At 63.4% G+C, this 52,334-nt stretch carries 38 protein-coding genes and 4 pseudogenes; 29 read left to right on the top strand and 13 right to left on the bottom strand.

The annotated features are described in order from the left end of the window. From AWB74_RS35475 to AWB74_RS35430, 10 genes and pseudogenes are all read left to right on the top strand, one after another. Window positions 1-525, top strand: a 525-nt coding sequence (locus AWB74_RS35475) for a divalent metal cation transporter (protein ID WP_200822080.1), incomplete at its 5' end; no start/stop codon positions are given. A 386-nt stretch (window positions 526-911) separates the two neighbouring features. Continuing rightward, window positions 912-1,145 (top strand): annotated as a pseudogene (locus tag AWB74_RS35470) (IS91 family transposase); the annotation flags it as partial. Between the two features lie 495 nt (window positions 1,146-1,640). Continuing rightward, on the top strand, window positions 1,641-2,447 hold the full coding sequence (locus AWB74_RS35465) for an enoyl-CoA hydratase/isomerase family protein (RefSeq protein ID WP_061151288.1): 807 nt from the start codon (window positions 1,641-1,643) through the stop codon (window positions 2,445-2,447). A gap of 65 nt (window positions 2,448-2,512) precedes the next feature. Next, entirely contained in the window at window positions 2,513-3,382 is an 870-nt protein-coding gene (locus AWB74_RS35460; RefSeq protein ID WP_061151287.1) for a helix-turn-helix transcriptional regulator, read from the top strand. Window positions 3,383-3,627: 245 nt separating this feature from the next. Next, window positions 3,628-6,672 carry a xanthine dehydrogenase family protein molybdopterin-binding subunit gene (locus AWB74_RS35455; RefSeq protein ID WP_407642509.1) on the top strand — a complete coding sequence of 1,015 codons (3,045 nt, stop codon included), beginning with the start codon at window positions 3,628-3,630 and terminating at the stop codon, window positions 6,670-6,672. Further along, on the top strand, window positions 6,669-7,490 hold the full coding sequence (locus AWB74_RS35450) for an FAD binding domain-containing protein (protein ID WP_061151286.1): 822 nt from the start codon (window positions 6,669-6,671) through the stop codon (window positions 7,488-7,490). The genes AWB74_RS35455 and AWB74_RS35450 overlap by 4 nt, the downstream gene beginning before the upstream one ends. Further along, window positions 7,487-8,038 carry a (2Fe-2S)-binding protein gene (locus tag AWB74_RS35445; RefSeq protein ID WP_407642508.1) on the top strand — a complete coding sequence of 184 codons (552 nt, stop codon included), beginning with the start codon at window positions 7,487-7,489 and terminating at the stop codon, window positions 8,036-8,038. The genes AWB74_RS35450 and AWB74_RS35445 overlap by 4 nt, the downstream gene beginning before the upstream one ends. Further along, a complete protein-coding gene (locus AWB74_RS35440; protein ID WP_061151285.1) occupies window positions 8,031-9,605 on the top strand; it encodes an AMP-binding protein in 1,575 nt (524 codons plus the stop codon). Before AWB74_RS35445 ends, AWB74_RS35440 begins: the two co-directional genes overlap by 8 nt. Before the next feature lie 80 nt (window positions 9,606-9,685). Further along, on the top strand, window positions 9,686-11,044 hold the full coding sequence (locus tag AWB74_RS35435) for an MFS transporter (protein WP_061151292.1): 1,359 nt from the start codon (window positions 9,686-9,688) through the stop codon (window positions 11,042-11,044). A gap of 20 nt (window positions 11,045-11,064) precedes the next feature. Next, a pseudogene (locus AWB74_RS35430) lies at window positions 11,065-11,320 on the top strand (XdhC family protein); the annotation flags it as partial. Between the two features lie 143 nt (window positions 11,321-11,463). Here the strand turns inward: AWB74_RS35430 and AWB74_RS35425 are convergent. Beyond that, complete coding sequence (locus AWB74_RS35425; RefSeq protein WP_061151283.1) at window positions 11,464-12,345, bottom strand: LysR family transcriptional regulator; 882 nt, start codon at window positions 12,343-12,345, stop codon at window positions 11,464-11,466. Between the two features lie 294 nt (window positions 12,346-12,639). Between AWB74_RS35425 and AWB74_RS35420 the strand changes: the two genes are divergently transcribed. Genes AWB74_RS35420 through AWB74_RS35400 form a run of 5 tightly spaced genes read left to right on the top strand, consistent with a single transcriptional unit; the run spans window position 12,640 to window position 18,158 of the window. After that, window positions 12,640-13,770, top strand: coding sequence for a porin (locus AWB74_RS35420; RefSeq protein ID WP_061151282.1), 1,131 nt, complete (start codon window positions 12,640-12,642; stop codon window positions 13,768-13,770). A gap of 20 nt (window positions 13,771-13,790) precedes the next feature. Next, window positions 13,791-14,009 (top strand): DUF3311 domain-containing protein, encoded by a 219-nt coding sequence (locus AWB74_RS35415; protein WP_061151281.1) that lies wholly within the window; start codon window positions 13,791-13,793, stop codon window positions 14,007-14,009. Beyond that, on the top strand, window positions 14,006-15,484 hold the full coding sequence (locus tag AWB74_RS35410) for a sodium:solute symporter family protein (RefSeq protein ID WP_061151280.1): 1,479 nt from the start codon (window positions 14,006-14,008) through the stop codon (window positions 15,482-15,484). The genes AWB74_RS35415 and AWB74_RS35410 overlap by 4 nt, the downstream gene beginning before the upstream one ends. Window positions 15,485-15,501: 17 nt before the next feature. Continuing rightward, on the top strand, window positions 15,502-16,692 hold the full coding sequence (locus tag AWB74_RS35405) for an amidohydrolase family protein (RefSeq protein WP_061151291.1): 1,191 nt from the start codon (window positions 15,502-15,504) through the stop codon (window positions 16,690-16,692). Continuing rightward, window positions 16,689-18,158, top strand: coding sequence for an amidohydrolase family protein (locus AWB74_RS35400; RefSeq protein ID WP_061151279.1), 1,470 nt, complete (start codon window positions 16,689-16,691; stop codon window positions 18,156-18,158). Before AWB74_RS35405 ends, AWB74_RS35400 begins: the two co-directional genes overlap by 4 nt. A 51-nt stretch (window positions 18,159-18,209) precedes the next feature. On the opposite strand, the gene AWB74_RS35395 is transcribed toward AWB74_RS35400, so the two are convergent. Both AWB74_RS35395 and AWB74_RS35390 read right to left on the bottom strand, forming a co-directional pair. Beyond that, the gene (locus AWB74_RS35395; RefSeq protein WP_061151278.1) at window positions 18,210-19,043 is read right to left on the bottom strand and encodes a bifunctional allantoicase/(S)-ureidoglycine aminohydrolase; all 834 of its coding nucleotides are present in this window, start codon (window positions 19,041-19,043) and stop codon (window positions 18,210-18,212) included. Between the two features lie 19 nt (window positions 19,044-19,062). After that, on the bottom strand, window positions 19,063-20,298 hold the full coding sequence (locus AWB74_RS35390; RefSeq protein WP_061151277.1) for an amidohydrolase family protein: 1,236 nt from the start codon (window positions 20,296-20,298) through the stop codon (window positions 19,063-19,065). A 287-nt stretch (window positions 20,299-20,585) separates the two neighbouring features. Between AWB74_RS35390 and AWB74_RS35385 the strand changes: the two genes are divergently transcribed. The 4 genes from AWB74_RS35385 (at window position 20,586) to AWB74_RS35370 (ending at window position 23,621) form a co-directional block, all read left to right on the top strand. Next, entirely contained in the window at window positions 20,586-20,795 is a 210-nt protein-coding gene (locus AWB74_RS35385) for a DUF3311 domain-containing protein (protein WP_061151276.1), read from the top strand. A gap of 10 nt (window positions 20,796-20,805) precedes the next feature. Further along, entirely contained in the window at window positions 20,806-22,215 is a 1,410-nt protein-coding gene (locus AWB74_RS35380; protein WP_061151275.1) for a sodium:solute symporter family protein, read from the top strand. 874 nt (window positions 22,216-23,089) lie between these two features. Beyond that, window positions 23,090-23,314 carry a hypothetical protein gene (locus tag AWB74_RS35375; RefSeq protein ID WP_061151274.1) on the top strand — a complete coding sequence of 75 codons (225 nt, stop codon included), beginning with the start codon at window positions 23,090-23,092 and terminating at the stop codon, window positions 23,312-23,314. 55 nt (window positions 23,315-23,369) lie between these two features. Continuing rightward, window positions 23,370-23,621: a hypothetical protein gene (locus tag AWB74_RS35370; protein WP_061151273.1), complete on the top strand. Its 252-nt coding sequence runs from the start codon at window positions 23,370-23,372 to the stop codon at window positions 23,619-23,621. Between the two features lie 309 nt (window positions 23,622-23,930). Here the strand turns inward: AWB74_RS35370 and AWB74_RS35365 are convergent, their stop codons facing one another. After that, on the bottom strand, window positions 23,931-24,638 hold the full coding sequence (locus tag AWB74_RS35365) for an MgtC/SapB family protein (protein WP_061151272.1): 708 nt from the start codon (window positions 24,636-24,638) through the stop codon (window positions 23,931-23,933). Between the two features lie 345 nt (window positions 24,639-24,983). Between AWB74_RS35365 and AWB74_RS35360 the strand changes: the two genes are divergently transcribed. Beyond that, the gene (locus tag AWB74_RS35360; protein ID WP_061151271.1) at window positions 24,984-25,916 is read left to right on the top strand and encodes a helix-turn-helix domain-containing protein; all 933 of its coding nucleotides are present in this window, start codon (window positions 24,984-24,986) and stop codon (window positions 25,914-25,916) included. A 25-nt stretch (window positions 25,917-25,941) separates the two neighbouring features. Here AWB74_RS35360 and benC read toward each other — a convergent pair whose 3' ends face one another. The 5 genes from benC to AWB74_RS35335 form a co-directional block, all read right to left on the bottom strand. After that, window positions 25,942-28,740, bottom strand: coding sequence for a benzoate 1,2-dioxygenase electron transfer component BenC (benC, locus tag AWB74_RS35355; protein WP_061151270.1), 2,799 nt, complete (start codon window positions 28,738-28,740; stop codon window positions 25,942-25,944). A gap of 655 nt (window positions 28,741-29,395) precedes the next feature. Next, window positions 29,396-30,484 carry a porin gene (locus AWB74_RS35350; RefSeq protein ID WP_061151269.1) on the bottom strand — a complete coding sequence of 363 codons (1,089 nt, stop codon included), beginning with the start codon at window positions 30,482-30,484 and terminating at the stop codon, window positions 29,396-29,398. A 69-nt stretch (window positions 30,485-30,553) separates the two neighbouring features. Further along, window positions 30,554-31,273: a sulfite exporter TauE/SafE family protein gene (locus AWB74_RS35345; RefSeq protein WP_061151268.1), complete on the bottom strand. Its 720-nt coding sequence runs from the start codon at window positions 31,271-31,273 to the stop codon at window positions 30,554-30,556. A 7-nt stretch (window positions 31,274-31,280) separates the two neighbouring features. Beyond that, complete coding sequence (locus AWB74_RS35340; RefSeq protein ID WP_061151267.1) at window positions 31,281-32,699, bottom strand: amidohydrolase family protein; 1,419 nt, start codon at window positions 32,697-32,699, stop codon at window positions 31,281-31,283. A gap of 11 nt (window positions 32,700-32,710) precedes the next feature. Then, complete coding sequence (locus AWB74_RS35335) at window positions 32,711-34,087, bottom strand: uracil-xanthine permease family protein (RefSeq protein WP_061151266.1); 1,377 nt, start codon at window positions 34,085-34,087, stop codon at window positions 32,711-32,713. A gap of 233 nt (window positions 34,088-34,320) precedes the next feature. On the opposite strand from AWB74_RS35335, the gene AWB74_RS35330 reads away from it, so the two are divergent. Beyond that, entirely contained in the window at window positions 34,321-35,346 is a 1,026-nt protein-coding gene (locus tag AWB74_RS35330; protein WP_061151290.1) for a LacI family DNA-binding transcriptional regulator, read from the top strand. 51 nt (window positions 35,347-35,397) lie between these two features. Here the strand turns inward: AWB74_RS35330 and AWB74_RS35325 are convergent. The 4 genes and pseudogenes from AWB74_RS35325 to AWB74_RS35310 all read right to left on the bottom strand — a co-directional run bounded on the left by AWB74_RS35325 (window position 35,398) and on the right by AWB74_RS35310 (window position 40,663). Next, window positions 35,398-36,955, bottom strand: a pseudogene (locus AWB74_RS35325) (gamma-glutamyltransferase family protein). Window positions 36,956-37,025: 70 nt separating this feature from the next. Continuing rightward, window positions 37,026-37,928 carry a LysR family transcriptional regulator gene (locus AWB74_RS35320; RefSeq protein ID WP_087039380.1) on the bottom strand — a complete coding sequence of 301 codons (903 nt, stop codon included), beginning with the start codon at window positions 37,926-37,928 and terminating at the stop codon, window positions 37,026-37,028. Between the two features lie 67 nt (window positions 37,929-37,995). Then, window positions 37,996-39,309, bottom strand: coding sequence for an MFS transporter (locus AWB74_RS35315; RefSeq protein WP_061151264.1), 1,314 nt, complete (start codon window positions 39,307-39,309; stop codon window positions 37,996-37,998). A gap of 64 nt (window positions 39,310-39,373) precedes the next feature. Continuing rightward, complete coding sequence (locus tag AWB74_RS35310; protein WP_061151263.1) at window positions 39,374-40,663, bottom strand: M20/M25/M40 family metallo-hydrolase; 1,290 nt, start codon at window positions 40,661-40,663, stop codon at window positions 39,374-39,376. 516 nt (window positions 40,664-41,179) lie between these two features. On the opposite strand from AWB74_RS35310, the gene AWB74_RS48280 reads away from it, so the two are divergent. The 8 genes and pseudogenes from AWB74_RS48280 (at window position 41,180) to AWB74_RS35270 (ending at window position 52,239) form a co-directional block, all read left to right on the top strand. Beyond that, window positions 41,180-47,476, top strand: coding sequence for an autotransporter outer membrane beta-barrel domain-containing protein (locus tag AWB74_RS48280; protein ID WP_268811230.1), 6,297 nt, complete (start codon window positions 41,180-41,182; stop codon window positions 47,474-47,476). 80 nt (window positions 47,477-47,556) lie between these two features. After that, the gene (locus AWB74_RS35300) at window positions 47,557-47,838 is read left to right on the top strand and encodes an alanine racemase C-terminal domain-containing protein (RefSeq protein ID WP_268811229.1); all 282 of its coding nucleotides are present in this window, start codon (window positions 47,557-47,559) and stop codon (window positions 47,836-47,838) included. 175 nt (window positions 47,839-48,013) lie between these two features. Then, window positions 48,014-49,153: pseudogene (locus AWB74_RS35295) on the top strand (2-isopropylmalate synthase); the annotation flags it as partial. Between the two features lie 248 nt (window positions 49,154-49,401). Further along, the gene (locus AWB74_RS35290) at window positions 49,402-50,496 is read left to right on the top strand and encodes a branched-chain amino acid aminotransferase (RefSeq protein ID WP_061151260.1); all 1,095 of its coding nucleotides are present in this window, start codon (window positions 49,402-49,404) and stop codon (window positions 50,494-50,496) included. 6 nt (window positions 50,497-50,502) lie between these two features. Then, window positions 50,503-50,700, top strand: coding sequence for a hypothetical protein (locus AWB74_RS47530; protein ID WP_061151259.1), 198 nt, complete (start codon window positions 50,503-50,505; stop codon window positions 50,698-50,700). A gap of 69 nt (window positions 50,701-50,769) precedes the next feature. Beyond that, window positions 50,770-51,141, top strand: coding sequence for a hypothetical protein (locus tag AWB74_RS35280; RefSeq protein ID WP_061151258.1), 372 nt, complete (start codon window positions 50,770-50,772; stop codon window positions 51,139-51,141). Window positions 51,142-51,213: 72 nt separating this feature from the next. Further along, a complete protein-coding gene (gene hfq, locus AWB74_RS35275; RefSeq protein ID WP_061151257.1) occupies window positions 51,214-51,489 on the top strand; it encodes an RNA chaperone Hfq in 276 nt (91 codons plus the stop codon). Window positions 51,490-51,591: 102 nt separating this feature from the next. Further along, window positions 51,592-52,239 (top strand): hypothetical protein, encoded by a 648-nt coding sequence (locus tag AWB74_RS35270; RefSeq protein ID WP_061151256.1) that lies wholly within the window; start codon window positions 51,592-51,594, stop codon window positions 52,237-52,239. Window positions 52,240-52,334 lie beyond the last annotated feature (95 nt).

Raw genomic sequence — 52,334 nt, 5'->3', positions numbered from 1 at the left:
AATGCGGTCTCGGTCTGCGTGATGATTGCTGCCGCGGCGACACTGCATCTCCTTCCCGGCACGTTTGCGGGCGAGACTTCGCCGATGGCCGGCGTGCTGGAGCCGCTTGCCCATGGCTATGCACGCCAGGTTTTGGCTCTGGCGCTGTTCGGCTCGGCCTCGCTTGCGCTGCCGCCGCTGGCGGGTTCGGCAGCGGGGGCCGTGGCAAGTTCAATTCACTGGGAACGCGGCGAGCGGCGCGACCGGCGGATCGCCGGGTTGCTCGCGGCGATCATGGCGGCCGGCATGGCGATCGCGACGGCGCTGGCTGCAAGTCACGTCGAGCCGGCCAAAGCGCTCTATTGGAGCGCGGTCGTCAACGGGATGACCGTCACGCCGGTACTCGTCCTGCTCGTTCTGTTGAGCTCGAAACGCGGCGCGGTCGGGGATCTTTCGGCGCACTGGTCGCTTCGGGCGTTAAGCTGGCTCGCGGTCATCGCGACGGCGTGCGTGGTGATTAGCCATGCGGTGCTCCGGCTCGCGTGAGATGCCTTTCCGGGTCTGCGGCCGTGTCAGGTCTTGGCGCTTACGCGGTGGCAGGAGCGGATGATCGCGCCCACGCGGGATCATCGACAGCCATACAGTCCCGGCATCATAAGCGCTGGCCGGCTGCCAAAACGCAGCTCCGCGCGCGGTTGACGTAACCCTCATTCCAGCGCGACTTCGGCTCGTGAAATCCACGGTTTCTACGTGCGCGAGTTCGCTCGCGAGAATCCGCGCATGGCATGGTGTCTTTTATCTCACACCGGTATTGATTCGATGAAAACTACCCGCCTGGACCGAGCGGGCGCCATCGCATGTGCCGCGGCCTGCTTTGCGCTCGTGCTCGCTGGATGCGCTTCGGACGGGTCGCGCTCGCGAAGTCTCGCAGCTTCCATCGCATCCGCCATTACGGGTTGCTTGCCAACCCAGTGCGCCGCGCCAACCTAGCCAAGATTCGCACGCTGCTCGGTGTTGGATCCAAACTCAGCCCGTCACAGCACGACGCAGCCATCGTCGATCGACCGACGTTCATCTGCTGCCATTGTGGCGCGCCGATGCTCGTCATCGACATTCTGACGCGCACCGTACCGATTCGCGCACGGCCAAAGGCAGCACAGCGATGAGCGCCTCGCGTCGACCCGCAGTTCAACCGTCGGCTTTGCGTCAGCGAGGCCGAAGAGTGGACGATTGTGCCTTCGGTGTCGTGCACGGTTGCACAGACGTACTCCGAACTTGAAATCGCACGCGGCGTCGCCTCCATTGCCGCATCCACGACTCTCCGGGCGCTCGCATCACCCGCCATCGACCCGCAACAAACCGCTGAAGATGGCAATCGCGTTCCGGCTCTCTCGCTCCCGCCTCTGGTTCAGAGAATAAAAAAATCGAATTTCCCGCCTGTGTCTCTCGGAAAATCGGACTGCAGGGTAAGTGGCTGGAATCGCGGGTAAGCGGGCGCGCGGCCGTTAGTCGATACTTGAATCAAATTAAAACGCTGACCGCGAGAGTCTCGGCGTAAGTCGCCCTCGAACGAAGACAGTTCGCATCAACGACACGGTCTGAACCTTCGGTATCGAGTCCGTGGTAACCCTGATCAATCCAGCCGTAAAAGAGGAACATTCATGAATCAGCTCGTCCACAAAGCGCAGAAACTGCTCGCGGAACCCGATGGTTTTCGCGTTGAAATCAGAGAGGCCGACTCGCGTGCCGACATTATTCTCGACCGGCCTCCCTTCAATATCGTGTCGATGCTGCAGCGCGAACAACTCCGCGTTGTGTTCGAGGCACTGGATGACGATCCCAGGGTGCGTGTGATCGTCGTGCGCGCAGTGGGCGAGCATTTTTCGAGCGGCGGCGACATCAAGGGTTTCATCGAGGCGTCGCCCGAGCATGTGTCGAAGCTCGCCTGGAATATCGCTTCTCCGGCACGCTGCAGCAAGCCCGTGATCGCCGCGAACAGAGGCTATTGCTTCGGCGTCGGCTTCGAGTTGTCGCTTGCCTGCGATTTCCGCATCGCCACGGAGACGACCCTCTATGCGCTCCCTGAACAGAAGCTCGGGCAAATTCCCGGCTCGGGCGGATCCGCGCGTCTGCAGAAGATGGTCGGCATCGGGCGGACCAAGGACATCGTCATGCGCTCGCGCCGCATTCCTGGCGAGCAGGCGTACGATTGGGGTATCGCGACGGAGTGTGTCGCCGATAGCGACCTCGAGACTGCAACTGACGCGCTCGTTCGCGAACTGCTCGCGTTTTCTCCGCTCGCTCAGCGCACCGCGAAAAAGCTGCTGAACGATACCGAGGACGCGCCGCTTTCGATTGCAATCGAGCTGGAAGGACACAGCTACAGCCGGCTTCGCAGCTCGGAAGACTTCCGCGAGGGAGTCGAGGCCTTTCATGAAAAGCGCAGGGCCACTTTCACGGGCCATTGACGAATGGCGGACGGGACGGGTTCCCCACCCATCGAGTGAGATGTCTTTTGTGAGAGGCCGCACGAGTGTCGAACGCGATAAAAATCTATCAGGGCAGGTTTGGGCGGGTCGCACTGCTGGATATGGACGCGCCGCTCGTTCACCATGCGCATCACCACTGCCATCTGCTCATCAAGGCGGCGGGACCTGACACGTTCTTCGCCGTGCATGACGAAATGCAGCCGTTGTCGGCCGAAACGGCAGTGCTCGTCAATCCCTGGGAACCACACGCGTACACGCACAACGGAAACTCGGAGCAGCATACGGTCATTCTGGCGATGTACATCGAACCGGACTGGCTCGCGCATATCCAGCATCCGTTGGGCGGCAGCGGCCACCCGCAATTCTTCCCGCAGCCCTGTGTGCAGTTGTCGGCGCAGGCGCGCAAGCTGGCGGAGGAACTGGCGCTGGAAATGTGGTGGTCCGACAGCATCGCATCCGAGAGACTCGAAGGGCTCCTCTGCGAGCTGATGATCTCCGTGATCGATCCGGACCGAAGCTGGCGCGACTTGTCGCGGCAAATGGAGTTCGCCAGCCGTCGTCCGAGCGATCCGCGCATTCGCAAGGCGATTGCCTGGCTTCGTGAAAACACGGGGGGCGAGCCGGACATGAACCGGCTCGCGGAACACTGTGGCCTGTCACGCGCCCATTTCTTCGCGTTGTTCCATCGCTGCACCGGGGTCACGCCAAACGTGTATCTCAATGTACTGCGCATGGAGAGTGCGATCAGGGATCTGGCGTCCGGGAAGACTTCGATGACGGAGATTTCATACGATCTCGGATTCTCGGCCCCCGCGCATTTCACGCGATTCTTTCGCCAGCATCTCGGCATCACGCCGAGCGAATACCGCCGCGTAGTCGAACTCTACGACGATCGTGGCGAGGTCCAGATATAGGCGTCCCCGTCCCGCAGTACATCCGATGCGCGCGATGCGCGAGTCCGATTCGATGTCCGCTGCTGCCGCCTGAGTCGAAAGATGGCCATCGAAAAGCATCAGACTCCAGGGTAATTCGCACGGTCGCCGGGTAAAGCGATTCCACCTGACCGGCCTTACATTGCAATCAACGAAGGATGCTGACTTGCCTCGATGCGGACGGCAAGCAAGGCATCGGCATCCATATTTCCATGCGGGAGACACGCGTGAGCGAAACCGGAACCGAGCTCCTGGTCGAACAGGAAGCTCGACCAAAGTCAACAGTCGATCCATCGAACGCCGAGCGGCGATCACCTCGCCATGTCGGTCGGCCGATGGAGCGCCTCGAGGATGCCGCCATCCTGACCGGACGCGGTCGCTACGGCGACGATATCGCCGTCAAGCCCGGCACCCTGCATGCGGCCGTTCTCAGGTCCCCTCATCCGCACGCCGACATCATCAGCATCGATGTCGCGGGCGCGCTCTCCCAGAAAGGCGTGCATGCCGTACTGACGGGCGAAGACGTCCGCGAGTGGTCCCGGCCCTTCGTCGTCGGCGTCAAGTCACCGATGGAGCATTGGGCGCTCGCGATCGACCGCGTGCGTTACAGCGGCGAACCCGTGGCCGTGGTCGTTGCGCAATCGCGTGCACTGGCCGAGGACGGGCTCGAACACATCAAGGTCGAATACGCACCGTTGCCGCCCGTCACGTCGATCGAGGCAGCCATCGCCGACGATGCGCCCATCCTGCATCCGAAGGTCGGCACGAACGTGGTGAGCGACCGGCGCTTTCGCTATGGCGACCCCGAAGCGGCCTTCGCGAAGGCGCCTCATCGCGTGACGCTCGAAGCACATTACCCGCGCAACACCTGCACGCCGATCGAATGCGCCGTGGTGGTCGCGGAATTTCTGGCCGGCAATGAAGGTTATGAGGTCACGTCGAACTTCATGGGCCCATTCTCGCTGCATGCGGTCATGGCGATGGCGCTCAAGCTTCCCGCCAACCGGTTGCGCCACAAGGCGCCGCGCGACTCGGGCGGCAGCTTCGGCGTCAAGCAGGCCGTCTTTCCCTACGTGGTCCTGATGTGTCTTGCGTCCCGCAAGGCGGGTGCGCCGGTCAAGTGGGTCGAAGACCGTCTCGAACATCTGAGCGCGGCCACGTCGGCGACGGCGCGCCTGACGAAGCTCGAGGCCGCTGTCGAGAGCGACGGCCGCATCACGGCGCTGTCCTACGACCAGATCGAAGACTGCGGCGGTTACCTTCGCGCGCCTGAGCCCGCTACTTTCTATCGGATGCACGGCTGCCTCACGGGCGCCTATGCGATTCCCAATTTGCTGGTGCGCAACCGCGTGGCGCTGACCACGAAGACGCCGACCGGTCTCGTGCGCGGTTTCGGCGGCCCGCAGGTCTATTTCGCGCTCGAGAGGCTCGTGCAGCGCATTTCGATCGAACTGAAGCTCGATATTCTTGAGGTCTACCGACGGAACTTCATCCGCGCAGATGCGTTTCCGTATCGCACGCCATCGGGCGCGCTCTACGATTCGGGCAACTATCAGGAAGCCCTGAGACGCGCGCTGTCGGATGGCGGGTTCGAAGAACTGGCCGCACGACGCGAAGCCGCGCGCAAGGAGGGCCGTCTCTACGGCATCGGCTTCGCGGCGATCATCGAGCCTTCGGTTTCGAACATGGGCTATATCTCGACCGTGCTGCCGGCGGAGGCGCGGCGCAAGGCCGGCCCGAAGAACGGCGCGATCGCCAGCGCGACCGTGAGCGTCGACCTGTTGGGCGGCGTGGTCGTCACCATCGCATCCACGCCCGCCGGACAGGGGCACATGACCGTGTGCGCGCAGGTCGTGGCCGACGTGCTCGGGCTCGACCCGGCCGATATCGTCGTCAACGTCGAATTCGATACGCACAAGGATGCGTGGTCGGTGGCGTCGGGAAACTACTCCAGCCGTTTCGCGGGGGCCGTCGCGGGAACCGTTCATCTCGCGGCCATGCGTGTGAGAGACAAGCTCGCGCGCATCGTCGCGGCGCAGTTCGGCTGCGCGCCGGATCAAGTCACGTTCGAAGGTGGCCGTATCGTGCCCTTGGGTGACGATGCGAAGGCATTGCCGTTCAATCGCGCCGCGAGCAACGCACCGCACTGGGCGCCCGCGCTCCTGCCCGAAGGCGAGGAGCCGGGCCTGCGCGAAACGGTCTTCTGGACGCCTCCGAACATGGAGCCGCCCGACGAGCAGGACCGGATCAACACATCGGCATGCTACGGCTTTGCCTTCGACATGTGCGGCGTGGAAGTCGACCGTATCACCGGCCGTATCCGGATCGATCGCTATGTGACCGCTCACGATGCCGGCACGTTGCTGAATCCGGCACTCGCGGACGGACAGATTCGCGGCGCGTTTGCACAGGGGCTCGGCGCATCGCTGCTGGAGGAGTTCAGGTACGGCGCGGACGGCAGCTTCCAGTCGGGCACGCTCGCGGATTACCTGATGCCCACGACCTGCGAAGTTCCGGACCCGCTGATCCTGCATCTCGAAACGCCGTCGCCATTTACGCCGCTCGGGGCGAAGGGACTCGGCGAGGGCAACAACATGAGCACGCCGCCGTGCATCGGCAATGCAGTCGCCGATGCATTGGACATCGACGATGTGCGGCTGCCGCTCACGCCCGCGAAGGTGCTTGCGTTCATCGGCATCGACGATCCCGAGCCGTCGCGTCCCGAGTATCGCGAGGCTGCTCCCAAGAAAAAGCCGGCTGGCGGAGGCAAGGCGCTCACGGCGCAAGGCACGGTCGAGTTCGACGCATCGCCGGAGGCAGTCTTCGCGGTTCTGATGGACCCGGCTGCACTCGCCAAGGTCGTGCCCGGTTGCAACGCGCTCGAAGCGACAGGCACGAACCAGTATCGCGCGGATGTCACGGTCGGCGTCGGCATGATCAAGGCGCGATTCGAAGCCAGGATCGGCCTCTCCGATATCGACGCACCCCGCAGGCTCCGGCTCTCGGGCGCGGGTATCTCGCCGCTCGGCACAGCGAAGGGGGAGGGACTCGTCGAACTCACGCCTACAGCGAAAGGCACGTCGCTGTCGTACGACTACGAAGCACAGGTCTCGGGCAAGGTCGCGGCCGTCGGTGGCCGGATGCTGGAAGGCGCTGCGAAGGTGGTGCTGAATCAGCTCTTCGAATCGCTCGGCCGGCAGGCAGCGGGCAAGCCCGTCGGCGGCGGTTCGTGGTTGCACAAACTGCTGGCCCGGTTCCGGAGGAAGGCATGAAGCCATCGCAATTCAGCTATCTGCGCGCGGAAAGCACGCAGCACGCGCTCGAGGCGCTGCATCACGGTGGCGCGGATGCCCGGATCATGGCCGGCGGCCAGTCGTTGATGGCCGTGCTGAACATGCGGCTGTCACAGCCGCGCTGGATCGTCGATGTATCGCGCACCGATGATCTGAATGTCGTGGAAGTCGATACGGCGGGCGGTTACCTCGTCGTCAAGGCGGCAGCGACGCAAGGCAGCGTGGAGTGGCGCAAGACGCTCGAACAGGAAGTGCCGTTGCTGCGCCACACGTTTCCCTACATCTCGCACTTCCAGATCAGAAACCGGGGCACGGTATGCGGGTCGGTCGCGCATGCGGACCCGAGCGCCGAACTGCCGCTCGTTCTCGCGACGCTCGGCGGAGACGTGATGCTGCGCTCGAAAAAGAAGAAGCGGGTCCTGCCCGCGGACGCGTTCTTCCAGGGAATGCTGATGACGGCCCGCGAACCGGACGAGCTCGTCGAGGCCGTGCGCTTCCCGCTCAGGAAACCGAACGAGCGCTTCGCGTTCACGGAATTCTCCGCGAGGCACGGCGATTTCGCGCTGGTGGCGTGCGCGGCGATCGTCACCGACGACTCGATCCGCATCGGCGTGGGCGGTGTGGCCGACCGGCCCGTCGTCGAATATCTTCCCAGACTGACCGGCGAAGATTTGCGCGCGGCACTCAACGACTTTGCATGGAAGCTGGGCGCTCAGGACGACGCGCATGTGAGCGCGAGTCATCGCAGGCATCTCGTTCGGCATCTCGGATGGAAAGTGATACAGGAGGCAATGTGAGAAAAGGAAAGGACAGTAATCCGCTGCACGACGCTCACCAATCAGGAGCGTTGCGCAGCATCACGGTAAATCTGAACGGCGTGTCGCGCAGCGGCGCATGTGAACCGCGCGAGCTGCTTTCCGATTTCATCCGGCACGAGCTGGGAGCGACCGGCACGCACGTCGGCTGCGAGCACGGCGTATGTGGTGCGTGCACGGTTCATGTCGACGGCGTGGCATGTCGTTCCTGCCTGCTGCTCGCCGTGCAGGCGGACGGGCGGCGTATCGATACGGTCGAGGGACTGTCCATCGGCAATACGTTGAGCGATCTGCAAGCGGCCTTCCAGCGGCATCACGCGCTTCAATGCGGGTTCTGTACCGCGGGCATCCTGATGTCGTGCGCCGACTACCTGCAACGCGTAACGAATCCCAGCGAGGAACAAGTGCGGGAAATGTTGTCGGGGCATATCTGCCGCTGCACCGGCTATACGCCCATCGTGAAGGCCGTACTCGATGTGGCCGCACGGCGACGCGATAACGAGAATGCAATGGAGGCGAGTCATGCTTGATCTGGGCCGGACGTTCATGCAGTCGGTCGAACGCAATCCGAATGCGCTTGCGATCGTCGACGGCGATGTGGAACTGACGTATTCACAATGGTATGTGCGGATCGGCCGCGTCGCCGCCGGACTGCGGAGCCTCGGACTCGAACGCGGCGACAGGCTGATCGTCGTGCTTCAGAACCGCTGGGAAATGGCGACCCTGCATTGGGCTTGCCAGTTCGCCGGCATCGTGATCGTGCCTGTGAACTGGCGCGCCAAGCCGGATGAGCTCGACCACACCATCGCCGATGCGGGCGCGAGGGTCTTGATCTACGAACCCGCATCGGCCGATGCCGTCATCGCGAGCGAAGCAGCCCGGACGACGGCGCGCATCGGTCTCGATCAGGCCGAAGGCGCGACCCGCGGCTTCGACGAACTGATCGCGAAGCCGGAGGAGGACGTCGCCGCACTCGCGCCGCAGCCTGCCGCATCGGCCGACGACTACTCCGTGATGCTCTATACATCCGGCACGACCGGATTGGCCAAGGGTGTTCCACGCCGACATCGCCACGAGCGCGCCGCGGCGCTCGCGCATGTCGCACAGAACCTGTACCGGCGCGGCGAACGCACGCTCGGCGTGATGCCGCTCTATCACACGATGGGCGTCCGCTCGTTGCTCGCGATGGCCATGGTCGACGGTGTTTTCGTGTGCGTGCGCCGCTGGAGTGCTTCATTCGCGCTGCATTCCATCGCGAAGTACGGGATCACCTGTCTGTATCTGGTTCCGACGCTGTATCACGATCTGCTCGCGGCTCCCGAGTTTGCACGGACGGAAATCGGCTCGATCACGAAGCTCGGCTTTGCAGGCGCACCCATGAACGATGGCCTGCTCAAGCGTTGCGCGGCTGCACTCAGGCCCGAGTTGTTTGTGAATCACTATGGCTCGTCCGAGGTGTACACGTTCAGTGTCGATCAGGACGCCACGAACAAGCCGGGGAGTGCGGGACGCGCGGGCATCAATACGCGCATGCGGGTCGTTAGTCTCGATGCATCGAGTCCGGATGCGTTCGCGCGCACGGGCGAAGAAGGACAGATCATCGCCGAACTGGCGGGCGATGAAGCCTTCGAAGGCTACTGGAAGCGTCCCGATGCCAATGCGAAGGCGATCAGGGAGGGCTGGTACTTCACGGGCGACACGGGCTATGTGGACGCGGACGGCGATCTCTATGTGACGGGGCGCGTCGACGACATGATCATCAGCGGTGGCGAGAACATCTCTCCCGTCGATATCGAATCGATTCTCTCGCTGCATCCCGCCGTGGATGAAGTGGCGGTCGTCGGCCTGAAGGACGAGCGCTGGGGCCAGAAGGTGGTGGCTTTCATCAAGCGCTCATGCGTGGTGGACGCGACGGCGCTCGACGCGTTTTGCCGCACATCGGATCTGGTCAATTTCAAACGGCCGCGCGAATACATCTTCGTGGATGCGATACCGAAGTCTCCGGTGGGCAAGATCCTGAGACGCAAGCTCTCCAGCGGCGAATACGCGCACGAGAAGAGCACGGCGGAGGTGGAGGGCGCGGGCAAGCAGATCTGAAGCGCATTAAGAACCTGAGATAAAAAACCATGCAAAACACATGGTAATCCTAAATAGTTTGAACATGGATGGAGATCCTCATGGAAGAAGCGTTGCGAAATGACCGCGTGGTCAGAAGTGTGGGCAGCAGGCAGGTTCTCGTGGCCGTCGGCGCCTCGTGTCTGGGCTGGGCATTGGACCTGTTCGACCTGTTCGTCGTGCTGTTCGTTGCGCCCGTGGTCGGGAAACTCTTCTTCCCTTCGACGGACTCGATGCTCTCGCTCGCGGCAGTATATGCGTCGTTCGCTGTCACGCTGTTGATGCGGCCGCTCGGCTCCGCGATCTTCGGATCGTTGGCCGACCAGCATGGGCGCAAGCGATCGATGATCATCTCTGTCGTGGGCGTGGGCTTCTCGACCGCAGCGTTCGGATTGCTGCCGACCGTTCATCAGGCGGGCGTCATCGCGCCAGTCTTGTTTCTGGTGCTGCGTCTGGTTCAGGGCGTGTTTGTCGGCGGCGTGGTCGCATCGACGCATACCATCGGAACGGAGACGGTGAGCCCGAAGTATCGGGGAGCCGTCTCGGGATTCGTCGGCGGAGGCGGCGCGGGACTTGGCGCGTTGCTGGCCTCGCTGGTCTATCTGGCCATGTCCGCGGCATTTCCCGGCTCGCAATTCGAAGTATGGGGATGGCGATGCATGTTCTTTGCCGGCATCGTCAGCTCGTTCCTGGGTGTGTTCGTGTTCAACAGTCTCGAGGAGTCTCCCGTGTGGGCCGCGCTTGCCGCCGAAAAGCGCAAGGCCGCTTCGGTCGCCGCGCGCGACAGGCAAACGCCGGTCAGCTCGCCGGTTCGAACGCTGTTTTCAAAGCAGTATCGCGCCATCCTGCTCGTGAACCTGTTGCTCACGATCGGCGGCGGGAGCGGCTATTACCTGACCTCGGGCTTCCTGCCCACCTTCCTCAAGGTCGTGAATCACGCGCCCAACGCCGTTGCGGGCCTCATCCTCATGATATCGAGCGTGGCCGTGATCGTCGCATCGACGGCAGCCGGTCATCTGAGCACGCTCATCGGGCGCAAGCGTTGTTTCATCTGGCTCGGCGTGGCGCGGCTCGTCTGCTTCCCGCTGCTCTTCATCGCGTTGGCGCGGGCTGACAGCGTCGTCATGATCGGTGCTTGCGCGGTGCTGCTGAGCGCCCTGGGAAGCGCCAGCTACGCGCCGATCCTCGTCTTCCTCAACGAACGTTTTCCAACGGCAATCCGCGCATCGGGCACCGGCCTTTCATGGAACATTGGCTTCGCGATCGGCGGCATGATGCCGACGCTGGTATCGGTCGTCGCCCGCACGCCCGCCGATCTGCCCGTCGTGCTGGCCGTATGTCTGGCCGCCGTGAGCGTGCTCTATCTGATCGGCGCGTTCGTCATACCCGAGACCCGGGGCAGCCTCGCGGACGGTAACTGACCGGGATCGGCGAGGCGATCATGGACAGCGTGAATCTCGAAGTGCTCAGGGCCAGCCAGCGCTGGCTCGAAGCGGGGCATCGTGTGCTCCTCGTGACCGTGGTGAAAACCTGGGGGTCGTCGCCGCGTCCGGAAGGCTCGATGCTTGCCGTGCGTGACGACGGCGCGGTGGCGGGCTCGGTGTCGGGCGGCTGCATCGAGGACGATCTGATCGAGCGCGTGCGTCAGGGCGGATGAGGCGCATCGCTTCGGCCTGCCGTGCGGCGGCACGATCGAACCTTGCCGGCGATCCTGCAGGTGGAAGGGGCGAAGGCCGCGCGCGAAATCGTGGCGTCGGCCGGTTCGCTGTGCTTCGCGTGACTCAGCGTGTCACGCCCGCTGCGCGACTCGCAATCCACCGCGCCCCGCGCCGCAGCGTGCCTACCGGCGCTGCGGCCCGAACATGCGCGACAAGGTCCGCGCGAGTTCCTTCACCACGGCATCGGCGGTCGGTCGATGCAACAGGGCGATATCCATCGTCTCGATGGCGGGCAAGCCGCTTTTCGTCGTCAATACGACGTGATCCGGCGAGACCGCCCGCGCCGGCAGAAGGCTGACGCCCAGGCCATCGGCGACGGCGGCCTGGATGCCGCTCAGACTCGAACTGATGAAGCTGATCCGCCAGCGCCGTCCGATGCTTTCGATCGCGTTGGTCATGTCGTCGCGGTACAGGCCCCGCGGCGGGAACGCGACGAGAGGAATCGGGTCGAGCTGGATGCAAGGATTCTTCGCGCTGTCGATCCACCTCAGTTGCTCCGGCCAGCTTGCCACGGTCTCGCGGCTGTTGCGCCGTTGCTTGACGAGGATCAGGTCGAGCTCGCCGCGATCGTAGCTGTTGCTCAGATCGCGGCTCAGTCCGCTCGTCACTTCCAGCTTGACCTGCGGATGTTTGCGATTGAACGCCGCCAGCATATGAGTCGTCGGTCCGCCGACGAAGTCCTCGGGCACGCCAAGGCGCACCGTCAGGCCCACGTTCGCACCGGATAACGCCTCGATCATTTCATCGTTGAGCGCGAGCATGCGGCGCGCATAGGCGAGCAGGGTTTCGCCCGCATCGGTCGGACGAACGTCGCGGCTGTTGCGTTCGAGCAGCCTGTGCCCCGCCATCTCTTCCAGACGACGCACCTTCTGACTCACAGTGGACTGGGTCGAATGAAGCCGCGCGGATGCTGCGGTGAACGTGCCGCAATCGGCCACCATGACGATGGCCTTCAGCAGATCCAGATCGAACAGCGGCGCGCGCGCCTTGGGAGGGCTTTTCATCGATCCAGTCGATTCCTGAATGGGACATCGACTTCTATCACGCGCGACGGAGGCTGGCAATCTCGCGGCGCGCTTGTCCGCATATCTTGCAGAGCCTTTCGACGTCTCGCTTCGGGCATTTGAATTTCCACTGCACTCCATTCGAACATTTAATTTTTGAATGCGTGAGGAGATGACTACCATCGGTCCACGTCGATACGAATGGCGAGATTGCACGAATCGACGTCAGACAAAAAAGCCCGGACGGAGGCCTTGAAGAAATGCCCCGTTACGAGACAAATGACCGGAGACAGGATGAAGACAACGCAGTCGAAGCGCCATTGGAGTTGGCCGCTCGTGGCGGCAGGCACAGGCCTGATGCTGGCAGGCACGGCGAGCGCGCAGTCGAGCGTCACGCTGTTCGGCATCGTCGATGCCGGCATCACGTATACGAATAACCAGCAAGGCCATTCGGCATGGCAGGCGACGGGCGGCAACGAGTCCGGACCACGCTGGGGCCTGCTCGGAACGGAAGACCTGGGAGGCGGCCTCAAGGCGAACTTCAGGCTGGAAAACGGCTTCAACGTGATGAACGGCGCGGCCATGCAGGGCGGCCGGATGTTCGGCCGGCAGGCGTGGGTCGGAATGAGCGGCGACACACTCGGCGCACTCACGCTGGGCCGGCAGTACAACACCGTGCAGGACATTCTCGGCGCGATACAGATCAGCAATACGCTCGTTCAGTATTCGACTCACCCGTTCGACAACGACGACATCAACAACACGTTTCGCACGAACAACGCCGTCAAATACGTTTCGCCGATCTTCGCGGGCCTGCAGGCGAACGTGATGTACGGTTTTTCGAACTCCACCGGGTTCGCGGCGAACAATAGCTGGAGCGCGGGTCTTTCATACACGCACGGGCCGCTCAATCTCGGCGCGGCCTATGCGCGCATGAATCAGCCCGCGAGCAGCGCCGTGGGCGCGGTCGCATCCGACAACTACTACGCACCCGCCGCCGCGGTCTTCGGAACACGTCTCGTCGACGCGACCCGCCAGCAGATCTGGGGCGGCGGCGGAACCTACACTTTCGGGCCCGCGACGCTCGGCCTGCTCTATACGGGCTCGAATTTCAACATGGCGTCGGGCGGTGCGCTGCGCTTCGGAAACTACGAGGGCAGCATGCGCTACGCGCTGTCGCCCGCGCTGATCGCGGCTGTCGGCTATACCTACACCGAGACCTCGCAGGGCGACACGAACGGACACTATCACCAGGTCTCGGGCGGCCTTCAGTATCTGCTGTCCAAGCGCACCGACGTCTACGTGAACGGCCTTTATCAAAAGGCTTCCTCCGGCATCGGTCATGCATGGATCGACGGCATCGCGGGGCCATCATCGACGACGTCGCAAGTGGCTGTGGTCGCCGGTCTGCGTCAGAAGTTCTGACGGATCACGCAAGGAACCGTATGAAACTCCGCATTCTTCTCGCCGCGCTGCCGTTCATCGGCCTGTATTCGGGCGGCTCGCTCGCCGCGCATACGCCGCTCTTGTTCGGCATGCCGTTCCTGCTCGTATGGAATCTGTTCTGGATGGCCGCGACCGCCGCCATCCTGGCCATCATCTATTGCCTCGACAGCCGCGACGAAGCGGCACGCTCGAACCAACGCGCGGAGGCCGGCCAATGAACGCATCGCTGATCATCATCGTTCTTTTCGCGATCTTCGCGCTGGCAGTGGGGCTCTGGGCGCGCCGCGGCAAGACCCTGAGCCTCGAGCAATGGGCTGTCGGCGGACGCGGCTTCGGCTCGCTGCTCACGTTCCTGCTGATGGCGGGCGAAGCCTTCTCGACCTTCTCGTTCCTCGGCGCGAGCGGCTGGACCTACAGCAAGGGCGTGCCGGCGTTCTACATCCTGTCGTACGGGTGCCTCGCATATGTGCTCGGCTACTGGATGCTGCCCGCCATCTGGCGCTATGCGAAGGATCGCAACCTCGTGTCGTTCGCGGACTACTTCGCCGCGAAGTACGACAGCCGCGCCGTGGGTGTGCTGGTGTCGATGGTCGCCGTATTCGCGATGGTGTCGCTCCTGATCATCCAGTTGCGCGGGCTCGGGATCATCGTCTCCGAGATGTCGTATGGCCTGATCTCGCAGAACACCGCGATCTGGATCAGCGCGATGCTGATGGTGGCGTACATGACAGTCTCGGGCATTCACGGCTCGGCGAGCATCGCGATCTTCAAGGACGTGCTGATCCTCGGCCTGGCGATCTTTCTCGGCACGTATTTGCCGCTGCATTATTTCGGCGGCTTCGGCGAGATGTTCGCGCGCATCGACGCCGTGCATCCCGAACTGCTGCGCATGCCCGAGCATGGCTTCAATCTGAGCTGGTACAACTCGACACTGCTCCTGACGTCGCTCGGCTACTACCTGTATCCGCACGGCTTTACCGCCGTGTACGTGGCGCGCGACGCATCGGCGCTGCGCAAGAACGTGGTGCTGATGCCGATCTATCAGGTGCTCATCGCCTTTCTGTTCCTCGTCGGTTTTGCCGCCGTGCTCACCGTGCACGGGCTCGAAGGCGCGCAAACCGATCTCGCGCTGCTGCGTCTCGTCAAACAGACTTTCCCGTCATGGTTCGTGGGGATCGTCGGCGGCGCGGGGCTGCTCACCGCGCTGGTGCCGGGCTCGCTGATCATGCTCAATGCGTCCACGACGATCGCGCGCAACATCTATCGCGATGGCTTCGCGCCTCAGGCGAGCGAGAGGGAAGTCGCACGCGTCGCACGGATCGCATTGCCGCTGTTCACGCTGGTGGTCGTCTATTTCGTGCTGCGTGGCGGTGCGACTTTCGTCGCGCTGGCGATCTTCTCGTCGAGCCTGCTTACGCAACTCGTGCCGATGCTGGCGTCGAGTTTCCTGAAGCGCCCGTTCGGCACACGCGAAGCGGCGTTCGGCGGCATCGCTGCCGGCGGCATCGTGCTCGGCTTGTCGAGCTGGGGCGGCATGACGCTCGCGTCCGCGTTCCCCAACGCGCCGCTCGCGTTCACGTCGATCAACATGGGGCTCGTCGCGCTGTTCGCGAACGCCGTCGTCTTTGTGGCAATCAGCGCCGCGCAGCGTATGTTGCGCGCGCGTATCGATACCGCCGTGGAATCGGCATGACAATCGGCATGACAATCATGACTCGCTCTCTTCACCTCTCCAATGTCCGGCTGGCCGATGGTCAGCGGGTTTCCGTGTCGGTCGTGGATCGCCGCATCGAGGCGCTCGGCGCGCATGTCTGCGCCCCACGTGATGCGCACGTCGAGGATGGCGGCGGCGCGCTGCTGCTGCCGGGCTTCGTCGAAGGGCACACGCACATCGACAAGAGCAACTGGGGCCGGCCGTGGTACCGCAACGAGGTCGGCCCGCTGCTGACCGACCGCATCAGCAACGAACGTGAGTGGCGCAGGACGTCGGGGCACGAAGCGGCCTCGCAGTCGCTCGCGCTGTCGCGCGCATTCGTGCAGGCGGGCACCACGCGCTTGCGCACGCATGTCGATATCGACACGGATGCGCGACTGCGCTACCTCGAAGGCGTCCTTGCTACGCGGGAAACGATGCGCGACATGCTCGACATGCAGATCGTCGCCTTTCCGCAGTCGGGCATGCTGATCCGTCCCGGCACGACCGAACTGCTCGGCGGCGCGCTCGCGGAAGGCGCCGACGTGCTCGGCGCGCTCGATCCCGCGCTGATCGACGGCGATCCCGTCGCATCGCTGAACGCGACCTTCGGGCTTGCCGAACGCTATCGCAAGCCGATCGATATCCATCTGCACGAGCCCGGCGAAATCGGCGCATTCACGCTGAAACTGCTGCTGGACCGCGTCGAGGCGACGGGCATGCAGGGACAGGTGGTCGTCAGTCACGCGTTCTGTCTGGGCGCATTGCCCGAGCGCGAGCGCGATGCGCTGCTCGACCGGATCGCGCGTCTGCGCGTGGCGCTCTTGACTAGCGCGCCGCCTTCGCGCACGGTTCCGCCGCTCAAGCTTTGCCGCGAGAAGGGCATCACGATGTTCGGCGGCAACGACGGGATTCGCGATACCTGGGCTCCGTATGGCGTTCCGGACATGCTCGAACGCGCGATGCTGATCGGCATGCGCTACGACCTGCGGCGCGATGACGATCTTCTGATCGCGTTCGATTGCATCAGCGACGCCGCCGCGCGCGGCTGCGGTTTCGCCGAATACGGCCTGCGTGCGGGCGCACGCGCGGATCTCGTGCTGGTCGATGCGGAGTCCGTCGCGCATGCGGTGGTGGCACGGCCGAAGCGCAAGCTCGTCGTGTCGAACGGCCGCATCGTCGTGCGTGACGGAGAACTCGCGGCATGAACGAATACTTAGACGGACACGAACACGAACACGTCGACATGCTGATCGAGCACGGCTGCATCATCACGATGGATCCGTCGCGCCGCGTCATCGACGATGGCGCGGTGGCGGTCAAGGGCGATCGTATCGTCGCCGTTGGCGAAACCAGCGCACTCGCACGGCGATACCGCGCGGCGCGCGTGATCGATGCGCGCCGCAAGGCCGTGCTGCCGGGTCTGATCGATGCCCACGCGCATGCCGGACACGCGATGCTCAGAACGATCGGCGGCGCGGACGGCGAGGCGTGGACGGCGGCGTGCGAAGCGATCTACACGAGCGCATCGGACGAAGCCTTCTGGGAGACGGAGTCCCATCTTGCCGCGCTCGAGCGCCTGAAGGCGGGCGTGACGACGGGCGTGTCGCTGCTCGGAGGCGGAGATTCGATCATGCGCGTCGACGATCCCGTCTACGCGCGGCGCCACTGCGACGCGGTGGTCAGAACGGGCACGCGCTCGATCGTCGCGGTCGGGCCTTCTCGTCCACCCGCGCCTCGCGCTTATACCAAACACGACGCAAGCGGCAGCGTGACGCGCGATATCGATTTCGACCGCATGTTCGACGTATGTAAGGACATCGTCGATGCATGTCATGGCGACGCCGGCGGCCGCATCCGGATCGCGCTGACGCTGCCGGTCTTCGCGCCGGAACACTATCCGGACGTCGCGCGGTACGAGCACGACTACAGGCGCGAAGCGGGGCGCTATGCGCTGCTGGCGCGCGACAGGGGATTGAGCATCACGCAGGACGGTCATCGCGCGGGCACGCTCGATTTCGCGCATCGCGAACTGGGCCTGCTGAATTCGAAGTCGTTCATGTCGCATGCCATCGATCTGACCGAGGCGGATATCGCGGCTTGCGTCGAGACGGGTGCTTCGATCGTGCATAACCCGAGCGCGATCATGTCGATCATCGGACGCTGCCCGGTGCCCGAGCTGATCGATGCGGGCGTGACCGTTGCGATCGCGTCCGACGGCGCGGCGCCCGATCGCGGTTACGACATGTTCCGGCACATGTGGCAATGCATGCACTATCACCGCCGCCACTTCCGCGACCCGGGCGTGCTTCCGCACGGCAAGGTGCTCGAGATGGTCACGATCGACGCCGCGCGAGCTTTGTCGCTCGATCATGAGCTGGGATCGCTCGAAGCGGGAAAGCAGGCCGACATCGTTCTGGTCGACCTGTTCAAGCCGCATCTGATGCCGATGAACATGCCGGTCTATCGCGTCACCTGCTTCGCGAATGCGGGCGATGTGTGCATGACGATGGTCGGCGGGAAGGTCCTGATGGAGGACTACCGGGTGCTGACGGTGGATGAGGGAGAGATACTCGAACGCGTCTCGCAGGTGGCAGACCGTACGTTCGGGCGGGCGGGTCTGCGGCATCTGCTGGACGCGCCGCCGACGTTGTGGGGACGCAGTCAGTACTGAAGCGCAGCCTGGCGGCACGCCCGGGGAGAGGGCGTGCCGCGTCGCGCCGGATTATCGCGGCGCGTTGAGCGTCAGCTTCATATGACGGTTGACGTCCTTGTACAGCAGATAGCGGAAGCGGCTCGGTCCGCCCGCGTAGCAGGCCTGCGGGCAGAATGCACGTAGCCACATGAAGTCGCCGGCTTCCACTTCGACCCAGTCCTGATTCAGACGATAGACCGCCTTGCCTTCGAGCACGTAAAGGCCGTGTTCCATCACGTGGGTTTCCGCGAACGGAATCACGCCGCCGGGCTGGAACGTGACGATATTCACGTGCATGTCGTGACGCATGTCGCTGCTATCGACGAAGCGCGTCGTCACCCAGCGTCCTTCCGTGCCGGGCATCGGAATCGGCTCGATGTCCTGTTCGTTCGTCACGAAGGCTTCGGGTAGCGGCACGCCGTCCACGGCTTCATAGTGCTTGCGGACCCAGTGGAAGCGGGCCGTATCCTTATGACGATTACGCAGTTGCCAGTTCGCGCCGGGCGGAATGAACGCATAGCCGCCGGTCTTCAGAACGTGCAGCGTGCCTTGCAGCGTCAGCTCGATTTCGCCTTCGACGACGAACAGCACGCCTTCGGCCTTCTCGTCCTGTTCGGGACGCTCGCTGCCGCCGCCGGACGCCACTTCCATGATGTACTGCGAGAACGTCTCGGCAAAGCCCGACAGCGGACGCGCCAGCACCCAGAGGCGAGTCTTGTCCCAGAACGGCAGATGACTGGTGACGATATCGCGCATCACCCCTTTGGGAATGACGGCGTACGCTTCGGTGAACATTGCGCGGTCGGTCAGCAGCTCGGTCTGTGCCGGATGGCCGCCGTGGGGCGCATAGTAGGTGTTTGACATAGGAGTCTCCGTAGGGATTTCACGCCGTTGCACTGGTCGCAACGCCGTGAGGGTGTCCGGCTTCGCCGGACTTGAACTGCAAGCGGGACGAACCGCCCTGGATCTGGCCGCTGCGCACGATGGCGCGTTGCGCGGGCACCGCGGCAACGGCCGCAGCGGCGCTCTGTGCCTTCACGATGACGAAGCTGGCGTCGTTGCCGGCCTTCAGTCCGTAAGCGTCCTGTCCGAGCACGGCGGCTCCGGCGTCCGTCGCCATATGTAATGCGACGAGCAACGCCTCATCAGTATAGAAACCGGAGCGATAACCGATGAGCATCGCTCTTTGCAACATGTCGCCGTTGCCGTAAGGCCACCACGCGTCCTGGATGTTGTCGTTGCCGGTAAAGACGCGCACGCCTGCTTCGCGCAGCCGCAGGATCGGCGGGAACGCACGGTCGCCGGGCGCGTTGGTCATGATCGATACGCCGGCATCCGCAAGCGCCACGGCGACCCGGTCGACCACGTCGGGTGCGACATCGCCCAGTCCGTAGGCATGGCTGACGGTTACGCGGCCCTGCAGGCCCGACGCCTTTGCGTATGCGGCGATCCGGTGCAACTGGTCGATCCCTTGTTGTCCCGGTTCGTGCAGGTGAATGTCGATCTTCACGCCGCGCTTGTCCGCGATGCCGAAGATGATCCGGAGCTGAGCCTCGGCGTCGCCGTCGAGTGTCGTCGGGTCGATTCCGCCGACGACCTCTGCGCCTTCACGCACCGCCGCATCGAGAATATCCGCCGTGCCGGGACAGGAAATGACGCCGGCCTGAGGAAATGCGACGAGTTCGATATCGACGAGGCCGCGCCATTTTTCGCGCGCTTGCATGACGGCGTGCAGGTTGGTCAGTCCCGTGGTCGCATCGACGTCCACATGACTGCGCATTGCAATGGTGCCGAACGATGCGGCCTGACGAATCAGCGCATCCGCGCGCTCCGCGATGGGACGCGCGCCTGCGAGTTCCTGCTTCTCGATGGCAAGACGCTCGCGCAGGCTGGCGACGGCACGATGAGGACGCCAGCGATCGCCCACGAAGCTCTTGTCCAGATGAATATGTCCGTCGACGAAACCGGGCAGCACGAGATGGCCTTCGAGATCGATGATCTCCGCGTCGCCCGTATCGGGCCGCCGCGAACCGATGCTCGCGAAGCGGCCGTCCTTCACCGCGAGGTTCAGTGGGTTGCCATCAGCGTCGATGGCATTGACGAAGACGCGGTCGAACATGCTTGTGCCTCAGGGAATCGGGACCTTTTCAACGCGTCCCGAACCCGTTGCGGCGTTGCGTTGCGCGGTCCTCGGATAGGGGGGATCCATACAAAATATAGGAGGCGCGCGATATCCACAAATTAAATATCGAAATCCGACCTATCCATTTTATGAATGCTTGAGCATGGCTTTGACATCGGCAAACTGGACTCATCGATCGCGCATGTCTGGCACTAGGCGGCGAAAAATGAATGATGCACGCTCCGATCCGTCGTTGTACAAAACATCACGAAGGCGGAGACAATATGCTGAAACTCTTGATTGGGATCGGAATTCCGTATGGCGGCGTGATCGGATTGTTGCCGTGGGTCGCATCAGCCGAGCGGTTCGTGTTCGGTGTGCCGCTCGTCTATGCATGGATCTTTTCGTGGTTCGTGCTGACTTCCGTCTGCCTGCTGGTTTGCTGGCGCATGTTCGACCGCGACGCCGGCACGCGCACCGCGCAATCTCATTGAGGACACGATCATGGCAACGGCGGTTTTTCTCGGCTTCATCGTCCTGTCCTTGTGTCTCGCGGTGAGTTCGAGACGAGGCGCGAGCAAGCAGGACGTGCATGACTTCTTCGTGGCTTCCGGACAGTTCGGCGCATGTCTCGTGTTCTTTCTGACCGCGGGTGAGATCTACAGCATCGGCACGATGGTGGGATTCCCCGGAGGAATCTATGCCAAAGGGCCGACCTATGGCGTCTGGTTTCTCGGTTACATTCTGCTCGCCTATCCATTGGGCTATTTCATCGGGCCGAAGATCTGGGAAGCCGGCAAGCGCTACAACGCAATCACCCTGCCCGATCTTTTCAAAGGTCACTACAACAGCCGCGCACTGGAACTGGTGGTCGCGGCCACGGCGATACTCTTCCTCCTGCCTTGGGGAGAGTTGCAGTTCACCGGCCTGATCGCCGCGTTCAAAGGTCTGGGGTGGCATCTCGATCCCATCTATCTGACGCTCATCGCGGCGGTGCTCGCGTTCGTGTATATCGCGATTTCGGGCGTGCGATCGTCGGCGTATATCGCCGTGCTCAAGGACATCCTGATGGTCGTGGCGATCATCGTCACGGGTATCGCCGTCGCTTCGCACGCGGGTATCGCACATGTGTTTCATGCGGCGAGCCAGCATGTCGGCAACACGATGAACACGCGCCAGTTGACGTTCTCGATGAGCACCATGTTGTTTCAGGCGCTCGGGTTCTACATGCTGCCCGTGGGCGTCCAGTTCTTCTTCACGGCGAAGAACGCCGACACGATCCGGCGTACCCAGATGGCGATGCCCATGTACATGCTGATGTATCCGTTTCTGGTCCTCGCCTCGTACTATGCGCTGAGCCAAAACCTGCATCTGAACTCGCCGAACGAGGCGTTCTTCGCTGCCGCGACGCGGCTTCTGCCGGATTGGGTGCTGGGGCTCGTGGCGGCTGCCGCATCGCTCTCGGGTCTGCTGGTGCTTGCGGCCCTGTGCCTCGCCATCGGTCCGATCGTCACGCGTAATCTGCTGCCGAACATGCCGGAGAACAGACAGAAACGCGGCGCGAAAGTCGTGATTGCACTTTACCTACTGGTGTCCATCGTGATGACTTTGTCATTGCCGAACCTGATGCTCACGCTGGTCAATACAACCCTCTACGGTGTCACCCAGTTCTTTCCGGGCATGCTGATCATCCTGCTGCGGCTGAGGGTGCGTGCTTCGGCGGTAGCGCTGGGCATTCTGACAGGACAACTGCTGGCGATCGATCTTTACGTCCGCGATGTCGACCTCGGAGGCTTCAATCTCGGTCTGCTGTGTCTCGCAGTGAACGTGCTGGTCATGTTGTCGAGCAACGTGATCGCGAAGTTCATCATGTTGAATGCGCCACGACATCCGGCTTCGCGCGGAAAACTGTGACGAGCAACACGCCCAACGCTCATGCACACACGGATCTTCGACCTCGACGGGACCCTGAGCGATCCGATGCCCGGCTTCAGCCGCTCGATCAACCATGCGGTCGTTTCGTCGGGGTTTCAGGCATGCCGCGAGCCGGAACTGGCGCGCCGTGTCGCGCCCGGACATCGTAAATCAAAATAAGTCCGTCAACCCGGAAACACGTGTGGGGTGCCGTATTTAACTTAGGACTTTTAAGACACTATAGGTATGCCACTCTTTGCGTATTGACCAGTGACCGCGTTTGTGAGTTGCTTATCGATGTTCGCAAAAGCGGGAGTCGTTGATAAAGAGGGGAGACCTGAACAGAGGGGCTCGACAATCATGAGGCCCGGCAGCGTCGATCGTTCGTGCCAGCCGAAGCAAGTGCGCACGCGGAATGTCTCAAGATAATTCATACATCTCGCAGTACTACGTCCTATCATGTAAACGCGGCCACTCGTTAATTTTGAAAATTCGTTAGCATCGCAGATAAGTTGAAAGCCGCCGGTTCGTGTCTCTTATTGGAGATCTTCACTCCGTTTTTCGTCGCGAGAAACGTAAGTTCGGGCGCGGGCTTGCTGACGCTGCCTGCGTCCGCATCGTGTTTCTCGATGGGTATGGCACGGGCGGTTTTTCTGCATGTTCGATGCAATGATCGTGCAGTTGTTCAACTTCGATCGTCGGGATCAGAAGAAGGCAGGTCCGAGGTGAAGTAGTTGATCGATCGCGGGAGTTTCGGTTGAAATGGGTACAACTTCTACTATTCTAAGAGGTGCATTATGCTTAGTAATCCAATGTAATGGCGGTCGCATCTGGTGGAGCATCGAGATCAACCTAAACAAGCAGGAGGCGATAAATGAACGTGTTCTTCGGAAACGTGAGGCCCGGAATCGCTCTGGGGGCGAGTGAGGCGGACCGGCTGAAAGGCGAAATCGACGCGGTCCTCACCGGGATGAACGCCCTCAATGTCGGCAGTCATTGCACGATCCCCAACTTCAAGCTGGACGACGGCAGACGGATACCAATTACCGCGCAGATAAGCAATATCAATGACAGGGATATGACCGTCGATTTGAGCTAGTGGAGCGTCAGGATCCTCGTGTCAATCCAGTCATGTCGAAGGAGGGAAACATCTCATGCCAACAGTCATAATCAAGGCGTTCAGCGCCAAGAAGCTACCGAGCCCGATACTGGTAGCAACGTGGGTTCAGAACTGGACCGCCGCCGCGGGCGGGGTGTGGAACGCACCCACTTACAACGACGATGAATGTACCGTGACGGTTAACGGGATAGCAGTCGCAGCTGCAACAACTCCGGTTCAGGGAACTGTCGATAACTATAACGAAACGCATCCGGGCAACGATATGATCACTGTATCGGTTCACTAAAGCCGGGCGATGCTTATGAGTTGGCGGCCTGCCAACGAAGCGCAATTGCGCGGTGCGGTGGATTCCGCGCCGCGTAAGCGCAAGAATGACGATGACTGCGCCACTTACCTAAGTATCCTTGTAACGCGCAGCGCCGACACGCACGATCGACGTCCGAAGACTGCCACGCATTCTTCTTTGATCTCGACGCCGGGCGGGTGACCGACGGCGCCCCGCAGGTAACTTTGCTGTCTGAGCGGTTCGAGCTTGGGAACCCTCTTTTGCCAAAGCGGGAATCGGGCGATGACCAGCCCCTGGCTACGAATGGCTTCACTCCGGGGTGGTCTCCACATCCGTCGCGGACCAACTGATGCTCGAGACGCCGCGCTCCATGCTCATTCGGCTCGCCATACGTTCGAGCTTGGCCTGATCCTTCGGATGCATTCGCACTGTCGCCGTCACCTTGACCTTGGACGCGTCGCCCGCCGCATCTTCGCTCGTCAGGCTATGGAAGGATAGGGGCTGTGATTCCATGGCATTCGATAGCAGTGTACGAATGTGAATTTCATCCTCCTGACGTCCGACTACGGTTAACATGTACTGTCGCACCAGGTCGGCGCTAGACACTGGCGTAGCGTTGATTATTTGGCTCAGCTCTCGCAGGAGCGTGTTGGTCATCAGCACGACGCCTGTGCCAGCAATGGCGGGTCCGTAATGACCAGTCCCGCACAGCACGCCGACGGCTGCTGAACACCAAAGGGTTGCCGCTGTATTGATGCCCTGTATCGAGCCTTTATCGCGCATGATGACGCCACCGCCGAGGAAGCCAACTCCCGAGACGACATAGGCTGCTATCTGCGTGACACCCGCAACGCCGTTACCTGTGAGCATGCCGAGGGTGACAAACAGGCAGGCTCCGCTTGTAACCAGTGTAATTGTGCGCAGACCAGCGGTGCGCTGACGCAATTGCCGCTCTAGTCCGATGGCTACGCCGCAAGCGAACGCGGCAACGAGGCGCATCGCGAAATCGAAACTCATATGACCTCTTGAGATGAACCCTAAAAGGTCGCACGAGCACATGTCGTTGTCGTGACTTTGTTGCGATATGTGGGTATGTCCCGGCAAGTGAAGGACTCTGTCACCCTCGCAAGTAGGGAGCACGTGTATTCAGTCGCGTGGTTAAGGCGAACGATCCTGTCCGATCATCGAGGTCGGCAGGCACATTTTCGGGATACGCGCAATTGATGTCGTAGTGCATCGTCGAACCATCCACTCGCATTTACGATGCGATTTTGGTTACAGAAATCTGTATCGCCATTGAACGCCCCGAGCACCTATGGAACAATGGACAGAGATCACATAGAGCAGGACATAACGTGCATCATGGCCAATGACCGGCAACACCGCCGGACCGTTCTGCATTTCGCGCTCTATGGCGCGGAAGCCGACCAATCCTGGGTCGACATGGTCCATTACGAACGCATTCCCCTGCGTGCCGGCCGTTTCGACTTCGACATCAAGCCGCATGTCCATGACGCGCTGATCCAGGTGCTCTACGTCACCGCGGGAGGCGGCGAGACCTTCATCGACGGCCAGACTTGGGCAGTCGAAGCACCATGCCTGATCGTTGTGCCAGCGCGCTCGGTCCACGGCTTTCACTTCCGCAGCGATATCGACGGTCATGTCATCACCGCCGCGCAGTCTGCGCTGGAATCGCTGGCGATGACGGCTGCGCCAGAGCTGCTGGAATTCATCCGCACGCCGACGGTGCTGTCGATCGATCCGGACGTCGAGCGCGGCACGCCCCTCGACACCCTGTTTCAGTCCATCGGCCACGAGGCGGAGAGCCACGAGCGCTGGCAGTTCACCGCGGGCGCAGCACTGACGATTGCTCTGTTCGTCAAGATCGGGCGCCTCAGCGAGAGCGCCCGGCTTTCAGCCAGTTCCGAGCAGCGGACCATGTCCGGGCGGATCGAGCGGTTCCGTGCGTTGCTCGACCGCCATTGCCGCGAGCGGCGTCCGGTCGCCAGCTATGCCGACGAAATGGGCGTGAGCACCGGCCAGCTCTCGCGCATCTGCCGGGCCACCTTCGGTGTGTCAGCAATCGAGGCGATCGATGCACGCTCGATCCATGAGGCGAAGCGGCTGCTCGGTTATTCGACGCTCAGCGTGAAGCAGATCGCCAGTGAACTGGGCTTTCAGGACGAGGCCTATTTCGGTCGTTTCTTCCGAAAGCAGACCGGACTGCGGCCAACCGAATACCGCTCCGCGGCCCATGATCGATCGCTGCCGCCGGAAAAGGGGAGCGCGGACTGACTCGGCCGCGCGCCCGGGCATCGCTTCAAGCCGTTACCCCGCGGAACGTCACGAACAGGTGTTCCGGGCCCGAGTTGGTCAGGTTGTTGCCCCTCACATACTGGATCGGCCTTGTCGGATCGAGCGCGATATCGCCGACCTTGCGGGCCAGAGCTTTCGTCGCGATCAGCGTCTCCAGCTTGGCGAGCGGCGCGCCGAGGCATTTGTGCATGCCGTTGCCGAAACCCAAATGGCCGTTGGAATCGCGGTCGATGTCGAACATCTCACCGTCGGCGAACTTTCGGCTGTCGCGGTTCGCGGCCGACAGCAGCAAGCGCACCACCGCGCCCTTGGGCAGATCAACACCCGCGACCGTGGTGGCCTCGGTGGTGATGCGGCTCACGCGCTGGACGGTCCCACGATAGCGCGCCACCTCCTCGACGAAACGGTCAGCGTCGGCGGGGTTTTCGCGGATCCGCCCCAGCAGGTCCGGTTGTTCGGTGAACATGCGAAAAGCGTTGGCGACAAGGATAGTCGTCGTGTCATGCCCGGCGATGAAGACGAAGGCGCATAGCTCCTTCGCTTCCTTTTCCGAAAGCAACCCGTCCTTCCACATGCGCGCGATATGCCCGCCGATCGACTGGCTGTCGGTGCGAGCGAGGCGCTCCATCGCTTCTTTCAGGTAAGCGAAGAAAGCCTGCGCGCTCTGCTCGTCGGTGCCGGTCCCCGGCGCATTGCGGGCGAGGCGCCCGAAGTAGCTAAAGGTCTCGTCCGACCAGAACTTCATTTTCTCTTCATCCTCGTTCGGCACATCGATCATCGTGGAGATGGTCGAGATGCTGAGCGGGATGGCGAAATCGTTGACGACATCACCGCCACCTTTGGCAATCATCGCGTCAAGCAAATCCTCCGCCCTCTGACCGATCTGATCGATAAAGGGATCGAGAGACAGCGGCAGGAAAGACGGTTGGACGACCTTGCGTAACCGCGAATGATCGGGCGCGTCGAACAGTGTCAGGAACGTGAGCGGAGGCGGACTGACGACCTCGGAAGAAAACAGCTTCGGATTGCGTATCGCCTGATAGACGTCGTCATAGCGCGACAGGAACCACACGTCCGAAGTCGCCGACGGGCAACGCAGAACCGGCGCGTGCTCCCGCATCCAGCGGTAGTGCTCGTAAGGGTCGCCTTGCGAGCCGTCATCGACCACCTTGAATGGTTCAAGCCCGTCCGGCCACTTCAGTTCATGTGAATAAGGCGGAAGGGTCTTGGCCGTAAATGGGCAAATCTGCGGCGCGCTTTGCGGCACGGCAGGCCGTGCAGAACGGGCAGTGGGTGGCACTGCGGCAACCGGTGCGGTCTTGCCGAGCGTCATACGCTCCAGCGCCCGGCTCATCGTGGCCTTGGAGTGCAGTGCGTGCAGCGCGATGATGTCCCGTGCCGCGTTCAGGTTGCCCAGTTCGAAGGCGGCGACGATGTCCCGGTGCTGCTGGACGATATCGCCGACTATCTCGATCTGGTCGGTCAGCGCGCGAGCGATGTAGTCCTGCACGGCAAGTTGCCGGTAGAGCGCGATAAGCTGGGTGTTCCCGGAAGCTTCAACCGTGAACATGTGGAAGGCGTGGTTTGCCTCGATATAGCGCGGAACGTCGGTAAAGCGCCGCCCGGACACGAACGGCGCCGTTGCCTCGGCGAGTTGGCGGAAGACGGTCAATTGCTCGCTCGACAGCCGTCCCATGGTCAATTGAGCCGCTCCCAGTTCGAGCGCCATGCGCAGGTCGAAGGCTTCATCGACATCGACAGGAGCGATGCGCTCCTCGCCGGTCTGAACCACGAGGCCGGTGCCAGCGAACTTTTCGTAATAGAAGTTGCGCGGCGTCAGCCCTTCGGATGACAGAAAATCGCGCACCGCATCGACCATCGGCGGCGGCCCGCAGAGGTAGACATCCGCGTCTCCGTCGTTGAGCTGGGAAGCGCTGATGTGGCCGGTCACGTAGCCCTTGTTGGGATGGACGCTGTCGGGGCTGGAGACGGTGCAGGCATAGGTGAAGTTCGGCAGGCGCTGCGCATAGGTTTCGAGCCGGTCAATGCCCACCAGATCCGCATCGCTGTTCACACCCAGGATCATGTGGATCGGATACGGACTGCCGCCGTCAGCGACGATCTTGTCCAGCATCGAGAGAAATGGCGCGAGGCCCGTACCACCCGCCAGAAACAGCACCGGCCGTTCGATCGGGCGCAGGTAGAAGCTTCCGAGCGGGCCGCGAAAATCGATTGAATCTCCGACTTTTGCGGTTTCGCGGAGCCATCCCGACATCACCCCTTGGGGTACATTGCGCACGAGAAAGGACAAGTGCGGCTCGGACGGCCCCGAGCTGAAGGAATAGGATCGTGTCTGATCGGTGCCGGGCACACGGATGTTGACATACTGCCCCGGCAGGAAGCTGAGATCTGCGCGATTCTCGAGCTCGACAGAGAAAGCGATCGTGGTGTCTGACGCCCGTTGGCAGGCGACGATTCGTCCGCTGTGGGAGGACGGTCCGGTACCCGAGACGTCGGAGTTCGTGGCGATCTGGATCACACAGTCGGAATGTGGGCTCATCTGGCAGGTAAGAACCTTGCGGGCGCTCGCCTCCTCGGAGCTAAGTGCATCCTCGACGCAGTCGCCCAGAACGTACTCGCCGGACTCGCAGACCGCTTTGCAGGTGCCACACACACCATCACGGCAATCGAGTGGAATATTGATCTTGGCGCGAATGGCGGCGTCGGTGACTCGCTCGCCTTCCTTGCACTCGATGAAGCGGGTCACTCCGTCCTCAAAACGGAGGGTTATCTGATGGGCCATGACGGTGTCTCCTCTAGATGCGCCCGAACAACCGCTCCGCTGGCGGTATCGTCGGCCGCGTTGGCGCGCGAGGTAACCTTGTTTCTCGCAAGCGCCCGCTGGGTTCAGTGACACCAATTTAGAGCCTTAGCCGCACTCCTCTCAATGGACAGAGACGTCGTTCGCCCGGACAAAACGTGCACCGACGTTTCGTTAAGTCTTCGCCTCGTCTTAGTTACTGTTGAAAATCGCTGACAGGATTGACTGCGGCCTCATAGGCAAGGAGAACGCACGGCCTTGTCCGGACAGCTTTCTAGCTGCATCCCTACTACATTTGATGCGTCTGCATGAGCGTCACTATCCGCCGGGAGGTAGAAACACCTTGTGAGCAGGATCTTGCCCGCAGGGTTGGCCGGGCAGCTTGCTTCGCAGGTCCGATTTCTCTGTCCTTCACCATTTGATTGCATGTCCACGGGAAGCTGAGCTTCAGACCTGCTGCCCGTCATCGGAAAGGCGTCAGTTCATGTCCGTAGGCGGACTCAAAGCGAAATCGCCCATTTGCACGCAGAGCGCCGGCATCCAGTTTGCGTTCCGCGACTGCGTGAACAGGGAGTGATCCTATCGAGCGCGCGCATGAGAACCCGTGACCCGGGGCAACGTCCGCACGCGCGACCCTTCAAAACAGGTGATGGATGCCGGCCAGCACCACCGTCTGCCGGTTCGACGACGACGGACCGATGCCTAGCGTGCTCGCGATCGCGCCCGACGAAGCCTGCTCGACCATTACGTCGGCGTATAGCTGTGTGAGCTTCGAAAGCGAATAGACGTTGGCGATCGTCACCTGCGTCCAGCGCTGTCCATCGAGCGTCGTGGTCCACGCGCCCGCGCCGATCATGTATGCGGGCGTGAACTGAAAGTTTGCGCCGCCATCGATGGTGCGATAGTTCTCCGAACGTCCGCGCGCCTCGATGCGCACTTGCGTCAGCAGCGCATGCAACTGCACGCGTCCTATCTGATAACTTCCGCCGATGCCCGCGTTCCTCACGCTTTGTGCGACGAAGGATCCGCTGGTCGGAAGCGCGACGCCCTCGAAGCTGGTGAGACCCAGCCCGTTCGCGAGATTGAACGCGCGGTCGCGATACTCCGAATACGCCGCCGCAAGGTTGAGCGGCCCATAGCCATACGTCGCGCCGAAGCTGAAGCTGCGCCCCGTGGTGCTGCTCGACTGGTTCGTGAAACCGTACAGCGCGCCGACGGTCACGCCCGCGAAATTCTGGCTGCGAAACTTCACCGTGTTCGACAATTCGACCGGCACCGTGTTGCCGAGTCCATCGATATTGCCGGGATGGAACGCCGAGAAATCGCCGAGCGTCTGAGCGGTGGAGAGCGGCCCGAGCATCTCAAAGTGAAAGTCCGTCTGACGCCCGAGCGTGAGCGTGCCGAAGCGGCTTTCGCTCAGGCCGACATACGCCTGGCGGTTGAACAGCGTGCCCGCGCTCGACATCGCGCCGCTGATCGTCGAGAAGCCAGACTCCAGCTTGAACACGGTTTTCAGTCCGCCGCCGAGATCCTCGGTGCCGGTCAGGCCCCAGCGATCGGCCTGCAAGGTGCCTTGCTGCGCGATGAATGCGCGTGAGCCGCGCAGATTGCTCACATAACCTACGCCCGCGTCCAGACTGCCGTACAACGTCACGCTGCTTTGCGCGTGCACGTTCGCCGCGACGCTCAGCGTCGAAAGGGCGAGCGCAACCAGACTCTTGTTCATAAGGGTCTCGCTATCGATGAAAAGGGAAGCGCCGGGCACGGCCGGCGAGGACTTCAGGACTTCAGGACTTCAGGACATCAACGTCTGATACAGAATGGCCGCGCCCGACACGATCGCGAACGCCATCACGGAGACGCGCAGCAGACGCGCGTTCAAACGCTGATGCACGTGCTGGCTGATCCACGCGCCGGCGATCACCGGCGGCACGAGCAGCAGCGCCCACACGAACTTTGCGCCGGTGATTTGCCCGGTCACGGAGAGCATCACGAGCGAGAGCGCCTCGCCGATCGCAAAGCACATTGCGATGGTCGAGCGCAGCGCCGGCGCGCGATAGTGCTGGAAGACCATCGCGAGCGCGGGACCGCCGATGCCCGTAGCCGTTTCGGTGATGCCCGTCACCGCGCCCGCCGCCATCAACGCATTGCGGCCCGGCAAAAAGCTCGGCGCGCACAGCGTCGCGACGGCGGCGGCGATCGTCGATGCGCCGATGAAAATATTGAGGTCGTGCGCCGAGATGCGCGAGATGATCCATACGCCCGCCACCGCGCCCGCCGTCCTGCCGACGGTGATCCACAGCGTGCCTTTCGAATCGAGCGCGGGACGCTCGCGCCACGCGAGATAGACGTTCAACGGCAGCATCAAAATCAGGAGCGACACCGGCAGGAGACCTGGCTCGATCAGCCCGATCACGGGCGCGCAGATCAGCGCGAAGCCGACGCCGACCGCGCCCTGAATGAAGGCGGCTATCGCGACGGTGGCGGCGAGCACTGCAAAGATGGTGAGACTCACGGCGAATTTACTCCACGGTAGGCAGGGGCGTTTGGGTCAGCGGTTGCAGCGACGGCGCTACGTGCACGCGTTGGATCGGCGCCTGCGCGACGACTTCGCGCGCGATGTCATCGACTTCTCTCAAGAATGCGCGGGCGTCCCAGTCCGTCGGCCAGCCTTGCCACAGACGCAGCTTGCCGGCGACGAACACAGCGTCGATCTGACTGCGGTTGGCAAGCCGCACGAGTTCCCATGTGAGATCCCACGATGGCCGCATCTCGGGCACGTCGAGATCGACGAGCAGAAAGTCCGCCGCCTTTCCCGCCGCGATCTCGCCGCTGAGGGCATTCAGACGCAACGCATCCGCGCCGCCGCGCAACGCGCGATCGAGCCACAGTTCGCCCCCGCCGCACGACGAATCGCCGCTCGCGAGACCGAAGGCGAAGCGCTGCGCGGTTTCCGCGGCATCGACGAGGCGGAACGCGTCGCTGCGCGTGCCGTCGGTGCCGAGGCCGAAGCGGATGCCGAGCGCGGCCATCTGCAAGGCGGGCGCGACCGCGTTGCCTTTCCAGGAACTCGCGACCGGGTTGTAGCTGACGGCCGCGCCCGTGTGCGCAAGCAGGTTCAGCTCGGACGGCGTGACGAGCGTCGCGTGCGCGATCAGCGTCTGCGGGCCGAGCGCTCCCGCGTAATGCAGATGCTCGATGGGCCGCAACTTGCGACGAACGATCGAACGCTCGACTGACGCGAGATGCTCGTTGGCGTGCGTCTGAAACACCGCGCCCGCATCCGCGCACAGGGCGGCGGCGGTTTGCAGCATGCCGTCGGAGCCGGCTTCCGGCACCGAGATCGCCAGCGACGGATGCACGAGCGCGTGCCCATCCCAGCGCGCCAGATGCTGCTGCGCCCGCACGACGATGGCGGCTCGGGCGCGAGCGTCGATATCGTCGGCGAGATCGTTGCAGATGAGGCCGAGCACGCAGCGCACGCCGGCTTCCTGCGTCGCGGCGGCGATCGCCGATGCATCGCCGGCGGCGCGCGTGCCCGCATCGCATACGGTGGTGAAGCCGCCGCGCAGCGCTTCGAGCGCGGCGAGCTTCGCGGACAGATACACGAGCTTTTCGTCGAGACAGTTTTCGAGCGGCACCCAGATGCGCCGGTAAATCTCCGACGGCTCGCCGAACGCGAGCGCCTTGCCGAACGATTGCGTCAGATGATGATGCGCGTCGAGGAAGCCGGGCATCAGGAGCTTGCCGGGCAGCGCAAGCGGCGCGAGATGCGTGTAGCGCGCGAGGATGTCATCGGCGAGACCGACGGCGACGAACTTGCCGTGCGCGACGACGACCGCGTGATCGCGCTGCGGGCCGTCGGCGAGCAATACGTATTCGGGCAGCAGCAAGAGTTCGTTGACCTCGAGCGAGGCCGGCGAGAGCAGTGGGTTCTTCATGATGGATCGGTTTAGTGGCAGGAGCGGTTGTCTTGCATGGCGGCTTCGAGCGGCGCGGCGGGATCGGCGGCAGGGCGTTCGCGCCAGTGGAGCTTCAGATGCACGAACAACACGTTGACGACGACGGCGGTCAGCGCACCCATCGCGAGCCCGTTGCCGAGCACGATCTGCAGCGCCGCCGGAAAGCGGCTATAGACGCCGGGCACGACGATCGGCAGCACGCCCATCGTCAGCGCGGCGGCGAGCGTGTACATGTTGGCGCGCGAACGCAGGTCCACCTGGCGCAGCAGGTTGATGCCCATCACGCCGATGATCGAGAACACGATCAACGCGGTGCCGCCGACGACCGGCGCGGGAATCGCATTGGCGAGCCGGCCGAGCGGCGCGAGCAGGGCGATGACGACGAGCAGTGCGCCCGCCGCCGCCGTGACGAAGCGCGAGCGCACGCCCGTCGCCTGCACGATGCCGATGTTCTCGCTGCTCGTGATGATCAGCGATGTGCCGAAGAGGCCGCCGAGCACCGACATCGCCGCATCGCCGCGAATTGTCTTCGGCACCTCGGTCTGCGGATCGATTTCCTTGCCGACGACTTCCGCGATCGCGACCGTCTGGCCGGTCGCTTCGGCCATCGAAATCACGCTGAAAATCAGCAGCGGCAGCGCGGCGACGATATCGAAACGCGGCATACCGAAGGGCAGCGGCGTCGGCAGCGTGAGGACCGCGCCGGACCAGACATCGGCAAAACTCATGACGCCGAGCGACCACGCGAGGGCCGCGCCCGCGAGCAGGCCGAGCAGCACGGCGAGTTGCCCGAGCATGCCCTTGAAGAGCTTCGCGAACAGCACGGTGAAGGCGACCGTCGCGAGCGCAAGCCCGATGCCGAGCGGATTCGCGAATTCCGCCGTGCCCGGCCGGCCAACGATCACGACGCCGTAGATGCGGATCAGATTGATGGCGACGAGAATCAGCATCGTGCCAATCACGATGCGCGGAAAGAAGCGCAGGCAGCGCGCGAAGACCGGCAAGAGCAGGAAATAGCAGAGGCCGGTGAGGATCGTCGCGCCGGCCGCGGTCGCCAGATCGGTCTGCTGCGCGATCAGCACGAACAGCACGACCGGCGCGCCGCCCGGCACCATGATGAAGGGCAGGCGCGCGCCGAACTTGAGCGGCCCGAAGGACTGCAACAGCGTGCCGAGCCCGCAGACGAGAAAGGTCGCGCTGATCAGATCGACGGTCAGCGCCGACGACAGCCCCAACGCCTTTGCGACGAGAAATACCGCCGTGATCGGCGATGCCGCCACGACGAGTACATGCTGCAAACCGAAGAGGATGAGTTTTGCGAGCGGCAGGCGCTCGTCGACGGGGCGAATCGGCGGTTGGTGAACCATGACGGTTGTCTCCTGTATGCCGCGCCTCGGGCCGATCGTCCGGCGCGGTGATTTTGATTTCCCAAATCGATTTGGGGTAGGGCGATGAAAAAGGGGCGAGCGCCCCAAATCGATTTGTTACCGTAGAATGGTGCGTCATCTCGGTGCTGTCAAGCCGAAAAATTTATCGGTGTCGCGGTCGCGATAGTCGCGATTTCGTCGTGGGAAAAGTCATGAGCGAGGAAAGCAGGACCATGCAGAGCATCGCGCCGGCCAAGCCGAGGCCCACCATTTCCGACGTCGCGCGCCTGGCCGGCGTTTCGCCCACCACCGTTTCGCACGCCCTCAACGACAAGGGCTATGTCGATCCGCAGACGCGCGAGCGCGTCAAGGAAGCGGCGCGGACGCTTGGCTATCGTCCGAGCGTGCGCGCGCAACGCTTGCGGACCGGCGAGGCGCACACGATCGCGCTGGTTTCGTCGATGCCCTTCGAGATCGCGGGCGGCGCATCGCGGCTCGGCTTTCTGATGGAAGTCGCCGCGGTCGCGGCTTCCGCTGCGCTCACGCGCGGCCTCGCTCTTGTGCTGGTGCCACCGGTAATGGCGGGACGTTTGCCGCTGGAGCAACTGGATATCGACGGCGCGATCGTCATCGAGCCCACCGCCGACGACGCCAATGTTGCGCATCTGCAGGAGCGTGGCCTGGCCGTGGTGTGCCTCGGACGCCAGCCGGGCAACGATGTGGCGCCCTATGTCGACATCCATTCTTCGGCGACCTCCGAGCTGCTGCTGAACCATCTGCACGAGCAGGGCAGCACCAAGATCGCGTTGCTGATCGGCGCGCAGGCGCGCAATTCGTATATCGAGGCCCGCGAGGCGTATGCCCGGTTCTGCGCCGCGCGCGGCATGACGCCGGTGATCGCGGTCGCGGACGAATCGGGCGGCGAGGACGCGGGACGCGACGCGTGCGCCGCGTTGCTCTCGGCCCATCCCGACCTGGACGGGCTGTGCGCGCTCGTCGATGCCTTCGCGGTCGGCGCGGTGCAGGCCATCGCGCAACGAGGCAAGCACGTGCCGGACGACATCAAGATCGTTACGCGTTACGACGGCGTGCGTGCGCGCGCGTGCCGGCCGCCGCTGACTGCCGTCGATATGCATCTGGAGGACATGGCGTCGCAGGCGGTCGAACTGCTCTTCGCGCATCTTGCGGGCAAGGGCGGCGCGCGGACGGTCGCGCCCGCGCTGCCGGAACTGGTGATACGAGAGTCGTCTCGCGCGTGACGCTCCCTTCTGACCGTGATGCGTGCGAGGTCGTCGCACGAGGGACGTGCCTCACCAGCCCGCTGCGGCGCCGTCGCTGCGCGGATCGTGACCGCCTTCGAAGAATCCGTTCGGATGTCGAACGATCGCGCCTGCGTGACCCATCGTTTCGTCGTAGGGCGCGAGCACATCGACTTCATGACCGAGACGTCGCAGCGCGGCGATGGTCTCGTCGCCAAAGCGCGCTTCGAGCTTGAGCGAATCGCTTGCCTGCCCCCATGTGCGTCCGAGCAGCCAGCGCGGAGCATCGATTGCGGTCTGGGGATTCCAGCCGTACCGCGCAATGCGCGTAAACACCGCGCTCTGCGATTGCGGCTGGCCGTCGCCGCCCATGTTGCCGTAGACCATCACGCGGCCGTCGTTGAATCGCGCGAGCGCCGTGAAATGGCCGACGCCCCGGCATCAGCGGATTGCGCGACGCTGCATCGAGCGAAAAGCTGCAGCCGCGGTTTTGCCAGTTGACGCCGGACGACGGCAGCACGATGCCGCTGCCGAACTCGTGATAGATGCTCTGGATGAAGCTCACCGCCACGCCATCGCCATCGATAACGCCGAGCCACACCGTATCGGCGGGACCGAGTCCGTTGCCCCAGGGCGCGGCGCGATCCGTCGATATTTGCGCGGCCATTGCGTCGAGCCGGTCCGGCGCGAGCAGCGCTTGCGGATCGACATCCATGTGATCCGGATCGGTGATGTGCGCATCGCGGATCGCGAACGCGAGCTTCGTCGCTTCGACGCATGCGTGGACGTACTCGGGGCCGAGCGGGTCCATGTCGTCGCGCAGCACGCGATCGAGCAGACCGACGATGATGAGCGACACGAGCCCCTGTGTCGGCGGCGGCATGTTGTAGACCGTGCCGAGCGAATGCGCGACGGCGAGCGGTGTCACGACGCGCCCGCGATGACCCTCCAGATCGGCGAGCGCGAGCGGACTGCCGAGCGCGTTCAACTCCCGCGCCATGTCGCGTGCGAGATCGCCGCGATAGAAATCGTCGAGCCCGCTGCGCGCGAGTTGTGCGAGCGTCCCGGCCATGCGCGGTTGGGTGAAACGATCGCCCGCGCGAAGCGCCGATGCCGATGGCATGAACGTGTCCGCGAAACCTGGAACGCCTTCGAGTTCGTCGCGCTTGGCCGCAATACAGCGGGCCTGGCTGTCGGTGACGGGCACGCCGTTCGTTGCGTAGGCGATCGCATCGTCGAGCAGACGCGCGAGCGGCAAGCGGCCGTTCAAGGTCTTTTGCGACCACTCGAACGCCGCCTGCCAGCCGGAGACCGTGCCCGCGACGGTATTCGCCGCGAGCGGTCCGCGATGCGGAATGCGGTCCAACCCGAGTTCGCGATATCGCGCGATGGTCGCCGCCGCGGCCGCCGCGCCACACGCCTCGATGCCGACCGGTTCATGGCCCGGGCGCGAAATCAGCCAGAAGCCATCGCCGCCGATACCGTTCATGTGCGGATAGACGACCGCGATCGTCGCGGCCGCCGAGATCATCGCCTCGACTGCATTGCCGCCTTCGCGCAACACGCCGAGTGCGCTCTGCGCGGCGAGCGAATGCGGCGCGACGGCCATGCCGCGTGTGCCGCGTGATGGATTGAAGTGTCGAATGGTCATGAATCGGATGTCGAAGAAGGATGAACGGTCAGACGCCGCGCGGCTTCAGCTTCGCGCGCATGAGCTTCCTGCAAACCTGAACGAATTGCTCGACGAGCGCGGAACGCTCGCCGCTGATTGCGAAACTCGCCACGACGGGAATCGCAATTTCCGGCGCGAGCGGCACGACGTTGAGGCCGATCTCCCGCGCGGAAAGTGCCGCGAGTTCGTCGACGATGGTGAGGAGCGGCGAGCGCGCCGCCAGCGCGATGAGCGAATGATACGACTGGGCGGTGATGGTCGCGCGCACGTCGATCGCGTGTTCCTCGAAGCGCTTGTTGAGAAGACGCCCCAGAGGATCGTCGGGATCGGGGCCGATGATCTCGCGTCCGTCGAACGCGGCGAGTCCGATTTCATCGGCATCGTCGAGCACGCCGGGATGACCCACGCACACGAGCCGGCTCGACGCGAGTTCCGTCTCGCGAATCGCCGGATGCGCGACGCTGTGATAAAGCACGCCGACGTCCGCGTCCATCAGCGCGATGTTCGCCACCGCCGTCGCGGAGTAGTCCGAACGCACGGACAGCTTCACGTTCGGATGCATTTCGCCGAACGCGAGCGCGGCATCGGCCACGACGGTCTGAGCGAGCGCGGGCGCGGCGAGCACGCGGATCGAAGATTCGTCGGTGCCGCCGCGCAGGTTGTCCGCGAGACGCTGAACCGCGTGCAGCTGCTCGTCGAGCTTGAGTATCTCGGGGAAGAGGCGCTGCGCTTCGCGTGTCGGAATCAGCTTGCCGCGCGTACGCTCGAAGAGCGGATAACCCAACTGCCGTTCCGCGCTTTGCAGGATCTGCGTGACCGCGGGCTGCGTGAGCGACAGCAGCGCAGCGGCGGCCTTCAGCGTGCCCGTCACGCGAATCGCGTTGACCACTTCTATGTGCCTGAGTCTCATCGAATGTCGTGTCGGGTCGGGGTCGGGCCAATCAGGCGAACCGGCCCGCACTGCAAGACCGGTGATGTCACGCGTTGTTCAGCGCGCGGCTTTCCTCGATGTGCGCGCTTTGGGAGCGCAATCTGAACCAGAGGATACAGCCAAGCGCGAGAACGGCGGTGACCATCACGTACCACGCGGGCACGAACTTGCTGCCGGTTTCGTTGGCGAGCCACGTGCAGATCATCAGCGACAGCCCGCCGAACACGGCGAAGGTCAGGTTATGCACGATCGCGATGCAGGTCGTGCGCGTGCCGTGCGGAAACAACTCGGCGACAAAGGCGGGCATCGCACCCTGGAACACCATCACGCAGGCGGTGAGGCCGGTGATGCAGAACACGTAGACGCCTACCGTCGGTTGCGCGACCATCAGATGAAACGCGGGCATCGCAAGCGTGGCGGTCAGCAGCGTGCCCGCGGTGATGAGCGTGAGCCGGCCGACGCGATCGGACAACGCGCCGAACACGGGCGGCAGGAAAATCTGCGCGATCGAATAGCCGATCGCTCCAAGCATCGAATCGCCGGCAGAGAGGCCGAGCACCTTGTGCGCATACAGCGGGATGAACACGCCGAGCAGATAGTTGGTCGATGCGGCGAGCGAATAGAGTCCGATCGCGGCCGCGATGCGCGCCTTGGAGGTCGCGAGCGTTTCACGCAGCGGGTTGTGCTCGTGGCGGCTCGCTTCGAATTCCGGCGTTTCGTCGACACGGCGGCGAATCCAGTAGCCAAACGGCACGATCGCGAGGCCGATCAGAAACGGCACCCGCCATCCCCATGACGACAGCGTGTCGGGCGTCATGAGGCGCGTCGTCACGAGTCCCACGATGCTCGCGAGCCCCGTCGCCAGTCCGATGCCAACCACCTGATAGCTCGCGAAATAGCCCTTCATGCCCTTGGGCGCGTGCTCCGTGACGAACGACACCGTCGAGCCGAACTCGCCGCCCGCCGAGAAGCCCTGCAGGAACTTGCCGAACACGAGAATCAGTGTGCCGCCTGCGCCCAGCATTGCGTAGGTCGGCGCGCAGGCTATCACGAAGGTGCCGAGCGCCATGAGCCAGATGGTGAGCATCATCGCGGCCTTGCGTCCGCGTCTGTCGCTGTACGAGCCGATCATTACCGCGCCGAGCGGCCGGATGAAGTAGCTGATGCCGAAGGTCGCGGCGGTGGCGAGCATCGACGTGTAGGCGTCGCCTGTCGGAAAGAACACTTTGGCGATGATGGCGGCGAGAAATCCGTAGATGAAGAGGTCGTAGAACTCGAGCATGTTGCCTACGAGCGCGGATGCCAGAATGCGCCGGAACTTGCCGCGTTGCGCGCGGCTGAGAGCGAGATCGTGTGACATGGCGTTTCCCTTGGTCGTGACGACGTATGGAGACTGGACGCGAGCCGGGAGCCGGAACGTGCGTTCAGGCTTCGGGCGTGGCGTGCAGGTAATCGAACGCGGTGAGCGCGTAGATTTCGCCGAGCGCACACAATTCGTCGATGTGGACGTGTTCGTCGAACGAACCCATGTTGTGCGCGGTGAGACCGCAGACGACCGTGGGTACGCCGTGCATGCGGTAGTGGCGCGCGTCCGATGCGCCGACGCGCATGTTGACCACCGGCGCAATGCCGAGCCGCGCGGCGCAGTTCTCGCGAACGCGCTCGACGATCTCGTGACCGGGCGCGGTCCAGTTCGGCTCGTAACGCCGCGTGATGTGCGCGCTCACGCCCTCGTGACGCGAGACGATCTCCGTGATGCGCGCCTCGATCTGCGCGACGCTCACGCCGACCGGCAGACGGATGTCGACGGTCGCCGAAGCGTGATCCGCGATCAGATTGGAGAGGCGGCCGCCCTGAACGGTGCCGAACGTGACCGTCACGCTGCGAAGCACGTCGCTTTCGCCGCTGCCGCAGAGCGCTTCCGAAGCGGCGCTCGAGCGCTCGATCGCGGCGAGCACGTCGGCGGGCGCCTCGACAGGAAAATCGCGCAGGGATTTGAGGTCGGAAACGGAGTCGAGCAGCCGCTCGATCGCGCTGACGCCCTTATGGACGTGCGCCGCGTGTGCCGACTTGCCCACGGCTTCCAGACGCAGCCAGATCATGCCTTTCTCGCCGAATCGCAGGATGGCGGGGGAGCCGGTGTCGGCGCTGATCATCGCGTCGCCGGATGCTTCCGGCACGTGCTTCAGCAGATAACCCGCGCCTTCCGTGCCCATGCTCTCCTCGTCGCCGACGAAGGTCGCGACGACTTCGCCCGGCAGCGTATCGCGTATCGCGGCGAGGTGGCGCAGCGCGAACACGATCGCCGCGATGCCGCCTTTCATGTCGGAGACGCCGAGCCCGTAGAGCTTGCCGTCGCGCGCTTCGCCGTTGGGATCGGCGCTCCAGCGGCTTGTGTCGATCAGCGGGAAGGTGTCGAGATGGCCATTGAACACGAGCCGCCGGCCGGCCCGGGCGCCGCGCACGCGCACGACGAGATTCATCACATGAGGGAGCGTGCCGAGTCGTGAGATTTCGACGCCGCTGCCTTCGAGCATGGCCTCGATCCGTTGCGCGACGGCGTGGGTGTCGCCGGGCGGATAAGGGCTCGGCACTGCGACGAGCGCGCGCGCCAGATCGACGACTTCATGGCTGCTCGCGGCGACGGCGTGCGCGAGCGCGCGCCGCTGGCCGGATATTTCGGGGGTGTTCTGGACGAGAACGTCGGCTTGCATGGATGACCTCCGGGAATCGTGCAGTTCCGGCGCGCGTGTTACGCGCCGGGCATGAATCCATCGTCGGTGACCGATTATTCGGCGTCCAATCAAACAAAAACGCGAGGGTATAAGCGGAACTTAAGTGCTTCGGGCCCCGGGATCCAGCCACGGGCTGATAGCGCCTTGAATTGAACGGAACCCGGCTAACGGTACCAGTTGTTCCATCCTACTAATAATCATCTAACTGAACATGCGCACTATGCACCCTAAGCGCACGTGATTGATGTGTTTTTCAGATGCAGTTAGAAGGGTAATTCTATTCCTGGGTAGGGATCAAATTCGTAGATATCCACGCGCCAGTGCGAGCTTCATGTCATTCGTAGTGCAAATCAACAGGATTTTGACCGATAGAGCCGGGCGGGCCTGGAAACCCAGCCTCTGCGCGACTCGCAGACAAATTCGATGTTTTTCAAAGAGACATCAACCATTTGCACCTGTTAATGCGACGGAACCAAAAAAGGAAAGATCGTGTACATGTTCAAGCATTCATCGCGTTGTGAGTCTGCGCGGGCAGTGACGTCGCCGCTTTCCGTGGAGGATTGCTGCGGGCGCAAACGTCGGACTGTCGTGGCATTGGCTTCGGCCGTAACGTCGCTGGCAGCGCTGTTCGTTCCGGTCGCGGCGCGAGCCCAGTGCAACAGCAGCGCCAATCCTGCGCTGCCTTCGGCGCCCGCACAGACTAACTTTTCCAATCAGTCGTTTGGCGCAGCGCCGCTTCCCCAGTACTACCTGAGCGCCTCGGGGCTGGCGGGATGCAAGGGCGCCGACAACGGCTCGACCAACGGCCCGGGACAGGATGGCTTCGCCGGTCAGTCGGGCGGTTCCTTTAGCAGTGTCAACACCGGAATCACGGTGAAAGGGGGCTTCAAGTCGAACCCCAACAGCCTCCCGCCGGGTGCGGTTTGGTCCGCCAGCGGCGGCGACGGTGGTGACGGCGGACAGGGCGGTGCCGACCTCAATGGCTCCGCCACGACCGGAAACGGCGGGGCGGGTGGCAATGGCGGCTCGGTTTCCGTGCAGTTTGCCGGTTCCGTCGGCCCCGATTCGACCGGTGCTCTCCCGGAAATTGGTCTGCGCGTTCAAAGCAGTGGCGGCACCGGCGGGCGGGGCGCCGACTCCAATGCCGGAGGCGGTGAACCGCTCTACGGCGGCAACGGCGGGACAGGGGGGAGGGGTGGTCAGGCAACCCTTAACGCCTCTGGCAATGTCGCGTTCTATGGTAGCGGCCTGCAGGTATTCGCCGAAGGCGGTGCCGGCGGGGAAGGCGGCAACGCACCCGTTCCGCTTGATCCTTTTTTCATCGTGGACCATGGAGGCAGCGGCGGCAACGGCGGCAACGGCGGTACCGCGACGCTGGTGTACCAGAACGGCAGCCTGACCGCCAGCACCCCTGCAGGCCAGATCTTTCCGATGCAGGCTGGCGCTGATGGCAGCAGGGGGGGCGCCGGCGGCGATGCGTTGGCGGGAACTGGCAGCTTTGGCGGGAACGGCGGAAACGGCGGGAACGGCGGCGCAGCCAGCGCGGAACTCGGCAGCGATGGCAAGATCGTCTTCTCCGACCAGACGCAACCGGTGGGCAGTCCCTATCAACCGGGCAGCGGCGTGACCGCCACAGCGAATGGCGGAGCGGGGGGAGCCGGTGGCAATGTCGCGGGGGGACTCGAGATCCGCGATGGGGGTGGTGCGGGCGGCAACGGCGGAAATGCCGGCAACGCCAGCGCCACCATCCTGGGTTCCATCGACTACACGGCGAATGTTCCCACTGGACACTCCGCTGCCGGATTGATCGGGGGCGAGGCGGTGCTGGTGCAGGCAAATGGAGGCGCCGGCGGTGTGGGCGCAGGCGCCCAGGGCGCCATCGTTGGCGTAGCCGCCAATGGCGGTAAGGCAGGTGCCGGCGGCGGTGCCTCGCTGACTCTGGGAGACGCAACCGACACGGCGACGATCAGGACCAACGGCCCGTATACCCACGGCGCGCTGGTGCAAAGTGTCGGCGGTGCCGGGGGCAATGGCGGGAGTGTCAACTTCGTGCTGTCTGGCGTGGGTGGCGCGGGTGCCGCGGGCGGCAATGGTGGCGCGGTCACGGTGAACTCGGACCACGCATTTGTCACCGTCGGCAGTCAATCGGGCGAAGGTAGCATCCCGCTGATCGCCCAGAGCATCGGCGGTGGCGGCGGAAACGGCGGCGACGCCAGCGGAGTCGCCATTGGCGCGGGCTTCGAGATCGGCGGCAACGGCGGCCAGGGCGGCAATGGCGGTCCGGTCAAGCTCACGCTGGGTCAGCACAGCGTGTTCGGCAGCCTTGATCCGAGCGGTGGCGCCGGGATCCTGGCGCAAAGCATCGGCGGCTCTGGCGGCAATGCCGGCAACGCGACGTCGATCGGCGCGGGGCTGGTTAGCATGGTGATCGGTGGCGATGCTCACGGTGGCGGCTCGGGCGGCCAGGTCACCATCGACAACGGCGCACTCGTCACGACATACGGCGATCACGCAGCCGGCATCAAGGCCCAGTCCATTGGCGGGGGTGGCGGCAATGGCGGCAATGCCAGCGCGCTCAACGGCGGCGGTCCCATGTCGAGCGCTGTTGCCATTGGCGGACGAGGCGGCAGCGGCGGTCCGGCCGGCTCGGTTTCGCTGACCAATACCGGACAGATCTCGACCTACGGGTCGGATGCGGAAGGTGTTCTCCTGCAAAGCATCGGCGGCGGCGGCGGCTCCGGCGGCAGTGCAATAGCCCGTGCCGTTGCTCTTTCGCCCAGTCCCAACATTCCCTCGATCAGTGTCGGTGTCGCTATCGGCGGCGCCGGCGGAACCGGCAACACCGGCGGCGACGTCACGCTCAACAATTCCGGTCTGATCACGACCGCGGGCGACAGCGCGATCGGCGTGTCGGCGCAGTCCGTCGGCGGGGGCGGTGGTACGGGCGGCGACGCGACTGCGGCGTCCTATTCCGGGTCCGCCGCGAAGGGGGCTTCCATTTCGGCCGCTGTCGCCATTGGCGGCAGCGGCGGTAGCGGTGGCACGGGAGGCGCCGTCAACCTGGCCAACTCAGGGCTGATCGCCACCATGGGCCAGGATGCCTACGGCGTGTTCGCGCAGTCGGTTGGCGGTGGTGGCGGCAATGGCGGTGCGGGCGATGCGGCGGCAACGTCGACTGGCTCCAAAGTCAGCTTCAGCGCGGCCATCTCGGTCGGCGGAACGGGAGGAACTGGCGGAACGGGCGGCAAGGTTAACCTGACCAACGACGGTTCGATCGCCACGCGCGGCGATGGCGCGGATGCCGTGTTCGCCCAGAGCGTGGGCGGCGGTGGCGGCGCTGGCGGTGGGGGTGCAGCCGCCGCGGCCGCCGGCAAGCTGGCTATCTCCGTGGGTGTCGGCGGCAAGGGGGGCGTCGGCGGCGACGGCAACACCGTGACAGCGATCAACAATGGCAACATCGTCACCCGCGGCACGGCCTCGACCGGCATCTTCGCGCAAAGCGTCGGCGGTGGCGGTGGCAAGGGCGGCAAGGGCGGCGCGACCGCGGGCGGCGCCGGCGGCTTCGACACGATCTCCAATGCCCAGACGCTGTTCGGCATTCTGGGTCAGGGACTCGGCCTGAATCAGAATGTGCAGAACCTAGGCAACAATATCCTGCAGGTCGGCGTGCTCGGCGAGAAAATCAAAGCGACCTATACCGATCTGCAAGCGATCTTCGCGCAGCCACAACCCGACTCGAACCCGCTCGGCACCGCGACACAGATCAGCGTCGGCGTGTCGGTCGGCGGTAGCGGCGGTGCGGGTGGTCAGGGCGACGCGGTGAACGTCTCCGACTCTGGCGCGATCGGCACCTTCGGCGCGCAATCCCACGGTATCTTCGCGCAGAGCATCGGCGGCGGCGGCGGCAGCGGCGGCGCGGCGAGCTCGGCCGGCAAGGCGAACGATGATGCGAAGGTGCAGACCGCGGTCGCCGTGGGCGGCAGCGGCGGCGCGGCCGGCTCAGGCGGCGCGGTGAGCGTCACGAAAGATACGAGCGGCAACATCGAGACTCAGGGGGTGGAAGCGTTCGGCATTTACGCGCAGAGCGTGGGCGGCGGGGGCGGCAACGGCGCGCTGGCGGGGGCCATCAGCGGCTCGCTGAAAAGCCTGTCGATCGCCGTGGGCGGAAATGGAGGCGGGGCCGGTGACGGGGGCACGGTCAGCGTGAGCACGTCCGACACCAGCAATGCGACCGGCATCCAGACGTTGGGCAAACACAGCATCGGGGTTCTCGCGCAGAGCGTTGGCGGCGGCGGCGGGGTCGTGACGACCATGAGCTCCGATGAGACGTTCGACCCCTCCAAGATCATCAACAATCCTCAGGGACGGCTCGGCGACATCTACGGGATGCAACTGAGCTTCGGCGGTCAGAACGGCAGCTCCGGCAAGGGCGGCAACGTCAATGTCGCGGTCAACGGCAACATCCAGACCCAGGGACTCGACGCGCACGGCGTGGTCGCCCAGTCGATCGGCGGCGGCGGCGGCCTCGTGGTCGGCGGCCAGGTCAATCTGCCCGCGGGCGGCACCGGCGGGGCAGGTGGCGCCGGCGGCGATGGCGGCGCGGTCGCGGTCAATGTCAAAGACGGCTTTATCGGGACCTCGTCCGACGGGGCTTATGGCGTGATCGCGCAGTCGATCGGCGGCGGTGGCGGCTTTGCCGGCGATCCCTCGCAAGTGCAGTCGTACCAGCCCGGCACGGGCCTCGGCATCAAGGCGAACAGCGGCAACGGCGGTACGGTATCCGTTGCAGTGGACGGCGCACTGATCTCGACGTCCGGCAAGTTTGCGCCGGCAATCTTCGCGCAGTCGGTCGGCGGTGGCGGCGGGCTCGAGGCCTATAGTGTCGACGGTGGGGCGCAGCAGGTGCTGGCGCGTGGCACCGCAGGTGGTAAGGGCACCGGCAATGCGGTGGACGTCGAACTGAAGAACGGCGCCATTGTCCGTGCGTTCGGCACAGGCTCGGCCGGCATCCTTGCGCAGAGTGATGGCACGTCATCGGGCCCGATCCGGATCTCGATCGACAGCAGCTCGTCGGTCATGGGTGGTGCGCCGTCCTACGCCGATCTGCAGCACATCGACTCGGCGGCAATTCACCTGCTCGGCGGCACCGGCAATCAGATTACCAACGCCGGCACCATCAGCACCAACTCCAGCTCACAAGGACAATTTGCGATCGTCGCGGACGGCCCTACGAGCACGAAGCTCACCAACACCGGCAAAATTACCGGCGACATTGTTCTCGGACCCAGCAGCACCAACGTCGTCAATAATCTGGCCGGCGGCGTAATCGACACACCTAACAAGCTGAACGTCGGCGGCGGCACGGTGAACAATGCCGGCACGCTCAAAGTCGGTGGCGCGAAGTCGATCGGCAATACGGTTCTCACCGGCAATCTGGTGCAGAGCCCGACTGGCACGCTGAACGTCCAAATCGATCCGGCCAACAAGCGGTCCGATCTGCTCGACATCACCGGTACCGCCGCGCTTGCCGGCAAGGTGCAGGTCGATCCGGTGACCTATCTGAAGAGTACGAGCACCGTGCTGACGGCGGCCGGCGGCATTCAGCCAGACGCGACGCTCGCGGGCACCTCGACGCCCGTCTACCGCTTCACGCCACTGATGCAGGGCAACACCGTCGCGATCAAAACCGACGCGGATTTCGTCGGTGCGAGCAGGGGCGCTTCGGCCACACAGCAGAGTGTCGCGGCCAATCTGGACCGGCTGTGGAACAGCGCCAATCCCGCCTTCGCACCCATCTTCGGCGCCTTCGGCAACGTCGGTAGCGCGTCGAGCTATGCTCAGACGCTGAACACCGTCTCCGGCCAGGAACTGCTCGGCATCGCTGCGGCGCGCTACCAGGCCAGCCAGGCATTCGCGCGCTCCGTCTTCAGTTGCCCGGCGTTCGCCGACGACACCACAGTGAGAAAGCAGGACTCCTGCGTGTGGTTCCGCGCCACGGGCATGTGGGAAAATCGCAGCGCCGACGCCTCCTTCCCGGGCTACGGCTGGCAAGGTACGACGATGAAGGTCGGCGGTCAGATCCAGCTGCAGCCCGGCTGGTTCCTCGGCGGCGCCCTTGGCTACGAGACTGACCGCTTCACCGGCAACGACAACCTGACGAGCGCCAACGGCAATGCGCTTCTTGGCGTCATCGCGCTCAAGCACGAGGTCGGGCCGTGGACTTTCAGCGGTGCGGCGGACGCCAGCTACGGCTGGCTGAACAGCTCGCGCGTGATCCCGACCGCCAATGCGGTGGCGACCGCCTCGCCCGATTCGTTCAATGTCGGACTGCACTTGCGCGCGGCCTACCAGATTCCGTTCGAGCACTTCTACCTGGAGCCGGCGATCGACGGCGATCTGAACTACATCAATCTTCCGGGCTACACGGAGAGCGGTGCGGGCGCGCTCAACCTGAAGGTGGCAAGCGCGAACAGTGTCATTGCGACCGGCACACCGAATCTGCGGATCGGGACGCGCACGCAGATCGGGTCGGCGACAGTCGACGCCTATGTCGGCGCCGGGGTGAGCTTCATTGCAGGCAATTCCTACACGACCAACGCGTCGTTCGCCGCGGCCCCGGGTTTCGGCAGCTTCACCAATACGCTTACCAATGCGCACGTCGCAGGCAAGTTCTCTGCCGGGGTGGAGGTGTACACGACCAAACGTCTCGATGTGCGTCTTGAGTATGACGGCGTAGTGGCCGCGCACGAGGTTGAGAATGGCGGCCAGGTCCGGCTCAAGTACAGGTTCTGACAAAACCGTCGCGACCCGTGCAAAGCATTAAAAACCGTAGAGCGTGGCGGTTCGTCATGCCTTGCGAGATGCGATAGGGCGTGCCGATCGGGTTCGGGGATGGGATGAATCACGTGCCGCCGCTCGGACGCGTGCTTATCGGCGGACACGAGGCGACGATCATGGGGCGGCGCTCATTGCAGCACACGGTAATCGATCTGAGTGCGTTGCCCGAGGCCGGAGTCGGCAGTGTCGTGACGTTCGTCGGCGAGGACGGCGGCGGGTTCATCGGCATCGACGAGCTGGCCGATGCGGTGCGCATTCCGGTGATGGAGTTGCTGCCACGGGTCGTCCGGATGTTGCCTCAGATATCCCGGACTTGAATCGGGAGACGGGAACCGATCGACACAGTTGCATGCGGGTTGACCCTAGATTTGCCCGCGGCATCGTTAGCTATAATCGCGCGGTCAGGCGCTGTGATCCAGCGTCACGATAGGCAGGAAGGGTTACCCCCCATTCCCTGATCAACGCAATTGCCGTTCCCCACAGGAGACTGGCATGTCAGACCGACTCATCATTTTCGACACCACCTTGCGCGATGGAGAGCAGTCGCCGGGTGCGTCGATGACCAAAGACGAAAAACTGCGCATCGCCCGACAACTCGAGCGCATGCGCGTCGACGTGATCGAAGCAGGGTTCGCCGCGAGTTCCGAAGGCGACTTCCAGGCGATTCGAGCAATCGCCAGCGAGATAAAGGACAGCATCGTCTGTTCTCTGGCGCGGGCGAACGAGCGTGACATTTCGCGAGCCGCCGAGGCACTGAAGCCGGCAAGCCGTTCCCGCATTCATACGTTCATCGCCACATCCGCGCTGCACATGGAAAAGAAACTGCGCATGTCGCCTGATCAGGTCTATGAACAGGCGCGGCGTGCGGTGCGTCTGGCGCGCGGCTATACCGATGACGTCGAGTTCTCGCCGGAAGACGCGAGCCGCTCCGACCTCGACTTTCTCTGTCGCGTGATAGAAGGCGTGATCGACGAAGGTGCGACTACCATCAATGTCCCCGATACGGTCGGCTATGCCGTTCCGGATGGCTATGCTGCCTTGATCCGCGAACTTCGTGAACGTATTCCCAATTCCGACCGGGCGGTCTTTTCGGTCCACTGTCACGATGATCTCGGGCTGGCCGTGGCCAACTCGCTGGCGGCCGTCAAGTCGGGCGGGGCCAGACAGATCGAATGTGCGATCAACGGCCTTGGCGAGCGAGCGGGCAATACGGCGCTCGAGGAAGTCGTGATGGCAGTCAAGACGCGACGCGATGTCTTCGGCCTCGATGTGCGCGTGGACACGACTCAGATTGTCGAAGCCTCGCGGCTGGTTTCGGAGATCACCGGGTTCACGGTACAACCCAACAAGGCGGTAGTTGGCGCCAATGCATTCGCACATGCATCAGGCATCCACCAGGACGGCGTGCTGAAAGCGCGCGACACTTACGAAATCATGCGCGCGGAAGACGTAGGCTGGAGCGCGAACAAGATCGTGCTCGGCAAACTGTCTGGTCGAAATGCATTCAAGCAGCGGTTGCAGGCGTTGGGAATCGAGATCGACAGCGAAGCTGAACTGAATGCAGCGTTCGATCGCTTCAAGGCGTTCGCCGATCAGGAAGCAACCGTGTCCGACGACGCACTCGTCGCTTTGTCGCAGCAAGGCAAGGTTGCGGATACGACCGGTTCGCAACTCTGACGACCGGCGTCGTCAAGTCTTCGCGTACGTCGCTATTGCCCGAATGGGCCCATGCGACAGTACAGTCCGAAGAAGACATGCCTTCGAAAACGCCAGCTCCCGGGAGACGAACGCCTCTGCGTTCGCTCTCGTTCCATTTCAATCCATCGCGGGTAGCCGTGCGAGTCTGGTGAGCCCCGCCTTGTCTTTGGTCGAATGAAAGCATGAAAACTGATATGCCCACACAGTTTGTCGTTTCCCCGAGCGCGACGCCGACTCCGCACGATCAGATCGTCGCGAGCATTTCAAACCCCGTGTTCGGTCGGGTGTTCACCGATCACATGGCGACGATGCGCTGGACCAACACGCTTGGCTGGCACGATGCGAAGGTCGAGCCTCGCCGGCCGTTTCAGATCGATCCCGCTTGCGCCGTGCTGCACTATGCGCAGGAAATTTTTGAAGGCATGAAAGCGTACCGCGGCGAAGACGGCTCGGTCTCGCTATTCCGCCCCTTCGAGAATGCCAGGCGATTTCGTGCCTCGGCCGCGCGTCTTGCCATGGCCGATCTCCCGGAAGCGCTCTTCGTCGAGGCGGTGGAATCTCTCGTCAAGGTAGACCGGGACTGGGTGCCGGGTGGCGATGGCAGTCTCTATCTACGTCCGTTCATGTTTGCCTCCGAGAGCTTCCTCGGCGTGCGCGCGTCACACGAGTACGTGTTCTGCGTCATCGCCTGCCCCGTAGGTCCGTACTTCAAGGCGGGGAAGTCGTCGGTTACGGTCTGGGTGTCCGACCGATACACTCGCGCGGCGCCGGGTGGAACGGGTTCGGCCAAATGCGGGGGAAACTATGCTGCCAGCCTGATCGCGCAGACCGAGGCTGCAGCCAAAAGTTGCGACCAGGTCGTTTTTCTCGATGCCGCCGAGCACAAATGGATCGAAGAGATGGGAGGGATGAATCTCTTCTTCGTCATGGACGATGGTTCTCTGACGACGCCGCCATTGTCCGGCACGATTCTGCCGGGCATCACCAGGGCTTCGATCATCGAGCTTGCAAAGCGTGAAGGCATCGTAGTCAACGAGACGCCTTATGCTTTCGACGCATGGCGTGCAGACGCCGCGAGCGGCCGTGTGCGGGAGGTATTCGCTTGTGGGACCGCTGCTGTCGTCACTGCGGTCGGTGAGGTTCGCCATGCCGCCGGAGAATTTCAGATCGGCAACGGGGGAGAAGGAGCCGTGACACAACGCATGCGCACGCAGCTGACCGGAATCCAGCGCGGCAAGCTCGCCGATCCGCTTGAATGGGTTCATCGCATCGACTAAGGCCGATTGGGCCTGGATCGCGCTCGTCCGCTCAAGCGTTTTGCCATGCTGGAGGCGGACGCCACGCGCGCTGACATGGCGGGCGATCCGGGCGAAGCGCTGACAGCACAGGGCTTGGCCTATGTTGAGTTCGCCCGCGCGCATCCTGCGGATGGGCAAGACTACGCCTGCCGCACGCCGAGTGTCAGGGCGCTTTTGCGCTGATGATGGGGCGGGTGATTTTAGGCGCGCTTTGCAAGAGCGTGCTGAAAAACGCCGCGTCAACGGCCAGACATGATCATCGTTGGCGTCGCCGCCTCGTTTAGCGAGTCGCTCGACGCCATCGAAGCGTTCATGTTTGTTCAGGACGAAGCCTGGGCCGCGCGACGTTCCGACCACTTTGAAGGCGAAATAGTTGAGCTTATTACGCGGCTGGGGCAGTATCCCAAGATGGGTCGTCGAGCGGATTTCCATTCAGTGACTTCAGCTGCATCGCAGGCATGGCTACGGCAAGGTGAGCAGTTGGCTGCACAAGCCCAGTCGTTTCAGTTTCGGGCGTCTGTTCTTTCCGCCAGTCTCATCCTGTACGCGTGTTCCGACACGCGCGTGGTCCTGCTTTCGATCCGCGACGAACGAGATGCCAAGTACGGCCCCGATGCTGTCTAATGCTTACGTGGCTTGCAGATCGGACACGATCGAATGCGCTTGAGCCCATCAAATCTTGAAGACAAAACTGAAATGGCGCAGAACCAACCCGGTGTACAAGGCGACTTTCTCAACGCGATGAGAAAGGAACGAAAGCGCGTGGCGATCTATCTGGTCAACGGAATCAGATTGGTTGGACACATCCAGTCATTTGACACGTACATGCTTTATCTCAATTCGACCACGGGATCGCAGATGATCTTCAAGCACTCGATCTCGACGATCGGCGAAGATACGGGTCCGGCCGTTCGGTCGAACAGCCGGGCGAGCGGATCACGCGACTTCACAAATCGTTCTCACGCAAAATAGGGCGACGACGTTTCCACGGGCGCAGTGGCGGTGGGAGACCCTTGACTGCATCTTGAAGTACGTCCCGCCGCGTTCGCTTTCAGCTCAGGACCCCAAGAGACTATGAACAAAGCAAAGACGAAACTAACCCGTCAAGACGCTGAGCGCCTTTTCGAGGGACTGCCTGCGGGAGCGAGCGCGAGGGCATCGAGCCGTCCCGAGAATCCATTCGGGCCAGAAGTGTCCGACGTCGTCAAGCGCGTCGAAGACGAATCTGCGCTCTGGAAAGACAACCTGATCACGCTCCCGGTGGCAATCGAGTTGCCTAGAGGCTACGACTCGGTGTCTCGCATGCGCGAAGCGATGGCGCGGGCTTTGCGCGTGAAGTGGGTGAGGGAGGGCAAAGACGAGGTTGTCGCCGAGTTTCCGGAAGGCTGGACGGCGATTCGCCCAGGAACCGGCCCCAGCGAGTTGCGAGACCCATCCGGTGTGGTCCGAGCGTTATTTGGTTGGGCCAGGAATGCTGAGCTCAGGATCCTGCCACGCTATTTAGTCGAGTCACAGACAAATAGTTCGAACGGATTGGGAAGCGTACTTGTTCGCGATCGCGGGAACGGTCGAATTCTCGAGCGGTCTTCCATCTGGTCGGCGCAAACGGGTACCAACCATCCAGATTGGACCAAGCTTGTAGCGTGGCTTGATATACGTTATCCAGACCATGATGACCCGCTGCGGTACTGGGAAGATTGCGAGAAAAATCTCCGAATCTGAGCTGCTGTGGGGCCCATTGCACGGCAATGGCACCCGCCAACCTTGCAAAATGCTAACAGATGCGCTCTAATAGGCATGCCTGCCTTAGATCAACC

This window comes from Caballeronia arvi, from assembly GCF_001544695.2.
In the GTDB taxonomy this organism is placed as follows: Bacteria; Pseudomonadota; Gammaproteobacteria; order Burkholderiales; family Burkholderiaceae; genus Caballeronia; species Caballeronia arvi.
This window is presented reverse-complemented; position numbering and strand designations above follow the sequence as displayed.

Coding starts and splice junctions, on each gene's coding strand:
- AWB74_RS35465 (WP_061151288.1), top strand. CDS start 1,641: ATGAATCAGCTCGTCCACAAAGCGCAGAAACTGCTCGCGGAACCCGAT.
- AWB74_RS35450 (WP_061151286.1), top strand. CDS start 6,669: ATGAAGCCATCGCAATTCAGCTATCTGCGCGCGGAAAGCACGCAGCAC.
- AWB74_RS35440 (WP_061151285.1), top strand. CDS start 8,031: ATGCTTGATCTGGGCCGGACGTTCATGCAGTCGGTCGAACGCAATCCG.
- AWB74_RS35435 (WP_061151292.1), top strand. CDS start 9,686: ATGGAAGAAGCGTTGCGAAATGACCGCGTGGTCAGAAGTGTGGGCAGC.
- AWB74_RS35425 (WP_061151283.1), bottom strand. CDS start 12,345: ATGAAAAGCCCTCCCAAGGCGCGCGCGCCGCTGTTCGATCTGGATCTG.
- AWB74_RS35420 (WP_061151282.1), top strand. CDS start 12,640: ATGAAGACAACGCAGTCGAAGCGCCATTGGAGTTGGCCGCTCGTGGCG.
- AWB74_RS35415 (WP_061151281.1), top strand. CDS start 13,791: ATGAAACTCCGCATTCTTCTCGCCGCGCTGCCGTTCATCGGCCTGTAT.
- AWB74_RS35410 (WP_061151280.1), top strand. CDS start 14,006: ATGAACGCATCGCTGATCATCATCGTTCTTTTCGCGATCTTCGCGCTG.
- AWB74_RS35405 (WP_061151291.1), top strand. CDS start 15,502: ATGACTCGCTCTCTTCACCTCTCCAATGTCCGGCTGGCCGATGGTCAG.
- AWB74_RS35400 (WP_061151279.1), top strand. CDS start 16,689: ATGAACGAATACTTAGACGGACACGAACACGAACACGTCGACATGCTG.
- AWB74_RS35395 (WP_061151278.1), bottom strand. CDS start 19,043: ATGTCAAACACCTACTATGCGCCCCACGGCGGCCATCCGGCACAGACC.
- AWB74_RS35390 (WP_061151277.1), bottom strand. CDS start 20,298: ATGTTCGACCGCGTCTTCGTCAATGCCATCGACGCTGATGGCAACCCA.
- AWB74_RS35385 (WP_061151276.1), top strand. CDS start 20,586: ATGCTGAAACTCTTGATTGGGATCGGAATTCCGTATGGCGGCGTGATC.
- AWB74_RS35380 (WP_061151275.1), top strand. CDS start 20,806: ATGGCAACGGCGGTTTTTCTCGGCTTCATCGTCCTGTCCTTGTGTCTC.
- AWB74_RS35375 (WP_061151274.1), top strand. CDS start 23,090: ATGAACGTGTTCTTCGGAAACGTGAGGCCCGGAATCGCTCTGGGGGCG.
- AWB74_RS35370 (WP_061151273.1), top strand. CDS start 23,370: ATGCCAACAGTCATAATCAAGGCGTTCAGCGCCAAGAAGCTACCGAGC.
- AWB74_RS35365 (WP_061151272.1), bottom strand. CDS start 24,638: ATGAGTTTCGATTTCGCGATGCGCCTCGTTGCCGCGTTCGCTTGCGGC.
- AWB74_RS35360 (WP_061151271.1), top strand. CDS start 24,984: ATGGCCAATGACCGGCAACACCGCCGGACCGTTCTGCATTTCGCGCTC.
- benC (WP_061151270.1), bottom strand. CDS start 28,740: ATGGCCCATCAGATAACCCTCCGTTTTGAGGACGGAGTGACCCGCTTC.
- AWB74_RS35350 (WP_061151269.1), bottom strand. CDS start 30,484: ATGAACAAGAGTCTGGTTGCGCTCGCCCTTTCGACGCTGAGCGTCGCG.
- AWB74_RS35340 (WP_061151267.1), bottom strand. CDS start 32,699: ATGAAGAACCCACTGCTCTCGCCGGCCTCGCTCGAGGTCAACGAACTC.
- AWB74_RS35335 (WP_061151266.1), bottom strand. CDS start 34,087: ATGGTTCACCAACCGCCGATTCGCCCCGTCGACGAGCGCCTGCCGCTC.
- AWB74_RS35330 (WP_061151290.1), top strand. CDS start 34,321: ATGCAGAGCATCGCGCCGGCCAAGCCGAGGCCCACCATTTCCGACGTC.
- AWB74_RS35320 (WP_087039380.1), bottom strand. CDS start 37,928: ATGAGACTCAGGCACATAGAAGTGGTCAACGCGATTCGCGTGACGGGC.
- AWB74_RS35315 (WP_061151264.1), bottom strand. CDS start 39,309: ATGTCACACGATCTCGCTCTCAGCCGCGCGCAACGCGGCAAGTTCCGG.
- AWB74_RS35310 (WP_061151263.1), bottom strand. CDS start 40,663: ATGCAAGCCGACGTTCTCGTCCAGAACACCCCCGAAATATCCGGCCAG.
- AWB74_RS48280 (WP_268811230.1), top strand. CDS start 41,180: ATGTTCAAGCATTCATCGCGTTGTGAGTCTGCGCGGGCAGTGACGTCG.
- AWB74_RS35290 (WP_061151260.1), top strand. CDS start 49,402: ATGAAAACTGATATGCCCACACAGTTTGTCGTTTCCCCGAGCGCGACG.
- AWB74_RS35280 (WP_061151258.1), top strand. CDS start 50,770: ATGATCATCGTTGGCGTCGCCGCCTCGTTTAGCGAGTCGCTCGACGCC.
- hfq (WP_061151257.1), top strand. CDS start 51,214: ATGGCGCAGAACCAACCCGGTGTACAAGGCGACTTTCTCAACGCGATG.
- AWB74_RS35270 (WP_061151256.1), top strand. CDS start 51,592: ATGAACAAAGCAAAGACGAAACTAACCCGTCAAGACGCTGAGCGCCTT.